We start from the raw sequence: 50081 nt of genomic DNA, 5'->3' as shown, positions 1-50081 counted from the left end.
GAAGGAACCAAGAAAGACAATAACAACGAGGATGGAACGGAAGAAGATAATAACGTAGGAGAAGGAACCGAGGAAGACAGTAACAACGACAAGAAAACAGGTAATAGTAATGAACAGGGGGATCTGAACGGTGACCGTAAATTACCACGAACGGCAACATCTATGTTTTCTTACTTATTAACGGGAATGGTCCTTACTGTATTCGGTGGTATTCTCTTTATTGGATATCGCAGAAAAAGCTCCTTAACATCAAATTAATCTATAATTTAAAATCCATGTTTCACATAAAGAATTAATAGTGAAACATGGATTTTTCAATCAAAATGGCATAGATGTGCTCTCATTCTCGAATTATTTAAAGTGCAAAAATGGCCAGAGAAATGTTCATTTCAATTCTGGCCTATTTCTCACTAGTTAAAAAAACAGCTCTTAGAGACTAACAGTATTTGATTGTGTTTTTTGTTCATTCGTATCGTTCCGTTTACTCCATAATTCGATAGCTATCCATATGCAGCCAATGGCGACCAACATTCCGTGCGTTACTCGTAAAGGCTGGTCAAAGAAAAACTGCGGGAGATATAGAATCATGCCTAATGTAAGGGGAATGCCACTGAATTTCAAGTATTTGTTAGATGTCCAAAGGGCAATCGTAAGTAAGATTGCAGCAATAGCAACAAGTAAAAGACCGATAACAAACATAACAAGACCGAATCCAGAACGAACGATGTCTGCTTGACTTAATAAATCGACTGACTGTTGATTTATCGCTTCCAACCCAATAGCGTAAAGACCGAACGTTTCTCCTCCATAAAACGGTAACGTTAAACCTACCCCTACTAAGCAAAACACGAATGCCCAATAAGTAAGTGAGTTTTGTAGGGAATATTGAAATCCATAAAATCCGAGCGGGAGTAGTGTAAAAGCGACGATGGCTAGAATATGAGATAGTAACCATTCAGTAGATGAGAATGCTGCTGCACCTTGCAAAGAGGATTCATCTGAAAAAGGACGTAATGCAGGATATAGGACAAACAAAATACCTGAAATCACGAGTGAAATAGAACTAAAATGAACATGAAGTTTCTTTGAAGGCAATGACATACGAATTTCCCCTTCCTTGAAATGTATGTAAGCAGGTGTCCATGCTAAAATGAAACGAATAGTAAGTAATTCTATTTTACCGAATCAATGTTTATCACTAAGTCTTTTTATGTAAATATTTTATAAATATTTAATGAGTTATTCTAATGTGTTGTTGTTAAATGCAATATACATTACAAATGTGGAATAGAATAGAAACAGATAATAAGTGGGGGAGTGTATGTGTAACATTGGTGGGTGAAGATAGTAGCAAGAAAAAGACTGACTCAAACAGTCAATAAAATTGACTATTAGAGTCAGCTAGTTTTTATACGTATTGTTTCATCCACTCTTGGAAATTTGAAATGACACCATCTATGAAAGAAATGGTAGATTCGTCTGTTAGATTACCTTCAGCATCAAATTTCTCATGTACTGCACCAACATATACTTCATTTCCTCCAAGAACAGGGGAATTTAACCCAGGTGCAAATAAAATATCACGTAAATGCATCTGTGCTTTTACTGAACCTAATATACCCATTGAAGAACCCATAATAATTGAAGGTTTACCATGCATTACTTTATCTACACGACTTAACCAATCAATCGCATTTCCTAATACACCTGGAATCGATGAATTGTATTCGGGTGTTACCCATAGAACGGCATCAGCAGCTTTGACTTTCGCTTTGAAATCAAGCACTTCTTGTGGTGTATCTAGTTCAGTGTCTTGGTTATACATTGGAAGGGGAGCTAAATCCAAAATCTCAAGCTCGAATTGATCAGCATAACGTTGTTGAACATGCTTAGCTAGTTGTAAATTATAAGACTGGTTACGAATACTTCCTACTATTGCTACTACTTTCATTGTGTTGACCTCCAAAAATTAAATGATTGCTAGGGTTTCTATTTCTTTTGTAATGGCTTTACTACCTACATGCTGTGTTTCTCACTATGATATTGCTGTAAGAAATTTGATAGTAGGTGCAGCAATGGCTAAAGCAGCTATCACCTCTTGTTTGCGAAAAAAGTGTCACAACGGATACTAACAATACGTTCCTCGTCATCAAAGTTTAATGATACCCAATTCCTTTTCAGAAAGTTATATATATCCCATATTTCCTAAGGTTAATAATATTAGAATAGCAGGACTTGCTTAGATATAGCTCATCCATCACTTCATTTGACGTAAACCCTTTACGCAGTAAGACTATTTCTTAAACGAGGAGCTCCTTTTTAAAAATGTCATTACTTCATAGTATGCCAAGAACTTTACCCCAACATCTGATTAGTATAGATGATTTGATTCTATCATTCAAATAATTAGAACGTGGTTCATCATATTTAACTTTTTCGGAACGATTCAAAATAGTTAGAAGAACCGTTTCCGTAGAGGAGCGGATTGCTATTTTATATAGCAACATGAAATATTACGTTCATAGGAGCTTAAGTAGTAACTAAAATGATCAGTAGGAGTATCATAGGAATTTTTGATGAGCTTTTTTATTGACATTAGAAAAAAATCTTTATATACTCTTTATATATTCAATGTTGAATAAACAAAGGGGAATAAACTTTGACAAAATTATTAGTTTTGGCAATGCTCAGTATTAAGCCGATGTCTGGTTACGAAATTAAATCAATGCTTGAATTGAACGATGCACAAAGATGGGCAGGTGTGTTACCAGGTTCTATCTATAATGCACTGAAAAAGTTGGAGAAAGAGGGCTATGTTGAAATTGAAGGTCTTGAAAATAATGGGCATAGACAAAAAGCTATTTACAAAATGACAGCTTCTGGCGAGGAATATCAGAAGCAATTAGCTTTGGAATGTCTCGGAAATGGAAAAATCAACTATCCAACTGATCTATATTCAGGTATTTCCTTTGCTCATCAACTACCAAAAGAAAAGGCCATAGAACAGTTAAAAAAGAATAGAGACCAGTTACATTTTGAGCTACAGGCTGTTAGAACGGGACTAGAAGCGAAGGAAAGAGCACTACAAGGTGACATTCCACAACTAACCGGTATAGTATTTGAGCATATGTTTGAAATGATTGAATCTCAAATTAAATTAATTGAGCGGGTAATGGATGTAATTGAAGTAAAATGATCAGAGTGTCTAGGTAAGAATTACGGGAGCGTTGGCTACGCTCGTTACACGTTTTACTGAAGAAATCTACATTTAGCAAAACTCAAACCAACGTTTTTAAGGAAAGACGCTCTGCGTTTTTCTTAATCAAATAGTCAAAGTTGATTATACAAAGGAGAGTATCGAAAATGAAACTAATCGAGTTAAAGCATGTGGAGAAAAGCTTTAATGGAAGGAAAATCATTAAGGACATGAACTTTTCTATAAACACAAATGAAGTGGTGGCATTAGTAGGGACGAATGGTGCTGGAAAAACGACTACCATTCGCATGATTTTAGGCATTACGAGCCAGATCATGGAGAGATTAATCACTGGTCAAAAGATTTCCCTAAAAAAGTAGGGGCTCAACTTCAAGCAACCCCATTTTTTGAAGGATTTAATGTAGAAGATAATTTGAAGTTATTTTCTACTTTTTATCAGTCACCATTAACAAACGAAGAAATGGATGAGGTATTAAAAAGGTATCGTTTGTTAGATGCCAAAAAAACTTTTGCCTCTAAGCTATCTTTAGGACAACAAAAACGGTTAGCCATAATTATAACAACGTTGCACAATCCAGAGTTTGTTATTTTAGATGAGCCTTCTGCGGGGCTTGACCCGAGTGGACAACGAGATGTACAAAACATGATTCACAGTTTAAAGCGGCAAGGAAAGAGCATCTTATTTTCTTCCCATGATATGTTAGAAGTTAAAAATACAGCTGATCGAGTATTAGTTATGGATAAAGGAACCTTATTAGAAAATGGCAAACCGTTAGAACTGTTAGAAAAATATAAAGCAAAAGACTTAGAGGAACTATTTAATATTTTGATAAATAAGGAGGAGAATCAATATGTTTAATATTATCCGCATTTCGCTAAACAAAGATTTGAAAGATGTCTATTTATTGTTTTGGTCAATCTGCCTTCCATTAGCGGTGTTATTTGGGCTGTATTATTTTGATGTTCATGTATCAACCAATTTGTTGTTTGGTTTGTTAAGTATAAGTATCTTTTTTTACAGTTGTACAACTAATTCCTTTTCTGTTTACGCACAAAGAAAAAGAGGAGTTTTCGATTTATTAAGAATTACACCATTCTCTCTGTGGAAATATTTATCTAGTATTACAATTAGCCAAACAATAATTGCCTGTTTTGTTTCGGCTGTATTGTTGCTTGTAGAGATTAGCCTTTTTAATATAACGATGTCAGCATTGGGTATCATACTATTTCTCCCATTATTTTTCGTTAGTTCCGCCATTTTTACATTAATGGGCTTTTTCATTTCGAGCCTACCAAAAAACGAAGGTCAATTAAGCATAACGACAAACTTAGTTATGATCCCTCTTCTTTTATGCAGCAGTATCTTTCTAAATATTACTGAAGCACCTAACTTGTACAATGGATAGGCTGGATTAATCCGTTTGAATGGTTACAAAAGGGTATCGTGCTGCTTTAGAAACGAATATCTTGTTTTGGGGGCTATCCATTTTGGTTCTTTTAGGGATGCTTGCTCTGTTTCTCGTCATTGCTAGAGCAAGCTTTCGAAATCGGTTCTTTTAGTGAAGAAAAGCTGACTTAAATAAACGGCTTTATCCGCTTTTGATTTGGCTTTTTTTTTATTGATCACATCTCTTATAGCAAGTATCAGGTGATAATCTATTAATATAGTTTACTATATCGATAAATTCCTTCCTATACTTACCAATGGTATACCCACATTAATTTGATATATGCTAAAGTTACAGTAAAATATATTTTAATGAGGGTAACTACCGTGAATTCTGAATTAACCGCTTTTATTACACTAGTTTGTATATCTGGCGTCTTGAATTTGTATTTATGTTTATATGTTTTTTTAAAACGTTATAAATATAAAAAAATTGCAGCCTTTTTCATTATTTATACAGTTTCGACAACTATTTATTGTTTTGGCTCTGCTTTTGGCTTAACAGCTGAGACGCTTGGACAATTAAAATTTTGGACAACGATCCAATATATTGGATTACCTTTCTCCGCACCGTTAGGGTTATTGTTCATCATGCAATATTTAGGATTGAACATTACAAAAAAGAGATTCATTGGTTTTAACATCATTCCATTCATTAGTCTAATAATGGTTGCAACGAATGATTTGCACCATCTTCATTATAGAGTGTTTGAGATAGACCCCTTCTTGGGAGCACCATACATACATCTAGAAGTTGGCAAATGGTACGTAGTTAATGGAGTGTACATGTTTGCCTGCATGCTAGCATCTTTTTTGCTAGTTCTATTACGTTGGAAAGAAACAGCTATGATCTACCGTTGGCAATTAATTGCGTTATTGTGGGGCAAAATGGTTCCTATGCTGACATCCTTTTTATATTTAATTGGCTTTACCCCTCCAGGAATTGATCCGGTTCCTATGATATTGTGGATTACCTCTCTATTATATTTATGGTCAATTAGTTCTTCACGAATGTTTATGGTGATGCCTATCGCCAAAGATGCCATTTTTAATAGTATCAATGATGGCGTGATGGTATTGGACGATTGCAAACGGTTGATTGAATTTAATCAGGCGTGTCAGAGAATGTTTCCACGATTAAATAAATCAATGTATGGGATGGAGCTCGATACGTTTTGGGTGGAGATTTCTGAAGTTTCAATCCCAACAAGTTTTCAGACATCGGTCCGTAGTCAGGAAATACATTTATCAAACAATGAATCTAAACGTATTTATCAAGCTCGTATTTCACCTTTGCAGGAAGCCAATATCGGTAAAGGATCTTTAATTATTTTTACAGATATTACAGAACTGAAGTTGCTGCAAGTAAAATTGGAATATCAAGCTTATAATGATGAACTTACGCAAATTTTTAATCGGCGTGCTTTTTTTGAAAAATCAGAGGAAATGATTGGTCTAGCTCAGAAAGAGTCATTACCATTTACAGTCATATTAATGGATATCGATCATTTTAAAGAAGTGAATGATCGTTATGGCCACTATGTTGGCGACCAGTTGCTTGTACATGTGGTCAAGGTCTGCCAAGCTCAATTGGCAGAGGATATCCTATTTGCTCGTTATGGTGGTGAGGAGTTTGTCCTTGCTCTTCAAGGATATCCGGCCAAGGAAAGTGCAATTATTGCGAATCGAATCCGTAAGTCTGTAGAGTTACGGCCTCTTGAGAATGCTGACGGTGTTATTTCAGTTACGATAAGCTGCGGGGTGGCTGAAGTTGAGGAAAACAATAGTGAAACGTTAGCTCAGCTTTTAAATAGAGCTGATAAAGCTTTATACAAAGCGAAACGAGCTGGACGTAATCAAGTCGAGATTTACAAAGGAAATCTTTAGGTTAGGATCCTTCCAATGTATTTAGAATGGTATTCTCCGCTTGAATTCTTACCGTTATTATCATAAATCAATTATTTTGTTACTTTAATGTACTGGATTTTTTATAGTCATTGCATTCACTTGTTTGAGAAAAGAGGTACACAAAAAAATAAAGAAGAAAAAGGTTTAGAATATTGCATTTAAATGTTCTGAACCTTTTTACTGGTTGACGATCTTTGTTTTTCAGAAGATATAAAGCCAAGTAGGGTCTTTTTTAATAATTCATCTTAAAAATATACTAGGATTGTTAAAGGAATACCAAAAAGGAAGTGTTTACTAAATTGCATCATATACACTCGTTGATTAGTGTATAAAGAAAATAAAAAATATACTCATTGGTATAGTGATTAATTATGAATGGAATTTTCACCATTATAAAGAAAGTATTGAAAAAATTTAAGGAATTAAAGAAAAAGCACCCACAAGAGTTCCCAGAAGTAAAGGGTAATGCTAGTGAAGAGTTTAGAGAACTGATGCTTCGTCCAATCATCACCGGTTTAATTGTGTATGCAGCATTAAGGTTTACTATCAATAATCACGTAATCGCAGCGATATCGTGGCATACGGTAAGTTTAATGGCTATATTTGGGCTGTCCTTACTTGCCTAATGAAACGAAGAATGAACCCCGCTATAGTTATTGCTTTATCTGGTATTATTGGAGTTGTCTTATATTAGCAAATGCTTTATTGGGATAGGTTGTTTTTAATAATTAAAACTGGTTAAATTATTGGCGTCAGACTAGGAGGGACAACAGTGGAAAAAAGCAGAATCAACGTTCATGCTGCAGTATGAGCAGAATTAGTATAAATCTTGGTGGAAAAAATGAATCTATTAGTCATAAAGTAGTAAAGAAAGATATCAAGTTTAAAGATAAGTTGGTTTACTTACCTGGTGGGGAATTTCTCATGGGAACGGATGACGAGGAAGGTTTTCCATCAGATGGAGAAGGACCTGTAAGAAAAGTAAAAGTAGACCCATTTTATATTGATAGTCATACAGTAAGTAACGCTGAATTTAATCAATTTGTCATAGAGACTGGCTATAAAACAGAGGCAGAAAAATTCGGTTGGTCTTATGTTTTCTATAAATTTGTTTCTCCTGAGCTGAAAGGCAAAGTCCAACAAGTGCCTGGAATTCCGTGGTGGTTGGCAGTAGAAGGGCTTACTGGTTTCAACCAGAAGGGCCAGGATCTACGATAGATGACCGAATGGACCATCCTGTTATCCATGTTTCTTGGAATGATGCAAAGGCATTTTGTGATTGGGCAGGGAAACGTTTACCTACAGAAACGGAGTGGGAATACGCGGCTCGTGGTGGCTTAGAACAGAAAAAGTATCCATGGGGAGATGAATTAACACCAAACGGAGAGCATTATTGTAATATTTGGCAAGGGGACTTTCCATATAAGAACACAGAAGAAGATGGATACTTAGGTACGGCACCCGCTACATCTTTTCCTGCAAACGGATTTGGACTTTATAATGTGGCAGGTAACGTATGGGAGTGGTGCGAGGATTGGTTTACGAATCGTTCTGATCGAGAAATAGATGCAAAGCAAATCAATAATCAGACACCAAAAGTCATGCGGGGCGGGTCTTACCTATGTCATAAATCTTATTGTAATCGCTACCGGGTTGCGGCTCGCAGTTCCAATACGATGGATAGTTCCACTGGTAATTTAGGGTTTCGCTGTGTAGCAGATAGATAACGTTAAATAGTGATGGTTATGAGGTGAGCTTATATCAATTGTTCCAGTTTTGGGTCACGTTGCTACTGTCTTAAAGTGGTATAACATCGATTCTAAATTCTATTTAAAGATGCTTGTAGATATTAAGCAAAGGAAAAGTCAGTTAGATAATAGAATTGGATAAGTATCTACAAATAACCGAAATATCCAATTGAAGAACTATGTGTACAGCTTTTGCATGATTTTAATAAAGGCGTGTAACAAATAGAATCATCAGTTGTTCTATTTTAAGCAGTAAGTATAAGATGTGATATATTTACTGCTTTTTCAATTGTAAGGTGTTATTTGAGGCTTTATGGGTTTTAACAACGGGGAAATAAGGTGCATTCACCTGTTAGTGTTTTCGAGAATTCACCTATGGCCGAGAATTTTCAAGCGAAGGTAGATCTAAAGGTTGTACAGTTTATTCGTTTTTCAATAGTTTATCGATAGTTGGAATATCTGCAGGTGCCCATTCGTGTGTTTTTAGCTTCTTTATGCTAGTCCACTCGAGCTTAGCATGTTCTTTTGCTCTCGGCTCACCGTTGATGATTTTTGCTTTATATGTTAACAAGTTTACTGTTATGTTAGGATAGTAATGGACAATATCTTCTATTAGTTCATAAACTTCGATTGTACAGTCAAGCTCTTCTCTAATTTCACGGGCAAGAGCCTTTTCTGGTGTTTCTTCTGCTTCTATTTTCCTCCTGGAAATTCCCACAAATTCGGGAGTGACATATTCGACGACCGCAGTGCACATAAGATTTCCTTTTTATTATTTTCTATAACAGCAGCGACTACCTTAACAAGTTTCATACGTATCTCCTCATATTAAGGTTATATGATTTAAACAATATTATAATTGTAATCCTCTTTCTTGATAATAGACAAGGGGGTTATCTTGATTTTAATTTCTAAGCCTGCATGGAAAAGCGTTTTACCGTATCCAAGAAGTAGGGTTAGGACAAATTTTTTAATATTCATATCGATACGTATATAAATATGCTAGGTCACAGAAATAATAGAGTAAAAGAAATAGGTATTCGGTTTGAAACAGCGCCATATGAGCCACATAGTAAGGTCAAAAAGCTGGCTCATTATAATACGTTTATGAGAAATAAGGACGATTTCGGTATTAGGTTGATTCAAAAAGCTATAAAGCAAGGTATCCCGGCAAAACGTAAAAATACGAAATTATTAGTTATGACGATACCAATTGAATCCTCAACGATCTATGAAACTGTACAAGCTATTAAAAAGCAAGTGTATTCATAGAACGATGTATTGATGAGGAGGTCAATGAGTTGATATCCGACCATCTAATTACATGATACGTAAGAAAAAGGCTGACCTTAAGGTTTATTTTGACCTTTGGGTCAGCCGTTTCCAATACTTCATAATAGTTACAAAGAACTAAAAGGTGTTTAGGGATAAATAAATTGACACAACTTAGGTCATGTTGTATGGTATGAAAGTACCACTTAATTAACGGTGGATAGGACGTCAGAGGAGATGAGGGCATCATGAATAAGAAATTAACATTCATGCCACTTTTTTTAGTCTTTTTGCTTTGTTTCTCTTTAGTTGCGACACCGATTCAAGCTGTCGCTTATACTGAAGAGAATGAAGAAAGTGGAACAGAAGATCTAGATGAGGACAATGTTGATCAATCAGAGTTAGATGAAACAGTATCTAATGAACTAGAGGTAAACGTACCGATTACAGAATTAGAAGAAGAAATGGAAGACAATGATTTTTCTTTTGAAAACAAACTAGAAGACGAGTTAGGACTAGAACAAGAGAAAGAAGAGTATGACAGTGGTATAGAAGAATATGACTGGGAAGAGGATATGGAGTACGAGGACTTTCAAGTTATGTTCGATAGTGTGACAACAACACATAACACTATTACTGTTACTTGGTCGGCTACCCAAGAGGTGGACGAGTATCTTTTATCTTTAGATTGGGGCAATCAAATTGTTGTTCCAGGGGATACAAATAGCTATACATTTACAGACTTAATCCCAAGAGAGTCATACAGAATTGCAGTTGGAGCAGAGGTAGAATATTGGTATACCTATGACTCTATTTATGTCACTCCAGATTGGTCTGAAGAAGAGTTAACACCAGTATCATTGATTGTTATGACCAATGATCATGTTAGTTATGACGATAAAATCCGTATTCGCGGGATCGAGGAAAGCAATCAAGGATTTATAAATGATGAGTATTTGAATCATACGTCAGGTCAATTACAACTACCACTTGGAAAGTTTGAAGTAACATTATATAACAGCAGCGATAGAAGCGTATCCGAAATACAAGAAATTGAAATTAAAGCTGGTGTGGATTATGAGAATAACCCAATTCAATTACAATTTCGATTAAAGGAAATGCGTGAAGCTGCAGAGCCGTTCCAATATTTCATTTCTAAAGTAACGGGAGATTCCTTTACAATAACGTGGAATGAAGTTGCTAAAATGACAGGGTTTCGCGTTTATGCATATGGATATACAGATGAAGAATATTATGAGGTTGATTCTGGTGATATTGAAAAAGCAAAGCTCGAATATACGTTAACAGGATTAAATCCTAATGTTACATACGATGTAGACTTCTTTACAGATTATTTATATGACCTTAGAGATGGTCATTACTTTAAAGTAAAAACAGACGGTGAAGATATGGATGCACCACTTGTAAACTTTGCTAGTGAAGATTTACATGAAAATGTTGCAGAACAGTTAGGGATTTATTTTCGTAATGTAACGGAAGTGGATATGAAGAATCTAACATATTTGAATGCCCAGCATGCAAACATTGAATCGTTGCAAGGGTTACAATATGCAAAAGATTTATCTTCGCTTTCTGTTTATTATTCTCAATTAGATGATATTTCAGCTATTTCTCAATTAGAAAAGTTAGAGGACCTTTACTTATTTGGTAATGAAATCAGTGATATTCAGGCTTTAGCAGGCTTAACAAAGCTATGGGCTCTTAATCTAGAGAGAAATAATATTCATGACATTACGAGCTTAGCAAAATTAACAAATTTAGAATGGCTTTACTTAGATAGCAACGAGATTGATGATCTCACAAGTTTAGCGGGTTTAACGAAGCTAGAAACGTTAAGCTTGGAAAGCAATGTAATCAGTGATATTACAAGCTTAGCCAATTTACTAGATTTAACGGATCTTTATTTATCTGACAATCAAATTAGTCAATTGACAAGCTTATCAGGGCTAGAGAAATTAAGTATACTTAATTTGGACAGTAATGAAATTAGCGATCTCACAAGCTTAGCAGGCTTAACCGAATTATCGATGCTCCAGTTATCCTATAATGACATCAGTGATGTAACGAGCTTAGCAGGATTAACGAATTTATATAGACTTTCGTTAAACAATAATAAAATCAGTGATATCACTAGCTTAACAGGTTTAACAAATTTAGAAGGACTTTACTTATACAATAATGAAATTAGTGTCCTTCCCGACTTGTCAGGTTTAACAAAGTTAAAAGATCTTAATTTATACAACAATCAAATAACTGATATCTCTGGTTTAGCAGGGTTAGAAAATCTAGAATATTTGGATTTAGATTATAATCAAATAACTGACATTACTGTATTAAAGGAATTACCAAGACTTAGAACGGTTTACTTGTACGGGAATGACATTGACGATGAAGAAACCATTCAATATTTACGTAATCAAGGTGTAAGTGTTTACTATGATGATAGTAACGACTGGAATGATTGGGATCAAGATGAAGATTATGATGAAGAAGAAGTAATCATTGATTTAGAACAAGTACTGCAATCCTTCCCGGTAGAGCAAGGGTTTAAAGTGAGTGAAGATGGTAAATCAATTACGCTGGATTTAAGTAAACAAACGAATGATGAAACATTTGAGCTTTCTCCAGAACAAACTAAAATGTTAATTGAAAATAAAACAAACGTTAACACTTGAAAAGGATGGAATTGGAACTTCAATTCCAGCATCTAGCTTTGATCGCTATGATGAGCCCGTAACAATTGATGTTATTGAACAACCACGTGAATCAAACAGTTTGAGTGGAACATATGATTTCACCATTAAACAAGGAACAAGAACGATAAGTCAATTTGAAGAAGGGGTTACGTTAACCTTCAATGTAAATGCAGAGCGTTCTAAAAATCCTAATAATCTTAAGGTTTTCTATTTTAATGAAGAAACGAATAAATGGGAGAACGTAGGTGGAACATACAGTGATGGAAAAGTAACAGTCGTCACATACCACTTTAGTAGGTTTACCGTATTTGAAGCTGCTGATGACAGCGAAGATTTAGATGAAATCGTACGTATTGATGACGAAGTGGACACAGATGAAGTGGACACAGATGAAGTAGACACAGATGAAGTAGACACAGATGAAGTAGACACAGATGAAGTGGATACAGATGAAGTGGATACAGATGAAGTGGATACAGATGAAGTGGATACAGATGAAGTGGATACAGATGAAGTGGATACAGATGAAGTGGATACAGATGAAGTGGATACAGATGAAGTGGATACAGATGAAGTGGATACAGATGAAGTGGACACAGACGAAGTGGATACAGATGAAGTAGACACGGATGAAGTGGATACAGATGAAGTGGATACAGATGAAGTAGACACGGATGAAGTGGATACAGACGAAGTGGACACGGATGAAGTGGATACAGACGAAGTAGACACAAATGAAGTAGATACGGATGATGGAGCTCAAGATCAATCATCTGAGAAAGGTAGCGAACTACCTAATACTGCGACAAAAGTATTCAATCTCTTTCTAATTGGGATGTTACTAATCGTAGTAGGAGTCACAGTCTTTTTCATGAAACGTAAAGTGTATCAATAATACGAACGAAGGTTTTAGGGCTATGACATGGTTATGTAAATATGTTATAGCTCTTTTTCCTATTAGTTAACCGAATGATAAAAGCCTTCTTGGTAAAGGTAGATAAAAAGTAGAATGTTTACAAAAGGATTATCGTTAATTATGTCGAAGTGAAGTAGAGCAATTGATTACTATGAATAGTGTTGTAAACGCTTACCAAATAAAGGAATGAGGGATTGCAAATGGGAAAAGGAACAAAATCTGCAGCAGAGATAAATACTTTTCAAGACCCTATAACAGGGGCATCAATAACGCAATTAACAGATTATTTCGCACACAGTTTTCATTTATATTTTACGAATAATGGTTGGTATGATAACGGTTCGAAATTGTTACTATGTTCAGATCGAGATAATACATCCAATTTATATAGTCTCGATATCGCTAGTGGAGAGTTAACACAGTTGACCGACTTAAATAGAAATGTCCCTAAAGGAATACATGGAACTTATATAAATCCGCATAAAAATGAGGCCTACTTTACCTTAGAGAAATCAATTATTGCGATTGATCTTCAGACGTATAAAGAAAAAGTAATATACACGAGACCGGATGGGTATAACTTTAGTAATTTGAGCTGTACAGCAGATGGTAGCTATCTTTGTTTCGGTCTTTCAGAAGACTTATCATCGTCAATAAACACAAACTTATCGGGAGGCTATGTTGCTTTGAGGAAACGGAAGCAGCTCGCCCTCACTGCCAAATTTGTTTACTTTTATTAGAAACGGGTGACATGAAGGTAATTCATGAGGAAAAACGGTGGATTGGACATATTAATACGTCACCGACACAGCCGAATCTAATCAGCTTTTGCCATGAGGGCCCTTGGGAAAAGGTTGATCATCGTATATGGGTGATGAATATTGAAACGGGTGACGTATGGAAGATTCGAGAGGGTAAACCGAATCAGTATGCTGGCCATGAATATTGGTATGCCGACGGAATCCATATCGGATATCATGGCTTTACAGAGTCCCTTGAACGGAAAGATGGCAAATTTCTTGGATATACGAAGTATGATAACAGTATTACAGAAGAATTCGAATTTCCTTACCAAAACATGCACATTCATTCCAATGATGCAACATTAATTGTTGGTGATGGTCAGCAATCAAGTGCCTACCACGGTGAACGATACCAGGATTGTATTTTCTTATGGAAGAAAACGGATGATGGAATGGAAGGTCCAAGAATTTTATGTAAGCATCGTGGAAGCTTTCAGGTTCAACACGTACACGTCCATCCTCGTTTTACTTCTGATGGCACGAAAGTATTATTTACGAGTGATCGGACTGGTTATGGGAATGTGTATTTAGTAGAAGTTCCTGAGTTTGAGAGCTTACCGAAATTGGTTGATGGGAAATTAGTAAAGTAAAAATTTGTACTTCGTATAACTAATTGTTTTAGTGTTACCTGTCATTGCTTGAAAGTAAATGGCAGGTATTTTTTTGTTGAAAAGTCCACACTACATAGGTACATATTTTAGGTGAGAAGGTGTATCTGTTGAATGGGAAATTAGTACAAAGGATAATGGTTTTTGGGCTATTGCCACTTGTAGGTTTTGTCTTTCTATCATATTTCGTTGTGAGAAGAAAAACGTTAAAAATAGATGAACCGATTATGTCATTTATTCGTTCATTTGAGCATCCTATCATTTTAAATATAATGAAAGCACTAAGCGTGGCCGGTAACACATGGCCGGTCGTCATGATCTCACTTGTATTACTCATTATAATGTATTGGCTATATCGAAAACGTGACGAGGTCATTTTGTTTGTTATCGTATCATTGGGCTCCGTGGGTTTAAATTTGCTGCTAAAGCATACATTTAAAAGGGAAAGACCATCATTTGATCCAGTTATTATCGAGACGGGCTTTAGTTACCCGAGTGGACACTCTATGGCTGTATTTACAATGTACGGTATGATTACATTTTTATTTTGGCGGCATATACATCATTCAATTGGAAGAACGTGCTTACTTTTTATCAGTGCAGTTATGATTATCGCAATGGGATTAAGTAGGATTTACTTAGGTGTCCATTATCCAAGTGATGTTTTAGGAGCATATTTAGTTAGTGGGGTATGGCTTTTTATAACGATTTGGGTGTATCAATACCGAAAGGATCGGCAAGCACAAGAAATATCCAATTGATTTTTTAAAAAAGAAAGAAATGTTAAAGAAAATCTACTAAGATAGAGTTACATGTTTTTTTACCCTTTTTTCGAGGTGAGGCAAATGAACAGACGAATATCACCATTCCTCATTTTACTTGCTGCAATCATGTGGGGAACGACAGGAACGACCCAGGCTTTTGCACCGGATGCAGCCCACCCAATTGCGATAGGGGCAACACGCTTAGCGATAGGGGGCTTATTTTTATTGATTATGCTAATCATACTAGGCCAATTAAATGTGAAAAATTGGTCAGTTCGGCTAACGGTATTAGCTACATTAAGTATGGCCGTTTACCAACCACTATTTTTTTCAGCTGTTTCGCTTACTGGTGTTGCAATCGGTACAGTTGTTGCGATAGGAAGTGCCCCGATTTTGTCGGGTGTAATTGAATGGCTTTTTCAAAAGAAACGACCGACTAAAGTTTGGGTATATGCTACGATCGTATCCATTGTTGGATGTACAATCCTCTTCGCCAATAAAGATTCTCTATTCATACACCCATTAGGAATAGCATTGGCACTTGGTGCAGGGTTATCGTTTGCTATTTTTACAATCGTTAGTAGGGATTTAGTTAAAAAGCATTCCTCCTTACCTGTAATGGCTGTTGTTTTTACATTGAGTGGAATATGCTTATCTCCTTTTTTATTTCTATTTGATATGTCTTGGGTTACTAGTTTTCGAGGTATGGGAGTAAGTCTATACTTAGGGATTGTAGCAACTGCAATTGCTTATTTACTTTTTGCAAAAGGCCTTGTTTATGTATCTTCTTCAACGGCTGTTGCTCTTTCGTTAGCAGAACCACTAACAGCAACGTTATTAGGCGTATTTTTACTCGGTGAATACTTACATACAACGGCTTGGTTTGGAATCTCCCTTTTACTAGTTGGGATTGGGATATTAGTAAGGTCGTCAAATGATGATGGCGGAAGTAGGCAGGTTATGAATTGATTGACCGCTCAAAGTCCATATGATTAACTTTTATTATAAAGCTGATCTATTTTACTACTAGTTAATCTTGTAAAAGGATAGGAGAGAACCATGTTTAAAAAGGCATTAGGGATCTTGTTAGGTCTCATTTTACTTTTATGTGTAGGGTTTATTTGGGAATATACGATTGGTGATAGTTTTATTTGGAATGTCGTACAATCAGTAGTAGGATTATTTAAAAGTAATTAAGCCAGAGTATATATGAAGGATAGTTTCTTACATATCGTGATAAGCTATCCTTTTTCGTATTACTATAAAAATAACAGGTATTCATTAATTAAATAGTGTCCAATAAAGCGTGTGAGCGTATAGGCGATTAACGGTTATTTGCCTATATGATATAAGAGTGAAAGGTTGCATCATTTTTGTTAACTTAAATGTAATATGTTTACAATGAAACTAACTAAACCACTATAAATAGTAAAAGAAGCAAACACAAATTAACATTTCAATTTTCTATTTAATAGTGATAAACTAGAATATAGGTATAATTTTGATCCAGAAAAGATGTGTGACTAGGCCGCTCTTTTGGCTTGCTTTGGCGCCTAAGCAGGAACGTCTACATCTTTCTGCAAATCTTAGGTGATAAAGGAAGGTAAACATGAGCAACATACAATCAGAAACAGATGTTATCCTAATTGGTGCTGGAATTATGAGTGCCACGTTAGGCTCAATGTTGAAAGAGTTAGCTCCAGATTGGGAGATTACAGTGTTTGAAAAGCTCGAAAGTGCAGGAGAGGAAAGCTCGAATGAATGGAATAACGCTGGAACAGGACATTCATCATTATGTGAGCTAAATTATACAGCAGAAAAACAAGATGGGTCAATTGAAATTAGTAAAGCAGTAAAAGTGAATGAGGAATTCCAAGTTTCAAAGCAATTTTGGACGTATCTCGTCAAAAGTCAATTGATCCAAAACCCAAAGGATTTTATTATTCAATTGCCACATATGAGTTTTGTACAAGGAGAATCAAATGTTTCCTTTTTAAAAAAGCGATTTGAAGCGTTATCAAAACATCCACTGTTTGATGGGATGGAATTTACAGACAACCCAGAAAAACTGAAGGAATGGATTCCACTGATGATGGCAGATCGTAAAGTTGACAATCCGATTGCTGCCACGAAAATAGACAGTGGAACAGATGTTAACTTCGGTGCGTTAACACGTAAGTTATTTGACCATTTAGAGAATGAGAATGTGAAAGTCCATTATAAGCATAGTGTTGATAGTTTGAAACGAACAAGTGACGGCTCTTGGCAATTAAAGGTTAGAAACCTATACACAGGTGAGAGCAAGCTTCATAAGGCTAAATTTGTTTTTATCGGTGCTGGTGGAGGAAGTCTTCATTTATTACAAAAGTCCGGTATTCCTGAAGGGAAAGGGATAGGTGGATTTCCTGTAAGCGGATTATTTTTAGTTTGTAAGAAACCTGAGATTGTCGAACAGCATTTTGCTAAAGTCTATGGAAAAGCACCAGTAGGTGCCCCGCCAATGTCTGTTCCACATCTAGACACGAGATTTATTGATCAAAAGAAATCGTTATTCTTTGGGCCGTTTGCAGGGTTCTCGCCGAAATTTCTAAAAACGGGATCATTGTTCGACTTGTTTATGTCAATTAAAATGAATAATATGACAACAATGGTTGCTGCTGGATTAAAAAACTTTTCTTTGACGAAGTATTTAATCAATCAAGTTATGTTATCAAAAGAGCAGCGGATGGAAGCGCTACGTGAGTTTGTCCCTGATGCCAAAAGTGAAGATTGGGAACTGTTAGTAGCTGGCCAGCGTGTACAAGTTATTAAAGACACGGATAGTGGAAAAGGAACTCTTCAATTTGGAACAGAAGTGATTAGTGCAGCAGATGGATCAATTGCTGCCTTGCTCGGTGCTTCTCCAGGTGCGTCTACTGCTGTGTCCGTAATGCTTGAAGTAATTGAAAAATGCTTTCCGCAACAGATCAAAGAATGGGAGCCGAAAATTAAAGAAATGATTCCTTCATACGGTAAGTCATTATCTGATCACCCAGAGCTTATTAAGGAGATTAGTAATTCAGCTAATCAAACACTTGATTTAGTAGATAAGGGCGAATCTGATGAGAAAAGGGAACATTTACAGGAAGTTTAAACGGTGATCTACTCTAGAAGAAGTTGTTCTAAAAGGTTTAATTATGACCTTATAGGACAACTTATTTATAATAGGAATTAAAGAAATTCGCAGGAGTGGCGGCGTTGTCCGCTACGCACACGACTGAAAGAAACCACTTTCAGTCGTGCTTAAGAGATTGTAACGGCACAGCTACACGCTTCTAATTAGGAATGGAATCATTAAAGAAGTGGACGTAATTTCAAATATGAAACGAATTCAAAAGCTACCGCTTTCCTTCGAAGATTAGGGAGAAATTGTCATAAAAGAGGAGTGACAAAGACACTCCTAGCATGCGTCTCTGTTACTCGATTTGTGGCATGTAGTCTTTCGTAGTTGTTATAAAATCGAAATAGTTAAGAGAAAGTGTTGAAGAGCTTATTCAATCGATTTACCGATTACTTTTGCTAAAGCCTCTTCAGAAGCTAGCTTTTCAATTGGATTGTTCGTATGATCTCGTCTTTGGATGAGGATTGAAATGGTCTCTTTTGATATTTCGTGAGCATCAATCATCGCTAAAGCCCAACTTGCCCAAAAGAGAGCCTCCTCATGTTTATCAGTTAAAAGTATTTCTTTTAAATACGGAATACTTCCTTTCCCAATTCTGACTAAACTTAAACTTGCAGCCATTTTCAATTCTTCATTTGAACGGCTAAGCTCTTGAATTAAATCAGGTACGGCAACGGCAGCAGCTTCACCGATTTCCCCTAAGACAACAACGGCAATCGTTTTTAGGGACAGGTCTTGGCTGTTTTTAATTGTTTCTCTTAAAATCGGAAGGGCTTGTTCACCTTTAGAACCAATTGCCTGTATAGCTCGTAGAGAATCAGCCTGATTACTACTTTGTAAAAGATGGTTCATCTCAGCTTTGACTAGATCGTGATTATTTTCCACACTCATTCCCCCCTATTCATTACGGTAACTAATTCGTTAGAAGTGGAGGTATATCCTGTGTAAATAAAATAAAGGTCGTGTTTCGAATAATTAGTTTTGTCATGAAAAGTAATAAGCTTAGGATTGTAAAGGGAGAAATGTAACGAATAGAGCCGTTACTGGGGGATGCCCCTATGTAACGGCTTTGATGTGTAATGTTTTTAGTGTTTCATTGAATAGATGTTGGTTCCATATAAAGCAATTCCCAAGTATGGCCATCTAGGTCTAGGAAGCTGGCTTGGTACATAAAACCATGGTCTGTTGGTTCAGATGCAGGACTGCCACCCGATTGAATCGCTTTACGAACGACATCATCGACTTGCTCACGACTTTCAACAGCAAAGGCAATTAGCACTTCCGTATTATCTGTTGTATCTGTAATTGATTTCTTTGTGAAATTCTTGAAGTGAGAGTGTGTAAGGAGCATGGCAAATGTGTGGTCATTAATAACCATACAAGCGGCGTTGTCATCAGTGAAATGGGGATTAAAAGTAAATCCAATGTTTGTGAAAAAATCGATCGTTTTCTGCAAGTTTGAGACAGGGAGGTTAATAAAGGTCTTACTTGGTTGAAAAGTCATTTTTCATCACCTCAAAGGAATTAGTTAACTTTATAAATATAAAGTTATATCTAGATCATATTTCTTTATTTACCATTTGTCAAGTTGTAATTTAACATATGGTCAGTAAAGGTTGACTTTTAAATGATATACTCATACGATAAAAGAACAAAATTGATTCAATTTGGATGGTGAAAGATATGGGTGAAATACGGAATGCTGAGCGGACTCGAAAAGCGATCTTGCAGGCTGCAAAGGAGGAGTTTTTTGAGCGGGGTTATTCGGGTGCAAGGATTGAATCCATTGCAAAGCGAGCCGGTGTTAACAAACAATTAATTTATCATTATTATAATGGAAAAGATGATTTAATTAATCAAACTATTGATGAATTTGTTTCTTCAGTACCTATAGGAAACTTTACCTTGCCTGCAAATCCTGTAGATATTGCAGATTTTCGGTGGAAGGTAAATATGGATCATTTGCGAGAATTTCTTAAATTTACCGCTTGGGAGGCAGTTGAAGAGCTACCGCAAAACTCTAATGGAGAAGAGGCACGAAGGAGAGTACTTCAATCGTATAACGCTGATATGAAATCGAAGCAGGAGATGGGTTTAGTCCCAAATGAGCTTGACCCCGCATTTATAACCTTAATGATGTCGAGTTTAACGATATACCCGCTGCTCTATCCAAATGTTACAAAAATGATCACAGGTTATACGGTGGATGATCAAGAATTTCAAGAAAAATGGTCACGGTTTCTTCGCCAAATTAGTGAACGAATCTTTCAGAAAGAAGATGTCAAATAAGGGGCTGCTCTTTGAGTAGTCCTTTTTTACAAAATTAGATTCGTTGAAGATTATTTAAGCAAACTAAAAAGAAGAGTGTCTATCTTGTTTTCCAAAGAAAAAGTCCGAAAAGGCCAAACTGACCTTTTCGGACTTTACAATTTTAGTTACGAATCAAATAATCAAATGCTCCTAAGGCTGCATTTGCTCCTGAGCCCATTGAAATAATGATTTGATTATAAGGGCTATCTGTACAATCACCGGCAGCGAATAAACCAGGAACGGTTGTAGCACCGTGCTTGTCGGTAACGATTTCTCCAATACGGTTACGTTCCACTACAGAGTCTAACCACTCAGTGTTTGGAACAAGTCCAATTTGGACAAATACCCCTTGTAGTTCGATATGCTTTTCTTCCTCAGTATCACGTTCGATATACGTAATTCCGTTTACGTTGTCAGTACCGGTAATTTCTTTCGTTTGAACGTTCTTAAGAACAGTTACGTTCGGAAGGCTATACAGACGCTTCTGTAGAACTTCGTCTGCTTTAAGCTCTGGCATAAATTCAAATACTGTAACATGGTTAACAATACCAGCAAGGTCAATCGCTGCCTCAATACCAGAGTTTCCGCCGCCGATAACTGCAACATCTTTTCCTTCAAATAAAGGACCATCACAATGTGGGCAATAGGCAACCCCTTTGTTTTTGAACTCTTGCTCACCAGGAATGCCGACATTACGCCAACGTGCACCTGTTGAAACAATGACGCTTTTACTCTTAAGTACAGCCCCATTCTCAAGCTCTAGCTCAAATAGATCCTTCTTTTCTAGCTTACTTGCTCGCTGTAAGTTCATCACATCAATATCATATTCTTTGACATGTTCTTCAAGGCTTGCAGCAAGTTTAGGACCTTCTGTTTTCTTTACACTGATAAAGTTCTCAATGCTTAATGTATCAAGAATTTGACCACCGAAGCGTTCTGCGACAATTCCTGTACGGATTCCTTTACGTGCGGCATAGATTGCAGCACTTGAACCAGCAGGACCACCACCAACGACAAGAACATCAAACGGCTCTTTGTTTGAAAGCTCAGCTGCATCGACTCCTGAACCCATTTTTGCGAGGATTTCTTCGATCGTCATACGACCACCACCGAAAAACTCTCCCTCTAAATGGATAGTAGGGACGGACATCACATTTTTGCTTTCAACTTCTTCCTTAAACGCTGCACCGTCAATCATTGTGTGCGTAATATTAGGGTTTAGTACGCTCATCATATTTAAAGCTTGTACAACGTCAGGACAGTTATGGCAACTTAGGCTAACATACGTTTCAAAGTTGTATTGGCCCTCGATGTTTTTAATTTGGTCAATCACACTTTGATCAACCTTTGGTGGTCTGCCACTTACTTGTAAAAGCGCAAGAACTAATGACGTAAATTCGTGTCCTAATGGAATACCGGCAAATGTAACGCCAGTATCTTCACCTACGCGATTAACACTGAAGCTTGGTGTTCTTTTTAATTCAGTTTTTGTAACGCTGATTTTCGATGACATGTCAGCTAGTTCTTCTACAAACGCCAGCATTTCTTTAGAAATGTCATCTGATCCTGCACTTACCTTAAGCAGGATATCTCCTTCTAATAGCTGAAGGTATTGATTTAATTGTTGCTTAATGTCTGCTTCTAGTACCATTTACTGTGCTCCCCTTAAATCTTTCCAACAAGGTCTAAGCTCGGCTTCAGTGTTTCTGATCCTTCTTCCCACTTAGCAGGGCAAACTTCACCTGGATTGTTGCGAACATATTGTGCTGCTTTAATTTTATTAACTAGGATGCTTGCGTCACGACCGATACCACCAGCATTGATTTCAACTGCTTGAATGACACCATCTGGGTCGATAATGAATGTTCCACGATCTGCAAGACCTTCTTGTTCATCAAGAACTTCAAAGTTACGAGAAATTGTTTGAGAAGGGTCACCGATCATTGTATAAGTAATTTTTCCAATAGCTTCTGAGCTATCATGCCATGCTTTATGTGTAAAGTGAGTATCAGTTGATACCGAGTATACTTCTACTCCAAGCTCTTTTAGCGTTGCATATTCGTTTTGAAGATCCTCAAGTTCAGTTGGGCAAACGAAAGTGAAATCTGCTGGGTAGAAGCAGAAAATACTCCATTGACCTTTTAAATCTTCATGTGAGACATCAACAAAATCACCATTCTTGTAAGCTTTTGCGTTAAAAGGTTTTACTTCAGTTCCGATTAAAGACATTCTTCATCTTCCTCCTAGAAAATAATGTTTAAAAGAATTAAAAAACTAAACGAAGTAGTAGGCTGTTTAGTTATAATAATTCTAATTGAGTATAGTTTATCAAATAAGATAGGTTCTTTTCAAGTGATAACCTATTTAGTTTTATATTCTTACAATAAATATAATATAGAAATATGTCCTTTTGATAGAAGTGGTGTCAAATAGGATAACAAGTAAAGGGGTTTTATAGAGGTCAATAAGTACAATAGATAGTTTTATTCAACAGCAGTGATTTTATACTACTTTTCTAAAATATGACGAAAATGCGAAAATCCACTTGGGAAAAGGATGAACAAGTCTTTAGCCTAGTTGCATAGCTTTTAAATGAAAATAGAGATGCTACCAAGCAGTTGATGGAGCATCTCTTTTTCTCATTCGTTGCAGGATAATTGATAATTACCATTTCCGAGTTTCATTGTTTTTAAGTAAAAGGATAGTAGCAAAGGATGGCCATTCTTACTTCTCACTTAATGTATAATTGACTCTAGCGACAAGATTAGACGTTTCTTGTCTAACATCTTGGAGATATTCGATGAATTCATCTTTATTTTCCTCATGGCTTTCAAACTTTCCTAATTGAGCCACATCATTTGTACAGAAGCGATGTTATCATACAATTGATAGTCAAGTAGCGATTGTGGAGCAGGAATCAGTGCTGTTGGTGATCCGATTTTCTCCAATTCCTCTAACAAGGTAGGGAGGCTGTCATGGTCATAAAGCTCATAATTAACAATTAGACTAAGTTTATTTAATAATGGACCAATTAAGTAGACGCTCTGGATTAGTGCACGCTCTAAATTAGTTGCTTCCTCCCAAGTTCGATATTCATTAGGATCGGTTCCAAGTAGTTCTGCGGGAGGGTTGTTAATAAAAAATTTATAGGCCTCTTCAATCAATTCTTCGTCAAGTGTATACGCTTGTGCCTCTACAATCTCAATAATGGCATCACTATAGTTTGTCACGTGTATCATATTTTCATCATGACTACTAATAATACTTCTAATTGGTTGTTCATCTAAAGCGAAATAAATCCGTCCATCATCATCCATCAATTCATCGACAATTTCAAAGTCTGTATAGACGTTAGGGATATTTCCTTCAGCGTCAAAAGGTGATTCTATAGATAGTGTTTGTACTTGAAACACTTCTTCTGAATCTATGAGGCTTGTTTCTGATATCTCCTCATGAGATATTTGATCGTCTAGAGAAGGCTCAACTTCTTCGTCATTAGTTATTGGTGTACTTTCGTGTACCTCTTTTTCCTCGATAGGTTCGTGTTGAACGTCTTCACTACAAGCGATTAAAAAGCATGTTAAAGTCAAAATGATCATTTTTTTCATAAAAGTCCCTACCTTCCAATGTGAACTTGATTAATATGAAATATTTCATATTAATCAAGTTCATACCAGTAACCATTCTACAAAGATAAATACTAGGCGTATATCGTACATTACTACCAGAAAAATCCACTAATAACTTGAAACTGATCACAAGCATAGGAGATAGGTGAAAAGTAGGAGGTATGAAGGTTAGAGTGTGTTACAAGCTCGAAAAGGGTTAAAGGCATGGAACTAAAGGGTGATGTAGCATGTGCTGAAAAATGTATTGACAAAAAATGAAAAGTTTAATACAGTAACAACTGTACTAATTACAATAATACAGGAGGGACAATTACCTAGGAGGTAATAATTTTAAAAAAATTAAAAAGTTTGAAACGAATTGATTAAGAATGTCGTCTTATATAAGGAAAGGTTGTCACACTCCCTTAAATAAAGATAAGAAATGTCGAAACATATTTATTTTCATCTATTGTTGATTGTAAAAAGGTGGAATATACTAGTCTAATAGGGAAGCTTGTCATTTAATTTATACATATTTTTTCTTGATAGATGGTGGGATCAACCGTTAGCGACCTTTTAAAGAGAATGCAGTAAAGCGTTTTCTAATATATTGAATTGATAAGGAGGCAGATTATGAATTTTTTGAAAAGAGGGCTATTAAGCATTACTAGGAAAAAAGGGAAATCGTTGATTTTGCTTGCCATTATTTTTATTTTAGGGAATTTAATTGCAGGTGCGATATCCATTCAACAAGCGACGGATAGTGTTGAGAAGTCGATCAAGGAGAGACTTGGTACGGGTGCTACAATTGATTATGATCATGATGCTCTTAATCAAATGAGTGAAGAAGAGTGGATGGAATTTGAATGGACATCATTGAGCATAGATACTATTCGTCAAGTTGGTGAGTTGCAATACGTAAAATATTATGATTATAGTACATCAACCTATTTAGCGTCAGATGACCTTGAAAGTTATCAAGGTGAAAATAATGAATATGAAGTGATGTATGATGGTATCTATCATCCTGAGTTTCGTTTGAAAGGAACAAATTATGCACCAGTGATTGATTTTGAAGAAGAGAAATCACGGCTTGTTGATGGTCGTGTCTTCACTGAAGAGGAAATTTCAAACGGCTCAGCTGTCACGATTATATCAAAAAAGCTTGCTGACCAAAATCAAGTATCTGTTGGCGATTCTATCGTATTAACAAACGGTGTTATTAACTATACAGAAAGTGGAGAAGAGTTATACGACTCAAGAGATGTAGTTCTCGAAGTTATTGGTTTATTTGAAACGCTAACGCTAGCAGAGGACACTGAGGACAGCGATAGTGACAATGGTATGTGGGATTGGATGGATATTGAAGCACAAAATATGTTGTACGTTCCTAATGATCTTATTTTAGATGAACTGCACTATCAAATAGAGAAAGAAATCGAAATGAACCCTGAGTTCGCGATGTACTATGAAGACGGCATTGAAGAACACTATACGCCAATTTATGTCTTAAACTCAGTTGATGACGTTGAACCGTTTACAGAAGAAGTAACGCCATTATTACCTGAGTTGTATATTGTGAAAAGTGCAGTTGACCAGTACGACAGCATCGCTAAACCGATACAGTCGATGTCAAAGTTATCAGGTTATGTTTTAATCGTATCTATTATTGCTTCCGTATTAATCATTGGTTTAGTCGTTTTATTATTCTTACGTGATCGTAAACGTGAGCTAGGTATTTATCTGTCATTAGGTGAGCGTCGTGGCCGAGTGATTGGGCAAATTTTATTAGAAGTTATGCTAGTAGCCCTTATCGGTATTGCACTTTCCTTATTTACAGGAAATCTATTAGCAAGTGGTGTATCGGAAACATTAATGACAAACGATGATCAAAGCAGTGGCTTTGAAGAAATTTATTATCATGATGATATTAATACAAACGTAACAACCGATGATGTATTAGAATCGTATGAAGTTCAATTAAGCTCCACGTATATTCTTTGGTTCTTAGTTGTCGGTTTATTAACAGTCTTAGTCTCAACTGTTATACCGCTTTTATATATTGTTCGATTAAATCCTAAGAAAATATTAATGTAGAAAAAGGGGTGAACTTGATGATTTTAGAAGCAAAAAACCTAGATTACTATTATCAAGATGGGGAAAGTAGAAGGTATATTTTACGAAATACAAGTGCTTCATTTGAAAAGGGGAAATTTTATACGATTCTCGGACAATCAGGATCTGGTAAGACCTCCTTTCTTGCACTATTAAGTGCCCTAGATACTCCTCATAGTGGTGCGGTGTTGTTTAACGGAGAGGATATTAAAAAAATTGGTTATGAAAAATATCGACGCAATAATATCGGAATCATCTTTCAAAGCTATAACTTGATTCCTACTTTAACAGCAGTGGAGAATGTGCTCGTTCCGATGTCAATTACGGAGAACGACATGCCAGATGATCAAAAGACTGTCGCATATAATCTATTAGACTACATCGGAATTGTGAAAAGTAAGGCAGATCGCTATGTAAATAAGCTTTCCGGGGGAGAGCAACAGCGTGTAGCGATTGCCAGAGCTTTGGCGACTAATGTAGAGTTGATTTTAGCCGATGAGCCGACTGGTAACCTTGATGAAGAAATGGAACAAGAGATTATCGATATATTTAAACGATTAGCTCACGATCATAATAAATGTGTCATTATGGTTACTCACTCTCAAGAAATCGCTCAACAATCAGATCAGATGTTTACGTTAAGAAAGGGTGTTTTGGCGCCACATGAGTGATTTCTTATCGAAATTTAATAAAGATCAGTATGATGAGCTAGTGAATGAGAAGGGTAATGAAGAGAAGGAAGAAAAGGCAAAAGAAGAAGCTGTTCAAGCGAAGGAGGAATCTCCTCCTCCTAGTTCATCCACCCAGACAGGTCAATAGCATCGAGTGGTGGACAACGCTATGAGTCCGAAGAAATGGAGTTCGATCCAACCTATCGGAAGAAGAAACGCCGTATCCTCATTTATTCAATTGCTGGGGGAGTGGTAGCACTCCTCCTCATCTTCTTCATTTATTATCAAGCCGTCCATGTAGCAATGGAAGACTTCGTTGGACAACCTGTCTCCGAGGCTCGTGCGTGGGCTAGTGAACATAACATTGAAATTGATCTTACTCATGAAACGAGTATGGAATATGATGCAAATCATATTATTTCGCAGGAGATAGCAGAAGGAAAAAAGGTGCGAAAAGGTGAGACGATCTCCTTTGTAAGCAGTACAGGGCCAGATCCTGACGAACAAATTGAGCTTCCTGATTTTGCAGAAATGAGCCAATATGAGGCAGAAGCGTGGATCGCTGATCATAAAGCGGAGAACCTTCAATTGTTAACGGAATATAGTGACGATGTAGAAGAAGGCGGATTTCTTCGATTAGCTATTCGTGATTCAAATGTCTCTGAAGAAGAATATCGCCGGCGTGATAGTGCGATCGTTTATTATTCGAGAGGCGAGGAAGTATTTGAAAAGAATATTACCGTCCCTGACTTCAAAGGGAAGACTCGAGAAGAAGTTGAACAATGGGCGGAAACGAATGAAATTGATGTAACGTTTAAGGAAGAGGCTTCAACTGATGTAGAAGCAGAATTAGTTGTAAGTCAGAGTGTTTCGGCTGAGAAAAAGATCGCAAAAAGAGATGAAATGGATGTTGTCATTTCGTTAGGACAAGCGACAACGGTTCCTCACTTTGGTGATCTATCGATGGAGGAAGCAATGAGTTATGCTGATCTTGTCGTGATGGTTCAACAGAGGTATCACTCTGAAGTTCCTTACGGAGGATTGATTTCTCAATCAATAGAGGCAGGTACCGAGCTAACCGATCGTGACAATAAGGAAATAAAAGTTGTCTATTCCGAAGGACGCCCCTACTTAAGGGACTATCGTGGCATGCTGGAGGGTGATTTACCACGGGCATTTTACGAGGATTACCAATCAAAAGGTGCAGATATTCGCTATACGGTAAAATACGTCGATGCTCCTGAAGTAAAAGGGACAGTCGTTGGGATGAGTAAGTTCAATGAATTTGTTTCAATGTCCTATACAGTTGAAGTAAGAGTGAGCAATAACGCAAATGCTCCTGCTGCACCTGTTTGGGAAGATCCAGAACCGATACCAGATGACTTACCACCAGTTGATGGTGATACGGAAGATGAGTTAAAATAATATATTCTAAATCCTTATTTGCTAATAGTTAACCGTGAGGGTACTATAAGTAAATAAGGGTTTTTTCATAAAATGATTGAAAGTAAGGGAGCCGATTTATGATCCAACATTCTGACGAAAAGCAAATTGTCATATATTCTGAAGAAGATGAACGGCAACGATTACATGAACTATATACATTACATATACTTGATAGCGAGCCAGAGGAAGCATTTGATCGCATTACGAGGTTCGTAGCTCGATTGTTTCATGTGCCGATTTCGTTTGTATCTTTGATTACTGAAGATCGGCAATGGTTTAAATCATGTGTCGGCATTGATTTGCGGCAAACAGAAAGGGAGCTGTCGCTTTGTCAGTATGTAATTGCGACAAAAAAAACGCTTGTTGTACCTGATACAAAAAAAGATGAACGCTTTAAAAATAACCCGTTATTAGATGAAATGGGTATCCGTTTTTATGCAGGTGCCCAGCTAAGGACAAAACGTGGTCATATAGTAGGAACGTTGTGTATTGGTGATCCGAAACCTCGAGAATTTACTAGTGAAGACCAATTGACTCTTGAAGAGCTTGCTAATTGGGTTGTATCGGAAATGGAATTAAGAGCAACGATTGACCAGCAGCAAATGGAAAAGGAAGCACTACAAAAGGAAATAAAATGGGCTGGCTCATTACAGCGGCAATTGCTTCCAAGTGATTTGAATGATCCAAAAATCCAGATGAAAAGCCTTTATTTACCTAGTAATTTAGTCAGTGGAGACTTTTATAACTATCATTGGATTACAAATGATCGATTGTTTGGGTATATTGTCGATGTGATGGGTCATGGTGTACCTACTGCATTACAAACGTCGGCTATCCGGGTTTTGTTTTCACAAGCTATTGAATTGCAATTATCTTTGAAAGAAACGGTAGAATGGATCAACCGTTCTAGCATTCCATTTATGCCTGAAAACTATTATTTTACTGCATTTTTGTTTTGAATTTGATTTTTCACGTAATCGCTTATCGTATGTTAGTGCTGGAATTAATTCATTCTACAGTATAACGAAAGCAGAGGGATTACAATTTCATGATGTACATGGGAAATTGTTAGGGATATTTAAAGGTGTTACATTTCAAGAACATCAACTATCATTTCAGGCAGGTGACACGTTTATTTTTTGTTCTGATGGCTTTTCTGAGCGATTCGAATCGTCAAATGAGAAGTGGCTAGGGCAATTGAATTCAATTAAGGAAATGGCAACTGAATGTTCCCAACGTCTGAAGGATAAGAAACTAAAAGATGATACAACAGCTTTGTTTTTTTCCATTCCGTCATGATAATCATATAGGGCGTTCACTTTTTAGAGAGCACTGAAAAGGGATTTACTACTCTTATTCAGTGTTATTTTTGTTCATAAAAGAAAATAGGCATACCTAATGCCTAATTGTCGACCATTTGGCTTACGTATTGTCATTTTTGATTGAGATGATTTTAAGTCGATTGTAATAATTCAACGCAATGATAAATTTGTTTCATATTTAATAAACTTATTACACATTAATGACCTGTTAATTTGTCATGAGTGTAAAAAAATGTAACTTTTTTTTTCGTGAGCATAAAAGAGTAGCTCAATAAATGGTATAATAGACTTAATTATATTAGTAGGAGGATATCGATTGTATTGGATATTGTGCAATACACAATAACCCAAACACTTTGATAAAAAAGGTTATGCATATATTCATATTAATCGTTTTTATATTAGCACAAGTCATTTTAAACTTCTTCTTGATAGGCTCTTGGATTGCGTTTGAAGAATTAGCTGAAATCTATGGGATTCCCGTCCATTTTCTATTTATGGGTGTTCTTAATATAGGTTCGCTTGTGTTAGTTGTAACGCTACTAAAAACAGAGGAAAGGAGGCAAATTAAAAATACCGAATTAACTCACGAGGAACAATACCGTGCGTTAGTAGCCTCAGTACGTTCAGACCGTCATGATTTAAATAACCATCTTACGGTTGTAGCAGGTTTATTGAAAATTAAGAATTATTCCAGTGCCTCCAAGTATATCCACGATGTTATAGGCGAAGTGAAAATTAATAATAAAGCACTAACAATTAAAAATGCAGTTTTAGCATCTATATTATTCTCGAAAATGGAGTTATATCAAAAGAAAAATGTACCTTTTAATGTTCACATTAGTAGTGAAGGAGTGACAAGCCGTTTAACATCAACAGATTTGCTTCGTTTGATTAGTAATTTGCTAGATAATGCGTATGAAGCAACGATCGAAATGCCTGAAAGTGAACAGATAATTGGATTAGAGATGTTAGAGGAAGAAGATCATTATATAATCATTGTCAAAAACTCATGTGTTCACCAACTTGACCTCGCTCATTTAAAGCCTGGATACTCAACTAAATCGTCAAATCAGTCGAGAGGCTTTGGCTTATCAATCATTCAAGATGTTTTAAGAAAATATAATGGAACGTACGAAATAAAAAATGATCAATCGATTGTATCATTTCATTTAAAATTTCCTAAGGGAGAGAGATAATGATTACGATTATGAGTAGAACGATAGCGAAAAAGCTATGCGGTTATTTGGACAAGCAGGAAGAGGTTGAATACGTTCGTTACGGACTAGAAATTATCATTGGTGGCCTGTGGAAATGGGTTTGTTTATTTGGAGCTGCTGCGATATTAGGTGTCGTTCCAGAAATGATAGGGACATTGTTAACATTTGCTATTTTCCGAGTGGTTACAGGCGGTTTTCATTATTCTACTTATCTCAGGTGTTTAATAGCAGGATTGTTTAGTATGCTAGCCATATCAGTTATCGTATCTCACGTATTCGTTCAATTGAATGAACAGGTTTTGTTTATCCTGATCGGATGTACGTTTATCATTGGCTTAATCATGATCTACTTATATGCACCCTCAAATCACTTCTACAAAAAAATGACAAACACTCACAGGAAAAAATTACAACAAATGGCTTTCGTTTTACTGTTTGTTTGGGTTATAATAAATTATAATCTAGTATCTATTTATTACGAAATTGCTTGGGCTTCTACATTAGGTTTACTCTTTCAGCTTAGTAGTACTCATCCGCTTTCTTATAAATTAGTAAGTAAAGTGGAAAATTTAATAGATTGGAGGTCTCATAATGAAAAAGTTCATTAAAGTAGTACTAGCCTCTTTAGTTGGTGTCATTGTGTTTGTTTCAAAGACAGAAATAAGCTCAGCATCTGCTTTCCTCTTTTATCAGCCAGAGCCACCTAAAAAGGGAGAGTAAGCAAAAAACAGCTATGTAGTTAACGTCTAGGAGCGGTTATATGACTTGGTACAGTTACTTTTTAATGACATTACCCGAGACATTTGTATTAATATTAGTAGCATTAGTTCTCTTTGGACTACCAGTTAAAGAAAAGATCCGAACAATTCTGTTATTTGCTGCTGTTCAAGGAGCTTTTGCATTTTCTTTTAGTATTTTTATGCAAAACTCCTTGAAACCTTTTTTTACCTTTTTTACCTTTTTTGCACTAGTTATTTTTAATTTTCCGTTATAGTGCTTTTACTAGCTTAGTTATTTCATTAGCATCATATTTCTTTTTAGTAATTTTTGAAGTCTTTTTTACGTTTTCTTTTGCTGCAAATCTTTTCAATTAGTTATGAATCCCTCTTTGAGGTGCCGTGGATGCGAATTGCCTTAAGTAATTTGGTCGTACAATTGCCAATTTTAATGCTCACATGGCTTATACATAAATTCAAGTTGGTGATTAAATTACCTAAATTTGCTAAATAGTTCTTATTGGAGGCCTACTGATAAAACAATCAGTAGGCTATTTGCATTGGTCGAGAATAGCTATAGCTCGTAAAGTAATAAGGATCGAAAACGTGGGGGATTCTAAATAGAAAGCAAAACACTTCAATCAACCGGTTTAAATGGCCGGTTTTGAGGTGTTATTTAAAATGTAATAGGTAAAATCAAATGTACAGTCAAGTTTAAAGTTTTAGGCCGGTACGACTTTTGAAGCGTCTTAGTAATATGTGGCTTTCAACCCGGGTAATGCCTTTGAGGTCATATAACTCCTCGTTAATAAAGTATTCTAGCTGTTCAAAGTCTTCGACGAGGACGTGCATATGTAACGTGCTAGGACCGGTCATTTGATAGCAACTGGCTACTTTAGGGTTTTCAGCTAACGTTTCGGCAACTTTGACTAACGATGTAGGTTCACAGTCCACTTCAAAAAACGCCGACACTTTCTTCCCGAGCTTATCAGAATTAATGACTACGGTGAACTTTTCAATGACGCCGGACTCGGTAAGTTGGTTAATTCGCTCACGAATCGCTACGCGTGACAAACCTAACTCTTTAGCAATATCAACATATGACATTCGACCATTAACGGTTAAAAGCTCTAAGATCTTTCGGTCAGTCTTATCAATTTTCATTCGCTTCACCACTTATATGGATTTTCGATTATTATATCATGTAATGACGGAATCAATCAGCATTGGATGAAAAGGAACCATAAAGAAATAAATATAGATAAATAGATTAATTTATGTTTAAATTATTACATAATAATTTAACAAAAGAATAGATATACCTTAATTAAGGCATCTGTTTGTGTGGAGGTGATTTAGTGAATATAAAGTTGCAGAAAGATATATTTATTGCATTCTTTCGCTCATCTATTCTTGGCTATGGCGGTGGTCCGTCAGCCATACCTCTCGTACATAGAGAAGTTGTAGAACGGTATCGGTGGATGGATGATGATGAATTTGCGGATATATTAGCATTGGGGAATACTCTTCCTGGACCAATTAATACGAAGATGGCAGGCTATATCGGTTATCGTATGGGTGGCTGGATAGGTTTACTAAATGGTATTATCGCAACCGTGGTGCCTACCGTCATTTTAATAATTGCCTTAATTGGCGTTTTATCAGCATTTCGCGATTCAAGGATTGTTGCTGGGATGACCCAAGCCATTGCACCGGTAGTGGCTGTTATGCTATTTACATTAACTTACTCATTCCTGAAGCAATCAAGGAAGAATTTAGGTTGGGTTATAACGGGTATACTCGGTCTTATTAGTTTAATTGCCTATCAGTTTTTGCAAATCCATCCAGCTATCGTGATCGGTGTATTGTTACTTATTGCAGTAGTAAGTCCTGTTAAAAAAGAAAAGCAAGCTAAAGGAGAGGGCTCAGCATAACGGAGGTTTTAAGATGATTTATTGGGAAATTTTCCTTGCGTTTTTTATACCAGGTATTGTCGGCTATGGGGGAGGACCGTCTTCGATTCCGCTTATTCAAGCAGAGGTGGTGGATCGATATGGATGGTTTACCGTCTCAGAGTTCGGGGAGATATTAGCTGTAGGAAATGCTCTTCCTGGTCCGATTGCGACAAAAATGGCTGGTTATATTGGCTATGAAGTTGGAGGAATAGTAGGGTCATTCGTCGCTTTGTTTGCGACAGTAGCACCTTCATTAATTGCTATGCTATTTTTGTTAGGGATACTGTTAAAGTTTAAAGATCTCCGAAGGTAAAACGGATGACAGCTTATATTAGACCGACAATTGCGATTTTATTAGCGGTATTAGCATACCAGTTTATTGAAACATCCTGGTTTGATGCTGGATGGTTTCAAACGATCCTGTTATTAGTTGTAAGCTATATTTTGTTAGAACGAATGAAGGTTCACCCGGCTCTAGTCATAGTAGGGGCACTTGTCTATGGTGGGATCTTTTTAGGATAGTATCTATATTTAGGGATATAGGAATGAAAGTAAAGGGGAAGCTTCAAGTGGGGGCTCCCCCTTTGTTTGTGGAGCATTATTAATTTTTATTCCATTTATGAATCCCCTTTATGAATCCCCTTTATGAATCCCCTTATCAAATGGTAAAAGTGAGTGAAGGTGATTAAGTTTATTTGGATTACTAGTCATATAGATTTCTGTGACTTCCCCATGTTTAATAAAAAACTGAATCACAGAGTAAATGTCTCCATTTATATAGATGATTAGTGCAGGTTGTGTGTTTAAAGTACTTATAGAAACAGCGTATTCTACTACAGTCTTTTTACTAACGCCATTAAAAAAGGCTATAATATGTGATGGACTTTTAATTGGCCGCAGTGCTGATTTGACAACTCCTCCTCCATCCGTATATAAAATCACCTCATCGGACAATAATTGAAGGAGCTTTGTTGTTTGTTGTGATTGGAAGGCAGAAATAAACTGCTCAATAAGATCAAGGTTCTGCTTATAGCTAAGGTTCTCAGCCTCAACGGTTGTTATCTTTGCTTTTGCCCGACTATAAAGCTTGCGACAATTCGGTACTTCCTTATTGACCATTTGTGCAATCTCTTTGTAAGGAAAGTGAAAGGCTTCTCTAAGTAATAAGACAGCACGTTCATCAGGTTTTAAATGCTCCATCATCCGCAAATAAGCAATAGATAAGCTCTCCTTTTCTATTAGAAGCTCTGATGGTTCAAGGCTATCAGTTGCCAATGGCACCGGATTCCACTCGCCAATATACTGTTCTCGTTGTCTTTGCGATGATTTCAATAAGTCTAGACAGAGGTTTGTCATCACTTTGCAAAGGTATGCCTTTGGATTCAAGGGAGAGATCTCACTTTGATAGCACTTCAAAAAAGTCTCCTGAACAAGATCTTCAGCATCAGTGACGGAGCCTAGCATTCGGTAGCCTAATGAAAAGAGTAACGGTTTATAATGGTTAAATTCCTTTGAACTAATCGACATATTTACCTCCACGTTCAGTTTGAATGATTGCTAGTGCAGCCTTTTTTCCGCTGTTTGTTGCACCTTCTGCCAAAATAAAGTTCGGATCCGCCCAGTCTCCAGCTAAATAGAAACGTCGCAGTTTTGTTTCTTGTCTTAGTAATAGTCTGTCATCACCAACTTGTGGCAGGCGTTGATTTACGGTAATAGTAGGGAGAAATTGACTTGTAATGACGTGATTTTCCCATCTTGGCTGAAATTTATTTAAAAAGAGCTCTAATTCTGCTTTCACAGATACCTTATCTTCCTGATTTGAATGAAAATATCTAAAAAGATGCAGAACAACCTCGTTATTCGGGGTAAGCTTAGCATAAGTTGAATGGACAGAATAATAGAGTGCTGAGTTCAAGTCTAATCCAAATAAATCTTTTTCATGTGGCAATTTAGATAAGGCTATCTCATATGATGCCCCTTGAATCGTTTTTATGCTTGGGAATGGGCATGTTAGCCGTTGCTTAGTTATGGTTGCTAATTGCTGAGGTGGTCCTGTATAGATCACATATTTAGTGATAAACAAATCACCGTTGTTTGTTTTGATTTCCCATAGTTGATCTTGATTTAATTCTACTTCGGTGACAGTTGTTTCAGTCTTTACGACCGTATTGTAAAGAAGTGCTTGCTGATGAAGCTGGTTCATGAGCTGCTGCCAACCACCATCAAGATAAAGAGCACCATCTAATGATAGTGAAAGATGTGTGAGTACAACCTTTGCACTGATTTCCTCAGGTTCATGGCTATAGGTAGCTAATCTAGCTAAAGCATAGATAAGAGATTGAACACGTCTGGATGAAGTTGCTTGTTCTACCCATTGCTGAAATGTGCTAGCAGTGGATACTTTTTTACTGCTTCGACTGAAGCTTGTGGCTATTTTTATCCATTCAAAACGTTCCCCCATCGTTAAATAGGAGCTTTTAATAATGGATGAGAGCGTGAACGGTGCCTCGTATTTACAGTCATCATAAAGGATTGTTCCACCTAGGCTGGAGACTTCCCGTTTACATTAATAGAAAGTTCTTTAAAAATAGCTGCTGCTTTTCCATTCTTATAAAGGGCGTGTGGTCCTAAGTTAAAAAGATAACCATTTTTATTAATAGTTCGTGCTCTTCCACCGATTTCCTTCGCTTTTTCTAGCATTAATGTTGAAATATTCCCTTTTGCTAAATAGTTGGCTGCTACATAGCCCGCAAGACCGCCGCCGATAATAATAACATCCCATTGTTTCCTCATTGTCATCACTCCTCTTTGTTAATACCCTTATGACGATTCATGGTCACATATTGTGACAAATAATTGTCGAACAAATACACATAAAAACTGTCGATTTTTAACATTTAATTTACAAATTTCAAATGTAGTTATTAATTATTCGTTACAATGCATCATGAATATATATTAAGGAGGAAGAGAGAATTGGCCAAATTACGTTGTTTTCTCGCAAGTATCCTGATTTTGCAAATTGTATTGTATCCATTATTTTTCTTTGAACAACAAGCATTGGCAGAAGGCGATGAAGAGACTTCAACGCAGGAAAGGGAAGGGACATTTGAGCTTACAGTCATGCATACGAATGATACTCATGCTCATTTAGATAGAGTAGCACATAGAATAACAGCGGTTCGCTCGATTCGTGAAGAAGTGGAGCATTCATTGTTACTAGATGCCGGTGATGTCTTCTCAGGAACATTATTTTTTAACCAATATTTAGGACAAGCTGACCTTGAGTTTATGAACATGGCCGAATATGATGCAATGGTACCGGGAAACCATGAATTTGATAAAGGGCCAGAAGTGTTTGCTGATTTTATTAAAAAAGCCCAATTCCCATTTGTAAGTTCAAATATAAATTATAGCCAAGAGCCTTCCTTTAGTGACTTATTTATTGACGTGATTGGTGCACCAGCAGAAAACGGAAAGGTATATCCTGCAATTGTTAAGGAGTTTGATGGGGAGCGTGTTGGAATTATTGGTTTAACAACAGAAGATACCGTTTTTGTTGCAAACCCGGGTGATCATATTGTCTTTGAAAATTACCTAGAAAAGGCAAAGGAAACAGTGAAACGCCTTGAGGAAGAAGGGGTTAACAAAATTATCGCTCTAACGCATCTCGGTTATCGCTACGACCGAACATTAGCGGAGGAAGTAGAAGGTATTGATATTGTTGTTGGAGGTCATAGTCATACGTTACTTGATAAACCTGTTGTGTTTCATGAAAACACAAAGCCGACGTTAGTAGTACAAGCAAATGAATACGGAGAATTCCTTGGTCGCTTGGATGTAACGTTTGATGAAAATGGTGTTCTTCAGTCATGGGATGGGCAATTAATTAAGGTCGACGAGCAAGATGAAAACGGGCAATATGTGTACGAAGAGGATCCTGCTGCTACGGCACGTTTAGCTGAGCTACAACTGCCGATTGAAGAATTGAAGAAACATGTTGTCGGTCATACATCTATATTTTTAGATGCGGAGCGTGAACATATTCGTTCGCAGGAAACTAACCTAGGCAATTTGATTGCAGATGGCATGCTAGAAAAGGCACAAGAAAGTGTTGATGCACAAATCGCGTTACAAAATGCTGGTGGAATCCGTGCTTCAATTGCAGAAGGCGATATTACACTAGGAGATGTGTTAACCGTTCTACCTTTTGGAAATACGTTAGTAACCCTTGAATTAACAGGGGAAGAGATTGTAGAAGCATTAGAATTAAGTGTAAGCTCTATCGATGATGGACATGGGCGCTTTTTGCAAGTAGCTGGATTACGTTTTTATTTTGATCGAAATGAACCAGCATTTGAACGAGTATTTCATGTTGAAGTAAAGACAGAGGATGGATATGAGCTATTCAGCTCGATCAAACGTATATCGTCGCAACGAATGCATTTGCTGCTGATGGCGGTGATGGCTATACAATGTTTAGGCAAGCAAAAGATGAAGGTAGAATAACAGAACTGTTTGTGCCAGATTTTGATGTTTTTACTGATTATTTAGACCAGATCGGAACGGTTTCTGCTCCATATGATCAAACTGAAGGTCGGATTGTGGTAGGTAATAAGGAAGATTTCAATATTGACCCAGATCCAGAGCCAAGACCAGAGGAACCCGTTGACCCAGAACCGGAGCCAAGACCAGAAGAACCTGTTGACCCAGATCCAGAGCCAAGACCAGAGGAACCCGTTGACCCAGATCCAGAACCAACACCGGAAGAACCGGTTGACCCAGATTCAGACCCAGTACCAACACAAGAACCTAAGGTGCCAACAGATGACAGTAATAAGATCGAAACTGTTAAAGGCGACTCTTTGCCAAATACAGCGACAGATATGTATAATTGGTTAATCATCGGCGTGCTCTTGATTGTCACCGGAGGTTGTGGTTTACTCGTATATCATCGAATCCGTCTTGCAAAAGTAGAATAGAAAGATTAATAAAGGGCTAAGTGACTATTTGATAATGAAGTCGCTTGGCCCTTATTTTATTTAGATAATAGACATACTGTTCTATTTTGTTACCTTTACGAATATAAGGAGATTTACTTTTTCAACAATAAATATATAAAATAAGGAGCACCTATTAAGGCGACCATTATCCAGCTGGTATACCGTCTGGGTCAATCAAGTTACGACCGATTGTATCAGTACTAGTAGGAGCCATCCCCCTAGTAATAGTGCAATTGGCAGAAAAAGCTGATTGCGTGGCCCGATTAATGCTTTAGCTATATGAGGAGCCATTAGACCTATAAAGGCAATGCCACCAGTAACGGAGACAGCAGAGGCTGCAAACCAGTCTGCTTACTATAAGAAAAGAAGTATATTACATCAGCTGTTAGTAGTGGACTGATGAAGGAAATAAACGGTAACAAATAAGAAAATGAACCTGCATCAATAGGGAAGAACAAATAGTAAATAGCAACTCCAACCCCGGCACCGGCGTTAATACCGATAATTCCTGGTCTACCAGGTCTTTTCTGGTGATCCCCTTGTAAAATCCCCACGGATAATGTAAGTGCCATCCCAGCTAATACTATGATTAAAATTCGCGGTAGACGAATCGAAATTAGGATCGCCTCCTCCTTGAACGTTTCCTGACCTAAGATCGTTGGAATTATTCGATTCAAGGAAACAGAGGAGTATCCTAAGCCAATGGAAGAATGAGCTTATTAAGGGGCATTAGAAAAACACTTGATTTTAACAATTGATATAGCTTATAGTTTAATTGAGAATGATAATCATTTAATCTTAAAGGGCAGGAGTGATCGGAGTGGAGCAACAACAATATGATCTGACGATTATTGGAGGAGGGCCCGCTGGACTTTACGCGGCATTCTACAGTGGACTACGTGGAATGAAAACAAAGATTATTGAGTTTCAGCCGTATCTAGGTGGCAAAATACATATTTATCCAGAGAAAATGATATGGGATGTTGGTGGGCTCACTCCGATTACGGGTCAAAAGTTAATTAATCAGCTTGTAGAACAAGGGCTCACGTTTGATCCAACTGTTGTGTTAAACGAAAAGGTCGAATCAATTTCTAAAGATGATCACGGTGAATTCTTATTAAGGGGAAGTTCAGGTGAGTGTCACCGGTCTAAGACAGTCATCGTAGCCGTAGGTTCGGGTATATTAAAGCCACAAAAGTTAGAGATAGAAGGTGCGGAACGGTTTGAAGTGTCGAACCTTCATTATACAGTGAAGTCGTTAAAGCAATTTAAAAATCGTACGGTGATTATATCAGGTGGGGGGAATTCAGCTGTTGACTGGGCAAATGAGTTAGAGCCAATCGCGGAAAAGGTTTATTTAACCTATCGTAAGGGTGAATTGAAGGGTCATGAAGCTCAAGTGACTCAATTATTAAATAGCACGGTTTGTTGCCTGCTTAATTCCTCCATTACGAAGCTTGTCGCTAATTTGAATGGTGATCTTGTGAATAAGGTAGAAGTGACGAATCACGAAAACGGTCATACCGAATATGTAGAAATTGATGATATTATTATTAATCATGGTTATGAACGTGATTCTTCACTATTAGAGAATAGTTCATTAAACATTACAATGGAGGATGGCTTTTATATAAAAGGGAATGCAGTAAGTGAATCCTCAATTCCAGGACTTTATGCGGCAGGTGATATATTAAAGCATGATGGAAAACTGCATCTCATTGCGGGTGCGTTTCAAGATGCGGCAAATGCCGTAAATCAGGCTAAACGTTTCATCGATCCAAAAGCAAATAGCTATGGAATGGTATCCTCACATAATGAGGTGTTTAAAGAGCGAAATCGCCAGTTGCTGAGAGATATAGTTGCAAAGCAATAGGGAAAGTGCTAATGTCGCATACCAGTATTGTAAATTTTCTTTCTGTAGTAGAAAAAAAAGAATAGAAAAAATAATTGATTTGTTCTGAAAATTTGTTCTTTATTTTTAAAAAAAATGTTAAGATGTTGAATGAGTTTTTTTAAAAGTAGGGGGCAAGTTAGATGATTACATTTTTAGTAGCAATTGCATTGCTTATAATTGGATATATCTTTTACTCAAAGTTCGTGGAACGGATTTTTGTAATAGATGATACACAAGCAACTCCAGCGTATACAAAGCGTGATAATATGGATTATGTTCCGATGAGTTGGTGGAAAGGGAATTTAATTCAACTACTTAATATAGCTGGATTAGGGCCGATTTATGGTGCTATTTCGGGGGCGTTATACGGGCCTGTCGCATTTATATGGATTGTGATTGGCTGTATATTTGCAGGTGCAGTTCATGATTACTTTGCTGGTATGATGTCTATGCGTCACAAAGGGGCACAATTTCCAGCACTCGTGGGACGGTACTTAGGAAATCATATGAAATCTTTTATCAATATCGTTTCGCTTGTGTTAATGATTTTAGTGGCAGCGGCCTTTACAGCAGGTCCAGCTCAATTAATTTCACAATTAACACCGGTAAGTTTTATCGTTGCACTTATTTTAATTTTTGCCTATTTTCTGTTGGCTACGGTTTTACCTGTTAATCGAATTATTGGGCGGATTTATCCTTTATTAGGTGCCGTTTTACTGATTATGGCAGGTGCTGTTGCCGTTGCTCTAATTTTTCTGATCGTACGATACCTAATTTAACGCTTGAAAATCTCCATCCTGAGGAGTTACCGATTTGGCCATTATTGATGGTGACAATATCCTGTGGAGCGATTTCTGGTTTTCATAGTACGCAGAGCCCGATTGTTGCTCGGACGATGAAAAAGGAATCGGACGGTCGGCGGATTTTCTATGGAGCGATGGTTATAGAAGGTATTATAGCTCTTATTTGGGCCGCAGCAGGGATGACCTTTTTCTATGGAACGGGTGGCTTGCAAGAAGCATTAGCTTTAGGAGGGCCGTCTGGTGTAGTTAATGAAATTTCGTCTGAATTGTTAGGGATGATCGGTTTAATGTTAGCCATTGCGGGTGTCATTATTTTGCCAATTACGACTGGTGATACCGCCTTACGATCATCGCGAATGATTTTATCTGAGATTGTGGCACAATTTATGAACATGAAGGGGAAAGCACAGATTGCATTGGTGACCATTCCGGTTGCCATCCCAGCTTTTTTCTTAGCAACAATCGATTATACTTTTTTATGGCGCTATGTTGGCTGGACGAATCAAGTTGTTGCAACGGTTATGTTATGGACCGCGGCAATTTATCTAATGAATCAAGCTAAAAACCATTGGATATGTGGAATTCCGGCATGCTTTATGACTGGCGTAGTTTGCACGTATATTTTCTATGCACCGGAAGGCTTGGCTATGGATTATCACCTGTCGTTAGTGATTGGCGGTATCCTAACAGCCGTTGTGGTAGCTTGGTATATTAGTAAGGTTTTTCATTTTCAGCATAAAGAAGTGAACGTAAATAAATAATAAGCAAAGTCTTTCAGTTAGAATCCAACTAATTGAAAGATTTTTTTTAAAAGTTAGGGCAAGTCTTTTTGTAGCATTTCTTTAGAAAGAGGTCTTCAAATTTTCTCTATGCTATACTATAAATAGAACTTTCATATGTTAGGATGAGAAGATGAACAATGAATATCAATGTGTGGTTGATCCGTCTTTTGTTAATAAATTTAAAGCGGGATATCCACTTATCACAAGTGAAGCAATTAATGAAGAGCGTGTTTGGGAAGAAGGAGCGATTCTTCGTCTCGTAGATGGAAAGAAGCAATTTGTGGCAAGAGCTTATTATGGGAAGCAAAATAAAGGATTAGGTTGGATTTTAACGAATGATGAACAAGAAGTGATAGATGATGCATTCTTCGTTCGCAAATTTCATGAAGCCTTTCCATTGAGAAATTCGTTATATAAAGATGAGGAGACGACAGCCTTTCGGTTATTTAATGCGGAAGGTGATGGAATCGGAGGTCTAACGATTGACTATTTCGATGGATTTCTCCTAATTAACTGGTATAGTGAAGGCATCTACTTTTTTAAAGAACAAGTATTAGCGGCATTAAGAGAAACCATCACCTATCGGGGGATATACCAGAAGAAACGTTTTGACCATGGTGGTAAATATGTAGAGGAAGATGATTATGTTGATGGTGAGAAGGGATCGTTTCCACTCATTGTAAAAGAAAATGGAATACATTATGCAATTTATTTAAATGAAGGAGCGATGGTCGGTGTCTTTCTTGATCAACGTGATGTGAGGAAGACGTTGCGAGATGACTATGCAAGTGGGAAGACAGTGTTAAATACATTCTCCTATACAGGTGCATTCTCAGTTGCTGCTGCACTTGGGGGAGCGGCGAAAACGACGAGCGTTGATCTTGCCAATCGAAGTTTTCGAAAGACGATAGAGCAGTTTAGTGTGAACGGGTTAGATTATGAATCACATGACATTATCGTAGAAGATGTATTTCATTACTTTAAATATGCGGTTAAAAAGCAGCTCACATTTGATATTGTCATTCTTGACCCACCAAGCTTTGCTCGTTCAAAGAAGCATACATTTCGGGCCGGGAAAGATTACCCGCAGTTATTAAAGCAAGCGATCGCGATTACAGAGGACAATGGACTCATTATCGCATCGACTAATTATGCTCAGTTTCAGATGAAACGATTTAAGTTATTTATTAAACAAGCATTTGATGAGGCAGGAGTTTCTTATGAAATAGAGAAGGAATTTTCTTTGCCGCAAGATTTTAAAACGAGTAAATCGTTTAAGGAAGGGAATTATTTAAAAGTTGTTTTTATTCGCAAGCAACCATTTAAATAAGGGGGCGATTAAAACAGTTAAGTTAAATAAGCCTTTATGTCAAAGTATTATTAATTCAATGCCCCATCAAGTAGCGATTCTTGACCGAAAAGGAGAAATTATTGCAATAAACGAGAAGTGGGAGCGTTTTTGTTTGGAAAATGATGGCCGTCTGTCAGAGTGTAGAGTCGGAGGCAATTACTTGGAGCTTTCAGGGAAGGCTGTTCAGCTAGGCATTATGTCTGTACTGCAAGGCAAAAAGGAAGTATTCCATTATGAATATCCATCTCACTCTCCAAATGAAATGCGATGGTTTGAAATGGTAGTTACTCCTATAAAGCAATTACCAGATCTATTAAATATGGAGGGTGTCGTCATTACCCATTTAAATATAACCGATCGCAAGCGATTAATAATGCAACAGCAAAAAGACTTTGCCTTAGCACAAGCAATCCAAAAAAGTGTTTTAGTACCTCCAATTTCAAACAATGATATGATGATTAATGCACTTTTTTGTCCTTCTCGCCATTTATCAGGTGATTTATATTTATGGTATCAAATTGACGCAGATCGTTATGGTGTGATTTTGCTTGATATTATGGGTCAAGGTGTTGCTTCTAGCTTAATAAGTATGTCATTGCGCTCGCTTTTGCCAGGTATCATTCGTCGGGTTAGTGACCCTAACCGTGTTTATGCAGAGTTACATAAACACTTCCATTCCTTGTTTAAAACCGTCATTAGTTCAAAGCATTACTTTTGTACGGGGATTTACTTATATATTGATGCTAAAGAAAAAATGATTTCCTACTTTAATGCCGGTCACCCAGCCGGGGTAATGGTTGGTGATGGACGTAGCCAATTTTTAAAGCAAACAACAACGCCGATCGGCCTAAGCGAAAGGGCAGAGCCTGTTAGTCAGAAAATTAATTATGAAAAAAACGACCAACTAGCTCTTTTTACAGATGGCGTTGCGGGAACCCTAAGAATGACTGTACGTGAAAGTGAACATTATATGCTAAGTATCGCTGACGAGTGGCACCCTGAAAGATTAGAGGAGTTGGGGAAAAGGGAGTTTGCTGGTGAACAAGCAGATGATATTGCGATTATTTCAATAAAGCTATGATAACAAAAAACTGAGTGATAAAGCTTTCCACTCAGTTTTTTGAATGGAATCCCTATCTGTTTATGGTTATTACATCTTCGGAAGGAGTTAGGTAGTCATTATTTTCAATGGAAAAGCTAGTTTGATAGCGATTCATTTCAATGTACTGTGTAACTTCGTCTTCGTATAGGAAAATCAACAAAAAAATATCGTCTCTCATGCTAATATTGCTGGGATCTTTGAAATCAACTCCTGTTGTTTCCAATATACTATTGTACGGTTCAATGAGAAAGGCTTTATCCCAATCGAAATCTGTTAAAGCTAATACATTTATTTCGTTATTACTTTTATCTTTAACAATTGAATTAATAGAGGTCTCTAATTTTTTATTATGCATAGACATACATCCGGTTAAAACTATTATAGCTATAAAATACATAATAGATTTCTTCAAATGAATCCCTCCTCATTATAGTTATCACTATCATATTCCAATTTGTAAAAAAAAAACCATCATACCAAAAAATTATTCTTGTATAAAAAAAACATATGAGGTATGACAAAAGGCACTATAATATGATTCATGGTATACTATTGAAACGTGTTGGAGTGAGGGCTTCTATGAAACTTTCAAATCCAAGTATGATTTATTTAGCAGGTGATTTTAGTGTATACATATGGAAAGAGTTTATTTGTAATGGTTGCAGTAATCATTTTAGTTGGCTGTGCCCAATTAGACTTGGCGGGGAATAACTCTGTTAAGCAAGAATCGTTTGAAGGATTACGAGTTCATTTTATAAATGTCGGACAGGCGGATGCGACTCTTTTTGAGTATACAGCAGAAGGGGAAGACTATCGAATTTTATTTGATGCAGGCCATTGGCAGGAGAAGAATCTTCTAGAATATTTACAAGTAAAAGAAATAGAGCATATTGATATTATGATCGGTTCACACCCACATGCTGATCATATTGGACAAATGGATATCATTTTAGAAGCGATTGATGTAAATGAGGTGTGGATGTCTGGAGATATACTTTCATCACAAACGTTTTTAAATGTTATCGATGCCATTGAAGCAAGTGAAGTTGATTATCATGAGCCGCGAGCAGGTGAAGTGTATGATGTTGGACCGTTAGAGGTAAAGGTATTAAATCCAGACCAAATAACCGGTGATGTTCATGAAGGGTCGATTTCAATCTTATTCACATATGGTCAAACGAGCTTTCTATTAACAGGAGATGCTGAGGAAAAGACAGAACAGGCTATGATTGATCTTGGCTATCATTTAGGAGCCGATGTACTGAAATTAGGGCACCACGGCTCAAGCACGTCGACGATTCCAGCGTTTTTACAAGCAGTTAACCCGTCTGTTGCAGTTGTTTCAGCAGGTATTGATAATGATTATGGTCATCCTCACAAAGAGGTAGTAGATCGTGTGATAGAGACCGGGATTGAATTGTATGCAACGTATGAACATGGAACAATTATAATTGAATCTGATGGTGAAACGCTACAAATTGTAACGGAGCAAGATGGGGACATTGAATCTAGCAATGAGCCAGTCTTTAAAGAGGAAGAACCTATAATTGATGATGTAGTTGAGAGCAATTGCATTGATCTTAATGAAGCAAGTGTCGAGGTTCTTGAAGAAATTTCTCATATTGGTGAAGAACGTGCTCGAACATTATTGGAGTTAAGACCATTTGAATCGATAGAGGAGTTAGTGCGTATTGAAGGTATTGGTGAAGGGCGGCTTGCCGATATTATAGAAGAAGGACTTGCTTGTGTGAGGTGATCAAATGAATGTACGAGCAGTGATTGATCGAATTGTCAATGACCGTATCGCAGTTTTAGTAGCGGAAGAAGTGAACAAGGAATATTCTGTGCCGAAAGAGCAGCTTCCTGAGGGTGCTAACGAAGGGACGTGGCTCTCTTTAGTAGTTGAACAGGATCAGGTCATGGAAATGGCAATTGATAAGAACATGACTGAAACGATGGAGGAGCGAGTGAAGAATCAATTATCTCGCTTACAGCAAAAAAGCAGAGGTAGCCGTTTTAAAAGGAAGTAACGCATAGGGGTTGTCCATTGACAACCCCTATTTCCCCTTTTTTAGATGTCGCGTCAACTCATCGACGACCTCTCGAAAAGGTTGTTTCTCCTTTACCGCAAAAAAATCAACAAATGGATTACCGCTTTCCATTCGTTTTATAACAGAATCGATAGTAAAGCGGTATGGGGTTAAGTCATGATTAACTTCTTCCCACCAAAGTGGGGTAGAGACCAATCCATTTTGATTGCCACGCGGTGAGAAAGGGGCAATAAGAGTTTTTCCGAGATCATGTTGAATGTAGTCGATATAAAGCCGATTGTATCGTTTCTTTTTTAAACGTTCAGTCGTAAACTGTTCAGGATAACGTTCGCATAAATATGTGGCGATAAAGTGGGTAAATAATCGTGTTTCCTCATACGTAAATGTATCATCAGGTAAAGGCAAATAAAGCTGGAGGCCTTTTCCTCCGGACGTTTTCACATAACTATAAAGCCCAAATCGGTCAAATAGCTCTTTCATTTGTAAAGCTGCCTCTACGGCTAACGAAAACTCATTTTCAGACGGTGGATCTAAATCAAAAACAATTTCAGAAGGCTTAATTGAATCAAACGGTTGGAAAGGGATATGAAACTCTAATGCAAGCTGGTTGCCAAGCCATAATAGTGTTTGGATATCCTGGCATACAATATAATCAATCCCTTCCTCCTGTTTCGTTTTGATGAAGCTTGGAGCATAATCAGGACACTGCTTTTGGTAAAACGATTCCCCATCTACACCGTGTGGATAACGTATTAATGTTAGGCAACGATTTTCTAAAAAGGGCAAAAGAAAAGGAGCGATTTTCTGTAAGTATAAAATATACCGGTCTTTATCCATCTCTAAGTTTGGCCAAATCGGTTTATCAGGATGAGTAATTGCGATTGATTCAGGAATCGGGAAAAGCTGACGTTGCATTTGCTTCCAAGTACATGATTGAGGATCCTGATCAAGCTGAAACTCGTAAAACATTGGTTCACGAAGATGCTTCCCATCAAAATCAATACAAGCAATGTTTAAACAAACGGCTGGGTCGATCGTCCATTGTTCAGCAGCCTGCTTCTGACCGTGATCACGGAAAAAAGACACTAGTGTAGCCTCTTGCTCCTTTGATAGCCCGTGTTTAAAGTCAACGATGTCAATCCATTCAGACCCGTTAAAAATAGCCCCTTTAAAATAACCATTTCCCCGATCGTAGCTAGATAACACGACAGTGACAAGACGCCAATGCTTTATTTTCACCCATTGTGTCGTGCGTATTCCCTTTTCCCATTTACTAGTAAGATGTTTAGCAATCATTCCTTCGCCATTATAGGCTACGATTTCTTCCCATAGTGATTTACTATCCTGTGTGTGAAAAATGCATTGAACTTTTTTTTCGCTTTTGATGTTAGGTTGTAAAGGTAGATTCACTTTCGAAAAGATGTTATGTAACTGTTCTTTTCGTTTGGAAAGGGCCTGTTTTGCTACATTTTCTCCTTTTCCCAATAGGAGATCAAAGGCAAGAAAATGGCACGGGAATCGCGAGCTATAAGTAGCAATGCTTGACTGGTGACGAAGACGCCCTCGCGTTTGAACAATTGTAAAGTCACTTACTAGAGGGTGTGTAAAGAAAACAAGCTCGCCGTCTAACAGAAGTGGGAGGTAAGGCTCTACTTTTTGTTCGTATTGTATGCAAAATTCTATAATCTCTGGAAATTGCTCATTTAATACGCGACCTGTTCGACTATATAAAATAGGCTTCGCTCTCTCCCATTGTAATAAGCAGCGAAAGCCGTCGTATTTCGCTTCATAAATCCAGCTGTTTCCTGTAGGTGTTGTTTCGCTGGGAGTTAAACGCATTGGTTTCATCGTTACCACCTCCTATGATGGACGCTCGGTGCTTTTCTTAAAAGAGAGTATAAAAATTGCAGGTTGTTGAGCGTCGGCTCCACTCGTTTCATGGCATAACTGAAAGGAGACCGCTTCAGTTATGCGTGAAACCCATTGTAACGGCTCCGCACGTCGCTTAAAGAAAAGAAGCTAATGCGTCTTTTCTTATAGTATGTTCATTAGTCAGATACATAATTTATGTTGATTCGTAAATAGTAAGAAAAAAAGCGGGTGAGTCGATGCATACAGTTTGGAAAGGTAGCATTAGTTTTGGACTTGTTAATATACCGGTTAAGCTTCATACTGCAACGGAAAATAAAGATATTAAGCTAAGGCAAATTCACAAAGATTGCCACACGCCGGTTAAATATGAGAAGGTGTGCCCTGGCTGTGAAAAGGAATTAGAACAGGATGATATTGTGAAGGCTTATGAATATTCAAAAAACAAATTTGTCATTTTAGACGATGAAGAGCTGGAAAAGCTGAAAAAGGAAAATGAAGATAAGTCAGTTGAGATTATCGATTTTGTTAAGCTTGAGGAGATTGACCCAATTTACTTTGAGCGAAGTTATTTTATGGCTCCTGACAGCGGTGGGGCAAAGGCCTATTCACTTCTCCGCAAGGCATTGGAGGAGTCTGGCAAGATTGGTGTCGCAAAAATTATTATTCGGTCAAAGGAGCAGCTTGCGGTTGTTCGTGTGTATAAGCAAATGCTCTTAATGGAGACGATTCACTTTCCTGATGAAGTACGTAAGGCAGAGGATGTGCCGAATATTCCTGAAGAGCAGGAGGTTGCTAAGAAGGAGCTTGACACTGCCCTGCTGCTTGTCGAGCAGCTAACAACAACGTTTGAACCTGAGAAATACTCAGATGATTACCGTACTGCATTAATGGAGTTAATCGAGGAGAAGAAAACAGGCAAGCATACGGTAAGTGCAACGGAAAAAGAACCAGAGAAAGCGTCTAATGTCACCGATTTAATGTCGGCACTTGAAGCCTCACTTGACCGTACAAAGAAGAAAACAACGAAAAAACGGAAAGCACCTGCAAAAAAAACGAACACGCAAACGAGGAAAAATGCGTAACGACAAAGTAGTCGGAATAGATAAATACAATCGGTTTTACGTCCTGAAAAAGGCATCATGCTACTTTTCAGGACGTTTTATCGTTAGTAATCATATTTGTGCCTCTTCTCCTTAATTTCGTAGTAATTTTTAAAGTGTATGACTGATAGTGGTAATATGGGGAGTATAGTTATCTTTTGTTAATAGGTGGTTGATTAGCACTATATGTTTTTTCTGAG

Annotated in this window: 49 protein-coding genes and 5 pseudogenes; 39 read left to right on the top strand and 15 right to left on the bottom strand. The window is 37.1% G+C overall.

The window, feature by feature from the left end; translation table 11 throughout:
- Positions 1-258 (top strand): LPXTG cell wall anchor domain-containing protein (locus JCM19034_RS17925; protein WP_156324052.1); only part of this gene is annotated, 258 nt, incomplete at its 5' end.
- 171 nt (positions 259-429) lie between these two features.
- Here JCM19034_RS17925 and JCM19034_RS17920 read toward each other — a convergent pair.
- Together JCM19034_RS17920 and JCM19034_RS17915 are read right to left on the bottom strand one after the other, a co-directional pair.
- The gene (locus tag JCM19034_RS17920) at positions 430-1101 is read right to left on the bottom strand and encodes a hypothetical protein (protein ID WP_062051938.1); all 672 of its coding nucleotides are present in this window, start codon (positions 1099-1101) and stop codon (positions 430-432) included.
- Positions 1102-1408: 307 nt separating this feature from the next.
- Complete coding sequence (locus tag JCM19034_RS17915) at positions 1409-1951, bottom strand: NADPH-dependent FMN reductase (RefSeq protein ID WP_062051936.1); 543 nt, start codon at positions 1949-1951, stop codon at positions 1409-1411.
- Positions 1952-2659: 708 nt separating this feature from the next.
- Between JCM19034_RS17915 and JCM19034_RS17910 the strand changes: the two genes are divergently transcribed.
- The 7 genes and pseudogenes from JCM19034_RS17910 (at position 2660) to JCM19034_RS17885 (ending at position 8299) form a co-directional block, all read left to right on the top strand.
- On the top strand, positions 2660-3196 hold the full coding sequence (locus JCM19034_RS17910; RefSeq protein WP_062051934.1) for a PadR family transcriptional regulator: 537 nt from the start codon (positions 2660-2662) through the stop codon (positions 3194-3196).
- 167 nt (positions 3197-3363) lie between these two features.
- The gene (locus tag JCM19034_RS23570; RefSeq protein ID WP_231687027.1) at positions 3364-3576 is read left to right on the top strand and encodes an ATP-binding cassette domain-containing protein; all 213 of its coding nucleotides are present in this window, start codon (positions 3364-3366) and stop codon (positions 3574-3576) included.
- Positions 3540-4076 (top strand): ATP-binding cassette domain-containing protein, encoded by a 537-nt coding sequence (locus tag JCM19034_RS17905; RefSeq protein ID WP_231687029.1) that lies wholly within the window; start codon positions 3540-3542, stop codon positions 4074-4076. The genes JCM19034_RS23570 and JCM19034_RS17905 overlap by 37 nt, the downstream gene beginning before the upstream one ends.
- On the top strand, positions 4069-4623 hold the full coding sequence (locus JCM19034_RS21270; RefSeq protein ID WP_082394205.1) for an ABC transporter permease: 555 nt from the start codon (positions 4069-4071) through the stop codon (positions 4621-4623). The genes JCM19034_RS17905 and JCM19034_RS21270 overlap by 8 nt, the downstream gene beginning before the upstream one ends.
- A gap of 368 nt (positions 4624-4991) precedes the next feature.
- Positions 4992-6551, top strand: coding sequence for a diguanylate cyclase (locus tag JCM19034_RS17895; protein WP_062051930.1), 1560 nt, complete (start codon positions 4992-4994; stop codon positions 6549-6551).
- A gap of 392 nt (positions 6552-6943) precedes the next feature.
- Positions 6944-7198 (top strand): hypothetical protein, encoded by a 255-nt coding sequence (locus JCM19034_RS17890; RefSeq protein WP_062051928.1) that lies wholly within the window; start codon positions 6944-6946, stop codon positions 7196-7198.
- Positions 7199-7379: 181 nt separating this feature from the next.
- Positions 7380-8299 (top strand): annotated as a pseudogene (locus JCM19034_RS17885) (formylglycine-generating enzyme family protein).
- Positions 8300-8741: 442 nt separating this feature from the next.
- On the opposite strand, the pseudogene JCM19034_RS17880 reads toward JCM19034_RS17885, so the two are convergent.
- Positions 8742-9133, bottom strand: a pseudogene (locus JCM19034_RS17880) ((deoxy)nucleoside triphosphate pyrophosphohydrolase).
- A gap of 186 nt (positions 9134-9319) precedes the next feature.
- Between JCM19034_RS17880 and JCM19034_RS17875 the strand changes: the two are divergent.
- From JCM19034_RS17875 to JCM19034_RS17840, 9 genes are all read left to right on the top strand, one after another.
- A complete protein-coding gene (locus JCM19034_RS17875) occupies positions 9320-9592 on the top strand; it encodes a hypothetical protein (protein WP_062051926.1) in 273 nt (90 codons plus the stop codon).
- Between the two features lie 248 nt (positions 9593-9840).
- On the top strand, positions 9841-12288 hold the full coding sequence (locus JCM19034_RS17870; RefSeq protein ID WP_062051924.1) for a leucine-rich repeat domain-containing protein: 2448 nt from the start codon (positions 9841-9843) through the stop codon (positions 12286-12288).
- On the top strand, positions 12260-13204 hold the full coding sequence (locus JCM19034_RS17865) for an LPXTG cell wall anchor domain-containing protein (RefSeq protein ID WP_062051922.1): 945 nt from the start codon (positions 12260-12262) through the stop codon (positions 13202-13204). The genes JCM19034_RS17870 and JCM19034_RS17865 overlap by 29 nt, the downstream gene beginning before the upstream one ends.
- 221 nt (positions 13205-13425) lie before the next feature.
- Positions 13426-13965, top strand: a complete 540-nt coding sequence (locus JCM19034_RS24305; RefSeq protein WP_062051920.1) for an oligogalacturonate lyase family protein — start codon at positions 13426-13428, stop codon at positions 13963-13965.
- The gene (locus JCM19034_RS24300) at positions 13869-14618 is read left to right on the top strand and encodes an oligogalacturonate lyase family protein (protein WP_269431729.1); all 750 of its coding nucleotides are present in this window, start codon (positions 13869-13871) and stop codon (positions 14616-14618) included. Before JCM19034_RS24305 ends, JCM19034_RS24300 begins: the two co-directional genes overlap by 97 nt.
- A 128-nt stretch (positions 14619-14746) precedes the next feature.
- Positions 14747-15397, top strand: coding sequence for a phosphatase PAP2 family protein (locus JCM19034_RS17850; protein WP_082394201.1), 651 nt, complete (start codon positions 14747-14749; stop codon positions 15395-15397).
- 84 nt (positions 15398-15481) lie between these two features.
- Positions 15482-16369, top strand: a complete 888-nt coding sequence (locus JCM19034_RS17845) for an EamA family transporter (RefSeq protein WP_062051916.1) — start codon at positions 15482-15484, stop codon at positions 16367-16369.
- A 90-nt stretch (positions 16370-16459) separates the two neighbouring features.
- Positions 16460-16597 (top strand): hypothetical protein, encoded by a 138-nt coding sequence (locus tag JCM19034_RS22010; RefSeq protein ID WP_156324051.1) that lies wholly within the window; start codon positions 16460-16462, stop codon positions 16595-16597.
- A gap of 412 nt (positions 16598-17009) precedes the next feature.
- Positions 17010-18533 carry a malate:quinone oxidoreductase gene (locus JCM19034_RS17840; protein ID WP_062051914.1) on the top strand — a complete coding sequence of 508 codons (1524 nt, stop codon included), beginning with the start codon at positions 17010-17012 and terminating at the stop codon, positions 18531-18533.
- A 396-nt stretch (positions 18534-18929) separates the two neighbouring features.
- On the opposite strand, the gene JCM19034_RS17835 is transcribed toward JCM19034_RS17840, so the two are convergent.
- Positions 18930-19445 carry a HEAT repeat domain-containing protein gene (locus JCM19034_RS17835; protein WP_062051912.1) on the bottom strand — a complete coding sequence of 172 codons (516 nt, stop codon included), beginning with the start codon at positions 19443-19445 and terminating at the stop codon, positions 18930-18932.
- A gap of 208 nt (positions 19446-19653) precedes the next feature.
- Positions 19654-20064, bottom strand: coding sequence for a VOC family protein (locus tag JCM19034_RS17830; RefSeq protein ID WP_062051910.1), 411 nt, complete (start codon positions 20062-20064; stop codon positions 19654-19656).
- A 179-nt stretch (positions 20065-20243) separates the two neighbouring features.
- Here JCM19034_RS17830 and JCM19034_RS17825 point away from each other — a divergent pair, with 179 nt between their 5' ends.
- A complete protein-coding gene (locus JCM19034_RS17825; protein WP_062051908.1) occupies positions 20244-20849 on the top strand; it encodes a TetR/AcrR family transcriptional regulator in 606 nt (201 codons plus the stop codon).
- 142 nt (positions 20850-20991) lie between these two features.
- Here JCM19034_RS17825 and ahpF read toward each other — a convergent pair whose 3' ends face one another.
- The 3 genes from ahpF to JCM19034_RS17810 all read right to left on the bottom strand — a co-directional run bounded on the left by ahpF (position 20992) and on the right by JCM19034_RS17810 (position 24478).
- Entirely contained in the window at positions 20992-22521 is a 1530-nt protein-coding gene (gene ahpF / locus JCM19034_RS17820; RefSeq protein ID WP_062051906.1) for an alkyl hydroperoxide reductase subunit F, read from the bottom strand.
- A gap of 14 nt (positions 22522-22535) precedes the next feature.
- Positions 22536-23099 carry an alkyl hydroperoxide reductase subunit C gene (gene ahpC, locus JCM19034_RS17815; protein WP_062051904.1) on the bottom strand — a complete coding sequence of 188 codons (564 nt, stop codon included), beginning with the start codon at positions 23097-23099 and terminating at the stop codon, positions 22536-22538.
- A 611-nt stretch (positions 23100-23710) separates the two neighbouring features.
- Entirely contained in the window at positions 23711-24478 is a 768-nt protein-coding gene (locus tag JCM19034_RS17810) for a hypothetical protein (protein WP_062051901.1), read from the bottom strand.
- A 633-nt stretch (positions 24479-25111) separates the two neighbouring features.
- On the opposite strand from JCM19034_RS17810, the gene JCM19034_RS17805 reads away from it, so the two are divergent.
- The 10 genes from JCM19034_RS17805 (at position 25112) to JCM19034_RS17770 (ending at position 32246) form a co-directional block, all read left to right on the top strand.
- The gene (locus JCM19034_RS17805; RefSeq protein ID WP_062051899.1) at positions 25112-26575 is read left to right on the top strand and encodes an ABC transporter permease; all 1464 of its coding nucleotides are present in this window, start codon (positions 25112-25114) and stop codon (positions 26573-26575) included.
- Between the two features lie 17 nt (positions 26576-26592).
- Complete coding sequence (locus JCM19034_RS17800) at positions 26593-27264, top strand: ABC transporter ATP-binding protein (protein ID WP_197276446.1); 672 nt, start codon at positions 26593-26595, stop codon at positions 27262-27264.
- Complete coding sequence (locus JCM19034_RS22005) at positions 27257-27412, top strand: hypothetical protein (protein WP_156324049.1); 156 nt, start codon at positions 27257-27259, stop codon at positions 27410-27412. Before JCM19034_RS17800 ends, JCM19034_RS22005 begins: the two co-directional genes overlap by 8 nt.
- 35 nt (positions 27413-27447) lie before the next feature.
- A complete protein-coding gene (locus JCM19034_RS17795; protein WP_062051896.1) occupies positions 27448-28689 on the top strand; it encodes a PASTA domain-containing protein in 1242 nt (413 codons plus the stop codon).
- Between the two features lie 98 nt (positions 28690-28787).
- A complete protein-coding gene (locus JCM19034_RS17790; protein WP_062051894.1) occupies positions 28788-29669 on the top strand; it encodes a GAF domain-containing SpoIIE family protein phosphatase in 882 nt (293 codons plus the stop codon).
- Positions 29635-30009: a SpoIIE family protein phosphatase gene (locus JCM19034_RS21265; protein ID WP_082394199.1), complete on the top strand. Its 375-nt coding sequence runs from the start codon at positions 29635-29637 to the stop codon at positions 30007-30009. Before JCM19034_RS17790 ends, JCM19034_RS21265 begins: the two co-directional genes overlap by 35 nt.
- Positions 30010-30403: 394 nt before the next feature.
- Positions 30404-31231, top strand: a complete 828-nt coding sequence (locus tag JCM19034_RS17780) for a sensor histidine kinase (protein WP_062051890.1) — start codon at positions 30404-30406, stop codon at positions 31229-31231.
- Entirely contained in the window at positions 31231-31860 is a 630-nt protein-coding gene (locus tag JCM19034_RS17775; RefSeq protein WP_062051888.1) for an accessory gene regulator ArgB-like protein, read from the top strand. The genes JCM19034_RS17780 and JCM19034_RS17775 overlap by 1 nt, the downstream gene beginning before the upstream one ends.
- On the top strand, positions 31844-31972 hold the full coding sequence (locus tag JCM19034_RS21260; RefSeq protein WP_082394197.1) for a cyclic lactone autoinducer peptide: 129 nt from the start codon (positions 31844-31846) through the stop codon (positions 31970-31972). Before JCM19034_RS17775 ends, JCM19034_RS21260 begins: the two co-directional genes overlap by 17 nt.
- 40 nt (positions 31973-32012) lie before the next feature.
- Complete coding sequence (locus JCM19034_RS17770) at positions 32013-32246, top strand: hypothetical protein (protein WP_062051886.1); 234 nt, start codon at positions 32013-32015, stop codon at positions 32244-32246.
- A gap of 436 nt (positions 32247-32682) precedes the next feature.
- Here the strand turns inward: JCM19034_RS17770 and JCM19034_RS17765 are convergent, their stop codons facing one another.
- Entirely contained in the window at positions 32683-33132 is a 450-nt protein-coding gene (locus JCM19034_RS17765) for an Lrp/AsnC family transcriptional regulator (protein WP_062051884.1), read from the bottom strand.
- Between the two features lie 194 nt (positions 33133-33326).
- On the opposite strand from JCM19034_RS17765, the gene JCM19034_RS17760 reads away from it, so the two are divergent.
- Together JCM19034_RS17760 and JCM19034_RS17755 are read left to right on the top strand one after the other, a co-directional pair.
- Positions 33327-33902 carry a chromate transporter gene (locus tag JCM19034_RS17760; RefSeq protein WP_062051883.1) on the top strand — a complete coding sequence of 192 codons (576 nt, stop codon included), beginning with the start codon at positions 33327-33329 and terminating at the stop codon, positions 33900-33902.
- 13 nt (positions 33903-33915) lie between these two features.
- Positions 33916-34445, top strand: a pseudogene (locus tag JCM19034_RS17755) (chromate transporter).
- 108 nt (positions 34446-34553) lie between these two features.
- On the opposite strand, the gene JCM19034_RS17750 reads toward JCM19034_RS17755, so the two are convergent.
- The 3 genes from JCM19034_RS17750 to JCM19034_RS17740 all read right to left on the bottom strand — a co-directional run bounded on the left by JCM19034_RS17750 (position 34554) and on the right by JCM19034_RS17740 (position 36716).
- A complete protein-coding gene (locus tag JCM19034_RS17750; protein WP_062051881.1) occupies positions 34554-35450 on the bottom strand; it encodes an RNA polymerase sigma-70 factor in 897 nt (298 codons plus the stop codon).
- On the bottom strand, positions 35440-36384 hold the full coding sequence (locus tag JCM19034_RS17745; protein ID WP_062051879.1) for an FAD-dependent oxidoreductase: 945 nt from the start codon (positions 36382-36384) through the stop codon (positions 35440-35442). The genes JCM19034_RS17750 and JCM19034_RS17745 overlap by 11 nt, the downstream gene beginning before the upstream one ends.
- Positions 36385-36464: 80 nt before the next feature.
- A complete protein-coding gene (locus JCM19034_RS17740) occupies positions 36465-36716 on the bottom strand; it encodes an NAD(P)-binding protein (RefSeq protein WP_062051877.1) in 252 nt (83 codons plus the stop codon).
- Positions 36717-36899: 183 nt separating this feature from the next.
- On the opposite strand from JCM19034_RS17740, the gene JCM19034_RS17735 reads away from it, so the two are divergent.
- Entirely contained in the window at positions 36900-38432 is a 1533-nt protein-coding gene (locus JCM19034_RS17735; protein WP_062051874.1) for a bifunctional UDP-sugar hydrolase/5'-nucleotidase, read from the top strand.
- On the top strand, positions 38399-38905 hold the full coding sequence (locus JCM19034_RS22000) for a hypothetical protein (protein ID WP_062051873.1): 507 nt from the start codon (positions 38399-38401) through the stop codon (positions 38903-38905). Before JCM19034_RS17735 ends, JCM19034_RS22000 begins: the two co-directional genes overlap by 34 nt.
- 113 nt (positions 38906-39018) lie before the next feature.
- Here JCM19034_RS22000 and JCM19034_RS21250 read toward each other — a convergent pair.
- Positions 39019-39630: pseudogene (locus JCM19034_RS21250) on the bottom strand (iron chelate uptake ABC transporter family permease subunit); the annotation flags it as partial.
- Between the two features lie 116 nt (positions 39631-39746).
- On the opposite strand from JCM19034_RS21250, the gene JCM19034_RS17720 reads away from it, so the two are divergent.
- From JCM19034_RS17720 to JCM19034_RS17705, 4 genes and pseudogenes are all read left to right on the top strand, one after another.
- A complete protein-coding gene (locus tag JCM19034_RS17720) occupies positions 39747-40799 on the top strand; it encodes an NAD(P)/FAD-dependent oxidoreductase (protein ID WP_062051869.1) in 1053 nt (350 codons plus the stop codon).
- Positions 40800-40960: 161 nt separating this feature from the next.
- Positions 40961-42384, top strand: a pseudogene (locus JCM19034_RS17715) (carbon starvation protein A).
- A gap of 151 nt (positions 42385-42535) precedes the next feature.
- Complete coding sequence (locus JCM19034_RS17710; RefSeq protein WP_062051867.1) at positions 42536-43735, top strand: class I SAM-dependent rRNA methyltransferase; 1200 nt, start codon at positions 42536-42538, stop codon at positions 43733-43735.
- A complete protein-coding gene (locus JCM19034_RS17705) occupies positions 43704-44837 on the top strand; it encodes a SpoIIE family protein phosphatase (protein WP_062051865.1) in 1134 nt (377 codons plus the stop codon). The genes JCM19034_RS17710 and JCM19034_RS17705 overlap by 32 nt, the downstream gene beginning before the upstream one ends.
- A 52-nt stretch (positions 44838-44889) precedes the next feature.
- Here JCM19034_RS17705 and JCM19034_RS17700 read toward each other — a convergent pair whose 3' ends face one another.
- Positions 44890-45270, bottom strand: a complete 381-nt coding sequence (locus JCM19034_RS17700; protein ID WP_062051863.1) for a hypothetical protein — start codon at positions 45268-45270, stop codon at positions 44890-44892.
- 213 nt (positions 45271-45483) lie between these two features.
- Here JCM19034_RS17700 and JCM19034_RS17695 point away from each other — a divergent pair, with 213 nt between their 5' ends.
- Positions 45484-46614, top strand: a complete 1131-nt coding sequence (locus JCM19034_RS17695) for an MBL fold metallo-hydrolase (RefSeq protein ID WP_231687026.1) — start codon at positions 45484-45486, stop codon at positions 46612-46614.
- Positions 46615-46618: 4 nt separating this feature from the next.
- Positions 46619-46888: a DUF3006 domain-containing protein gene (locus JCM19034_RS17690; protein WP_062051861.1), complete on the top strand. Its 270-nt coding sequence runs from the start codon at positions 46619-46621 to the stop codon at positions 46886-46888.
- Between the two features lie 27 nt (positions 46889-46915).
- Here the strand turns inward: JCM19034_RS17690 and JCM19034_RS17685 are convergent, their stop codons facing one another.
- Positions 46916-48757: a DNA ligase D gene (locus JCM19034_RS17685; RefSeq protein ID WP_062051859.1), complete on the bottom strand. Its 1842-nt coding sequence runs from the start codon at positions 48755-48757 to the stop codon at positions 46916-46918.
- 260 nt (positions 48758-49017) lie between these two features.
- Here JCM19034_RS17685 and JCM19034_RS17680 point away from each other — a divergent pair, with 260 nt between their 5' ends.
- Positions 49018-49863, top strand: coding sequence for a Ku protein (locus tag JCM19034_RS17680; protein ID WP_062051857.1), 846 nt, complete (start codon positions 49018-49020; stop codon positions 49861-49863).
- Positions 49864-50081: the final 218 nt, after the last annotated feature.

It is taken from the genome of Bacillus sp. JCM 19034 (assembly GCF_001310635.1).
GTDB lineage: Bacteria > Bacillota > Bacilli > Bacillales > Bacillaceae_D > Halalkalibacter.
The sequence above is the reverse complement of the archived record's forward strand: the minus strand, read 5'-3'. Positions and strand labels throughout refer to the sequence as shown.

Coding starts and splice junctions, on each gene's coding strand:
- JCM19034_RS17690 (WP_062051861.1), top strand. CDS start 46,619: ATGAATGTACGAGCAGTGATTGATCGAATTGTCAATGACCGTATCGCA.
- JCM19034_RS17920 (WP_062051938.1), bottom strand. CDS start 1,101: ATGTCATTGCCTTCAAAGAAACTTCATGTTCATTTTAGTTCTATTTCA.
- JCM19034_RS17890 (WP_062051928.1), top strand. CDS start 6,944: ATGAATGGAATTTTCACCATTATAAAGAAAGTATTGAAAAAATTTAAG.
- JCM19034_RS17870 (WP_062051924.1), top strand. CDS start 9,841: ATGAATAAGAAATTAACATTCATGCCACTTTTTTTAGTCTTTTTGCTT.
- JCM19034_RS17810 (WP_062051901.1), bottom strand. CDS start 24,478: ATGAAAAAAATGATCATTTTGACTTTAACATGCTTTTTAATCGCTTGT.
- JCM19034_RS17765 (WP_062051884.1), bottom strand. CDS start 33,132: ATGAAAATTGATAAGACTGACCGAAAGATCTTAGAGCTTTTAACCGTT.
- JCM19034_RS24305 (WP_062051920.1), top strand. CDS start 13,426: ATGGGAAAAGGAACAAAATCTGCAGCAGAGATAAATACTTTTCAAGAC.
- JCM19034_RS17780 (WP_062051890.1), top strand. CDS start 30,404: ATGCATATATTCATATTAATCGTTTTTATATTAGCACAAGTCATTTTA.
- JCM19034_RS17800 (WP_197276446.1), top strand. CDS start 26,593: ATGATTTTAGAAGCAAAAAACCTAGATTACTATTATCAAGATGGGGAA.
- JCM19034_RS21270 (WP_082394205.1), top strand. CDS start 4,069: ATGTTTAATATTATCCGCATTTCGCTAAACAAAGATTTGAAAGATGTC.
- ahpF (WP_062051906.1), bottom strand. CDS start 22,521: ATGGTACTAGAAGCAGACATTAAGCAACAATTAAATCAATACCTTCAG.
- JCM19034_RS17745 (WP_062051879.1), bottom strand. CDS start 36,384: ATGGGGGAACGTTTTGAATGGATAAAAATAGCCACAAGCTTCAGTCGA.
- JCM19034_RS17710 (WP_062051867.1), top strand. CDS start 42,536: ATGAACAATGAATATCAATGTGTGGTTGATCCGTCTTTTGTTAATAAA.
- JCM19034_RS17775 (WP_062051888.1), top strand. CDS start 31,231: ATGATTACGATTATGAGTAGAACGATAGCGAAAAAGCTATGCGGTTAT.
- JCM19034_RS17875 (WP_062051926.1), top strand. CDS start 9,320: ATGCTAGGTCACAGAAATAATAGAGTAAAAGAAATAGGTATTCGGTTT.
- JCM19034_RS17845 (WP_062051916.1), top strand. CDS start 15,482: ATGAACAGACGAATATCACCATTCCTCATTTTACTTGCTGCAATCATG.
- JCM19034_RS22000 (WP_062051873.1), top strand. CDS start 38,399: ATGTTTAGGCAAGCAAAAGATGAAGGTAGAATAACAGAACTGTTTGTG.
- JCM19034_RS17680 (WP_062051857.1), top strand. CDS start 49,018: ATGCATACAGTTTGGAAAGGTAGCATTAGTTTTGGACTTGTTAATATA.
- JCM19034_RS17770 (WP_062051886.1), top strand. CDS start 32,013: ATGACTTGGTACAGTTACTTTTTAATGACATTACCCGAGACATTTGTA.
- ahpC (WP_062051904.1), bottom strand. CDS start 23,099: ATGTCTTTAATCGGAACTGAAGTAAAACCTTTTAACGCAAAAGCTTAC.
- JCM19034_RS22010 (WP_156324051.1), top strand. CDS start 16,460: ATGTTTAAAAAGGCATTAGGGATCTTGTTAGGTCTCATTTTACTTTTA.
- JCM19034_RS17825 (WP_062051908.1), top strand. CDS start 20,244: ATGGGTGAAATACGGAATGCTGAGCGGACTCGAAAAGCGATCTTGCAG.
- JCM19034_RS21260 (WP_082394197.1), top strand. CDS start 31,844: ATGAAAAAGTTCATTAAAGTAGTACTAGCCTCTTTAGTTGGTGTCATT.
- JCM19034_RS17830 (WP_062051910.1), bottom strand. CDS start 20,064: ATGACTTTTCAACCAAGTAAGACCTTTATTAACCTCCCTGTCTCAAAC.
- JCM19034_RS22005 (WP_156324049.1), top strand. CDS start 27,257: ATGAGTGATTTCTTATCGAAATTTAATAAAGATCAGTATGATGAGCTA.
- JCM19034_RS17840 (WP_062051914.1), top strand. CDS start 17,010: ATGAGCAACATACAATCAGAAACAGATGTTATCCTAATTGGTGCTGGA.
- JCM19034_RS17790 (WP_062051894.1), top strand. CDS start 28,788: ATGATCCAACATTCTGACGAAAAGCAAATTGTCATATATTCTGAAGAA.
- JCM19034_RS17915 (WP_062051936.1), bottom strand. CDS start 1,951: ATGAAAGTAGTAGCAATAGTAGGAAGTATTCGTAACCAGTCTTATAAT.
- JCM19034_RS23570 (WP_231687027.1), top strand. CDS start 3,364: ATGAAACTAATCGAGTTAAAGCATGTGGAGAAAAGCTTTAATGGAAGG.
- JCM19034_RS17740 (WP_062051877.1), bottom strand. CDS start 36,716: ATGAGGAAACAATGGGATGTTATTATTATCGGCGGCGGTCTTGCGGGC.
- JCM19034_RS17750 (WP_062051881.1), bottom strand. CDS start 35,450: ATGTCGATTAGTTCAAAGGAATTTAACCATTATAAACCGTTACTCTTT.
- JCM19034_RS17795 (WP_062051896.1), top strand. CDS start 27,448: ATGGAGTTCGATCCAACCTATCGGAAGAAGAAACGCCGTATCCTCATT.
- JCM19034_RS17805 (WP_062051899.1), top strand. CDS start 25,112: ATGAATTTTTTGAAAAGAGGGCTATTAAGCATTACTAGGAAAAAAGGG.
- JCM19034_RS17685 (WP_062051859.1), bottom strand. CDS start 48,757: ATGAAACCAATGCGTTTAACTCCCAGCGAAACAACACCTACAGGAAAC.